General features: G+C 46.5%; 48 protein-coding genes and 1 tRNA gene (1 of these 49 running past the window's edge). 19 read left to right on the forward strand and 30 right to left on the reverse strand.

All coding sequences use genetic code 11. The features are described from left to right. Window positions 1-41: 41 nt before the first annotated feature. Window positions 42-323, reverse strand: coding sequence for a GIY-YIG nuclease family protein (locus tag GC178_16530; GenBank protein ID MBI1289174.1), 282 nt, complete (start codon window positions 321-323; stop codon window positions 42-44). Window positions 324-554: 231 nt separating this feature from the next. Between GC178_16530 and GC178_16535 the strand changes: the two genes are divergently transcribed. Beyond that, entirely contained in the window at window positions 555-1,769 is a 1,215-nt protein-coding gene (locus tag GC178_16535) for a tyrosine-type recombinase/integrase (GenBank protein MBI1289175.1), read from the forward strand. A 40-nt stretch (window positions 1,770-1,809) separates the two neighbouring features. Here GC178_16535 and GC178_16540 read toward each other — a convergent pair whose 3' ends face one another. Then, window positions 1,810-2,709: a hypothetical protein gene (locus tag GC178_16540; protein ID MBI1289176.1), complete on the reverse strand. Its 900-nt coding sequence runs from the start codon at window positions 2,707-2,709 to the stop codon at window positions 1,810-1,812. A gap of 487 nt (window positions 2,710-3,196) precedes the next feature. Here GC178_16540 and GC178_16545 point away from each other — a divergent pair, with 487 nt between their 5' ends. Both GC178_16545 and GC178_16550 read left to right on the forward strand, forming a co-directional pair. Beyond that, window positions 3,197-3,490: a hypothetical protein gene (locus GC178_16545; protein MBI1289177.1), complete on the forward strand. Its 294-nt coding sequence runs from the start codon at window positions 3,197-3,199 to the stop codon at window positions 3,488-3,490. A gap of 187 nt (window positions 3,491-3,677) precedes the next feature. Further along, window positions 3,678-4,061 (forward strand): hypothetical protein, encoded by a 384-nt coding sequence (locus tag GC178_16550; protein ID MBI1289178.1) that lies wholly within the window; start codon window positions 3,678-3,680, stop codon window positions 4,059-4,061. 113 nt (window positions 4,062-4,174) lie between these two features. Here GC178_16550 and GC178_16555 read toward each other — a convergent pair whose 3' ends face one another. Then, a complete protein-coding gene (locus GC178_16555; GenBank protein ID MBI1289179.1) occupies window positions 4,175-4,402 on the reverse strand; it encodes a hypothetical protein in 228 nt (75 codons plus the stop codon). Between the two features lie 194 nt (window positions 4,403-4,596). Here GC178_16555 and GC178_16560 point away from each other — a divergent pair, with 194 nt between their 5' ends. From GC178_16560 to GC178_16570, 3 genes are all read left to right on the forward strand, one after another. Continuing rightward, on the forward strand, window positions 4,597-4,866 hold the full coding sequence (locus GC178_16560) for a helix-turn-helix domain-containing protein (protein MBI1289180.1): 270 nt from the start codon (window positions 4,597-4,599) through the stop codon (window positions 4,864-4,866). Then, window positions 4,866-5,135 (forward strand): hypothetical protein, encoded by a 270-nt coding sequence (locus GC178_16565; protein MBI1289181.1) that lies wholly within the window; start codon window positions 4,866-4,868, stop codon window positions 5,133-5,135. The genes GC178_16560 and GC178_16565 overlap by 1 nt, the downstream gene beginning before the upstream one ends. A gap of 68 nt (window positions 5,136-5,203) precedes the next feature. Then, window positions 5,204-5,713 carry a hypothetical protein gene (locus GC178_16570; GenBank protein ID MBI1289182.1) on the forward strand — a complete coding sequence of 170 codons (510 nt, stop codon included), beginning with the start codon at window positions 5,204-5,206 and terminating at the stop codon, window positions 5,711-5,713. Window positions 5,714-5,726: 13 nt separating this feature from the next. Here the strand turns inward: GC178_16570 and GC178_16575 are convergent, their stop codons facing one another. The 3 genes from GC178_16575 to GC178_16585 form a co-directional block, all read right to left on the reverse strand. Further along, window positions 5,727-6,224, reverse strand: a complete 498-nt coding sequence (locus tag GC178_16575) for a hypothetical protein (GenBank protein ID MBI1289183.1) — start codon at window positions 6,222-6,224, stop codon at window positions 5,727-5,729. Beyond that, the gene (locus GC178_16580) at window positions 6,221-6,568 is read right to left on the reverse strand and encodes a helix-turn-helix domain-containing protein (GenBank protein ID MBI1289184.1); all 348 of its coding nucleotides are present in this window, start codon (window positions 6,566-6,568) and stop codon (window positions 6,221-6,223) included. Before GC178_16580 ends, GC178_16575 begins: the two co-directional genes overlap by 4 nt. Before the next feature lie 249 nt (window positions 6,569-6,817). Then, the gene (locus GC178_16585; GenBank protein ID MBI1289185.1) at window positions 6,818-7,381 is read right to left on the reverse strand and encodes a hypothetical protein; all 564 of its coding nucleotides are present in this window, start codon (window positions 7,379-7,381) and stop codon (window positions 6,818-6,820) included. A gap of 277 nt (window positions 7,382-7,658) precedes the next feature. Here GC178_16585 and GC178_16590 point away from each other — a divergent pair, with 277 nt between their 5' ends. Then, complete coding sequence (locus tag GC178_16590) at window positions 7,659-9,392, forward strand: hypothetical protein (GenBank protein MBI1289186.1); 1,734 nt, start codon at window positions 7,659-7,661, stop codon at window positions 9,390-9,392. On the opposite strand, the gene GC178_16595 is transcribed toward GC178_16590, so the two are convergent. From GC178_16595 to GC178_16650, 12 genes are all read right to left on the reverse strand, one after another. Continuing rightward, the gene (locus GC178_16595; GenBank protein MBI1289187.1) at window positions 9,367-9,744 is read right to left on the reverse strand and encodes a DUF2335 domain-containing protein; all 378 of its coding nucleotides are present in this window, start codon (window positions 9,742-9,744) and stop codon (window positions 9,367-9,369) included. The genes GC178_16590 and GC178_16595 overlap by 26 nt on opposite strands. Continuing rightward, window positions 9,728-9,955 (reverse strand): hypothetical protein, encoded by a 228-nt coding sequence (locus GC178_16600; protein ID MBI1289188.1) that lies wholly within the window; start codon window positions 9,953-9,955, stop codon window positions 9,728-9,730. Before GC178_16600 ends, GC178_16595 begins: the two co-directional genes overlap by 17 nt. A 176-nt stretch (window positions 9,956-10,131) precedes the next feature. Next, complete coding sequence (locus tag GC178_16605; protein MBI1289189.1) at window positions 10,132-14,418, reverse strand: hypothetical protein; 4,287 nt, start codon at window positions 14,416-14,418, stop codon at window positions 10,132-10,134. A gap of 101 nt (window positions 14,419-14,519) precedes the next feature. Continuing rightward, window positions 14,520-15,023 carry a hypothetical protein gene (locus tag GC178_16610; GenBank protein MBI1289190.1) on the reverse strand — a complete coding sequence of 168 codons (504 nt, stop codon included), beginning with the start codon at window positions 15,021-15,023 and terminating at the stop codon, window positions 14,520-14,522. Continuing rightward, a complete protein-coding gene (locus tag GC178_16615) occupies window positions 15,014-15,457 on the reverse strand; it encodes a hypothetical protein (GenBank protein MBI1289191.1) in 444 nt (147 codons plus the stop codon). The genes GC178_16610 and GC178_16615 overlap by 10 nt, the downstream gene beginning before the upstream one ends. 50 nt (window positions 15,458-15,507) lie before the next feature. Then, the gene (locus GC178_16620) at window positions 15,508-16,011 is read right to left on the reverse strand and encodes a hypothetical protein (GenBank protein ID MBI1289192.1); all 504 of its coding nucleotides are present in this window, start codon (window positions 16,009-16,011) and stop codon (window positions 15,508-15,510) included. After that, complete coding sequence (locus GC178_16625; GenBank protein MBI1289193.1) at window positions 16,002-16,505, reverse strand: hypothetical protein; 504 nt, start codon at window positions 16,503-16,505, stop codon at window positions 16,002-16,004. The genes GC178_16620 and GC178_16625 overlap by 10 nt, the downstream gene beginning before the upstream one ends. 471 nt (window positions 16,506-16,976) lie before the next feature. Then, on the reverse strand, window positions 16,977-27,782 hold the full coding sequence (locus tag GC178_16630; protein MBI1289194.1) for a hypothetical protein: 10,806 nt from the start codon (window positions 27,780-27,782) through the stop codon (window positions 16,977-16,979). 19 nt (window positions 27,783-27,801) lie between these two features. After that, complete coding sequence (locus GC178_16635) at window positions 27,802-28,263, reverse strand: hypothetical protein (GenBank protein ID MBI1289195.1); 462 nt, start codon at window positions 28,261-28,263, stop codon at window positions 27,802-27,804. A 194-nt stretch (window positions 28,264-28,457) separates the two neighbouring features. Further along, a complete protein-coding gene (locus GC178_16640; GenBank protein MBI1289196.1) occupies window positions 28,458-29,000 on the reverse strand; it encodes a Pathogenesis-related transcriptional factor and ERF protein in 543 nt (180 codons plus the stop codon). 126 nt (window positions 29,001-29,126) lie between these two features. Continuing rightward, window positions 29,127-29,327 (reverse strand): hypothetical protein, encoded by a 201-nt coding sequence (locus GC178_16645; GenBank protein MBI1289197.1) that lies wholly within the window; start codon window positions 29,325-29,327, stop codon window positions 29,127-29,129. A 12-nt stretch (window positions 29,328-29,339) separates the two neighbouring features. Then, window positions 29,340-30,371, reverse strand: coding sequence for a hypothetical protein (locus tag GC178_16650; GenBank protein ID MBI1289198.1), 1,032 nt, complete (start codon window positions 30,369-30,371; stop codon window positions 29,340-29,342). Here GC178_16650 and GC178_16655 point away from each other — a divergent pair. After that, on the forward strand, window positions 30,332-31,654 hold the full coding sequence (locus GC178_16655; protein ID MBI1289199.1) for a type IV secretion system DNA-binding domain-containing protein: 1,323 nt from the start codon (window positions 30,332-30,334) through the stop codon (window positions 31,652-31,654). The two genes, GC178_16650 and GC178_16655, sit on opposite strands and share 40 nt — an antisense overlap. A gap of 15 nt (window positions 31,655-31,669) precedes the next feature. On the opposite strand, the gene GC178_16660 is transcribed toward GC178_16655, so the two are convergent. Then, complete coding sequence (locus GC178_16660; GenBank protein MBI1289200.1) at window positions 31,670-32,233, reverse strand: hypothetical protein; 564 nt, start codon at window positions 32,231-32,233, stop codon at window positions 31,670-31,672. A gap of 122 nt (window positions 32,234-32,355) precedes the next feature. On the opposite strand from GC178_16660, the gene GC178_16665 reads away from it, so the two are divergent. The 3 genes from GC178_16665 (at window position 32,356) to GC178_16675 (ending at window position 34,057) form a co-directional block, all read left to right on the forward strand. Beyond that, window positions 32,356-32,991, forward strand: a complete 636-nt coding sequence (locus GC178_16665; GenBank protein MBI1289201.1) for a DNA cytosine methyltransferase — start codon at window positions 32,356-32,358, stop codon at window positions 32,989-32,991. A 55-nt stretch (window positions 32,992-33,046) separates the two neighbouring features. Next, the gene (locus GC178_16670) at window positions 33,047-33,514 is read left to right on the forward strand and encodes a DNA repair protein (protein MBI1289202.1); all 468 of its coding nucleotides are present in this window, start codon (window positions 33,047-33,049) and stop codon (window positions 33,512-33,514) included. A 156-nt stretch (window positions 33,515-33,670) separates the two neighbouring features. Beyond that, window positions 33,671-34,057 carry a hypothetical protein gene (locus GC178_16675; protein ID MBI1289203.1) on the forward strand — a complete coding sequence of 129 codons (387 nt, stop codon included), beginning with the start codon at window positions 33,671-33,673 and terminating at the stop codon, window positions 34,055-34,057. A gap of 176 nt (window positions 34,058-34,233) precedes the next feature. On the opposite strand, the gene GC178_16680 is transcribed toward GC178_16675, so the two are convergent. Continuing rightward, window positions 34,234-34,776, reverse strand: coding sequence for a Pathogenesis-related transcriptional factor and ERF protein (locus GC178_16680; protein ID MBI1289204.1), 543 nt, complete (start codon window positions 34,774-34,776; stop codon window positions 34,234-34,236). A 303-nt stretch (window positions 34,777-35,079) separates the two neighbouring features. On the opposite strand from GC178_16680, the gene GC178_16685 reads away from it, so the two are divergent. Beyond that, window positions 35,080-35,484, forward strand: coding sequence for a hypothetical protein (locus GC178_16685; GenBank protein ID MBI1289205.1), 405 nt, complete (start codon window positions 35,080-35,082; stop codon window positions 35,482-35,484). Window positions 35,485-35,537: 53 nt separating this feature from the next. Next, window positions 35,538-42,359: a T9SS type A sorting domain-containing protein gene (locus GC178_16690; protein ID MBI1289206.1), complete on the forward strand. Its 6,822-nt coding sequence runs from the start codon at window positions 35,538-35,540 to the stop codon at window positions 42,357-42,359. Window positions 42,360-42,445: 86 nt separating this feature from the next. Here GC178_16690 and GC178_16695 read toward each other — a convergent pair whose 3' ends face one another. The 7 genes from GC178_16695 to GC178_16725 form a co-directional block, all read right to left on the reverse strand. Further along, a complete protein-coding gene (locus GC178_16695; GenBank protein MBI1289207.1) occupies window positions 42,446-43,432 on the reverse strand; it encodes a T9SS type A sorting domain-containing protein in 987 nt (328 codons plus the stop codon). 64 nt (window positions 43,433-43,496) lie between these two features. Further along, the gene (locus GC178_16700) at window positions 43,497-44,657 is read right to left on the reverse strand and encodes a T9SS type A sorting domain-containing protein (GenBank protein ID MBI1289208.1); all 1,161 of its coding nucleotides are present in this window, start codon (window positions 44,655-44,657) and stop codon (window positions 43,497-43,499) included. 468 nt (window positions 44,658-45,125) lie between these two features. Beyond that, window positions 45,126-45,953 (reverse strand): relaxase/mobilization nuclease domain-containing protein, encoded by an 828-nt coding sequence (locus GC178_16705; GenBank protein MBI1289209.1) that lies wholly within the window; start codon window positions 45,951-45,953, stop codon window positions 45,126-45,128. Window position 45,954: 1 nt separating this feature from the next. Continuing rightward, window positions 45,955-46,404 carry a hypothetical protein gene (locus tag GC178_16710; GenBank protein MBI1289210.1) on the reverse strand — a complete coding sequence of 150 codons (450 nt, stop codon included), beginning with the start codon at window positions 46,402-46,404 and terminating at the stop codon, window positions 45,955-45,957. Next, a complete protein-coding gene (locus GC178_16715) occupies window positions 46,376-47,815 on the reverse strand; it encodes a type IV secretion system DNA-binding domain-containing protein (protein ID MBI1289211.1) in 1,440 nt (479 codons plus the stop codon). Before GC178_16715 ends, GC178_16710 begins: the two co-directional genes overlap by 29 nt. Before the next feature lie 465 nt (window positions 47,816-48,280). After that, window positions 48,281-48,700: a hypothetical protein gene (locus GC178_16720; GenBank protein MBI1289212.1), complete on the reverse strand. Its 420-nt coding sequence runs from the start codon at window positions 48,698-48,700 to the stop codon at window positions 48,281-48,283. Continuing rightward, window positions 48,693-49,760 carry a hypothetical protein gene (locus GC178_16725; GenBank protein MBI1289213.1) on the reverse strand — a complete coding sequence of 356 codons (1,068 nt, stop codon included), beginning with the start codon at window positions 49,758-49,760 and terminating at the stop codon, window positions 48,693-48,695. Before GC178_16725 ends, GC178_16720 begins: the two co-directional genes overlap by 8 nt. A gap of 666 nt (window positions 49,761-50,426) precedes the next feature. Between GC178_16725 and GC178_16730 the strand changes: the two genes are divergently transcribed. After that, window positions 50,427-51,722, forward strand: coding sequence for a pyridoxal-phosphate dependent enzyme (locus tag GC178_16730; GenBank protein MBI1289214.1), 1,296 nt, complete (start codon window positions 50,427-50,429; stop codon window positions 51,720-51,722). Between the two features lie 50 nt (window positions 51,723-51,772). On the opposite strand, the gene GC178_16735 is transcribed toward GC178_16730, so the two are convergent. Continuing rightward, the gene (locus GC178_16735) at window positions 51,773-52,717 is read right to left on the reverse strand and encodes a hypothetical protein (GenBank protein MBI1289215.1); all 945 of its coding nucleotides are present in this window, start codon (window positions 52,715-52,717) and stop codon (window positions 51,773-51,775) included. A 269-nt stretch (window positions 52,718-52,986) separates the two neighbouring features. Between GC178_16735 and GC178_16740 the strand changes: the two genes are divergently transcribed. Beyond that, entirely contained in the window at window positions 52,987-53,220 is a 234-nt protein-coding gene (locus GC178_16740) for a helix-turn-helix domain-containing protein (GenBank protein ID MBI1289216.1), read from the forward strand. A gap of 329 nt (window positions 53,221-53,549) precedes the next feature. On the opposite strand, the gene GC178_16745 is transcribed toward GC178_16740, so the two are convergent. Then, a tRNA-Met gene (locus tag GC178_16745) sits at window positions 53,550-53,623 on the reverse strand. Window positions 53,624-53,837: 214 nt separating this feature from the next. Here GC178_16745 and GC178_16750 point away from each other — a divergent pair. Genes GC178_16750 through GC178_16760 form a run of 3 tightly spaced genes read left to right on the forward strand, consistent with a single transcriptional unit; the run spans window position 53,838 to window position 56,558 of the window. Continuing rightward, entirely contained in the window at window positions 53,838-54,212 is a 375-nt protein-coding gene (locus tag GC178_16750; GenBank protein ID MBI1289217.1) for an SRPBCC domain-containing protein, read from the forward strand. A 25-nt stretch (window positions 54,213-54,237) separates the two neighbouring features. Next, entirely contained in the window at window positions 54,238-54,903 is a 666-nt protein-coding gene (locus GC178_16755) for a phosphatase PAP2 family protein (GenBank protein MBI1289218.1), read from the forward strand. Next, window positions 54,900-56,558: a glycosyltransferase family 39 protein gene (locus tag GC178_16760; protein ID MBI1289219.1), complete on the forward strand. Its 1,659-nt coding sequence runs from the start codon at window positions 54,900-54,902 to the stop codon at window positions 56,556-56,558. Before GC178_16755 ends, GC178_16760 begins: the two co-directional genes overlap by 4 nt. On the opposite strand, the gene GC178_16765 is transcribed toward GC178_16760, so the two are convergent. Then, a complete protein-coding gene (locus GC178_16765) occupies window positions 56,534-57,289 on the reverse strand; it encodes a glycosyltransferase (GenBank protein ID MBI1289220.1) in 756 nt (251 codons plus the stop codon). The two genes, GC178_16760 and GC178_16765, sit on opposite strands and share 25 nt — an antisense overlap. 68 nt (window positions 57,290-57,357) lie before the next feature. On the opposite strand from GC178_16765, the gene GC178_16770 reads away from it, so the two are divergent. Beyond that, on the forward strand, window positions 57,358-57,671 hold the 5' portion of the coding sequence (locus GC178_16770) for an LptF/LptG family permease (GenBank protein MBI1289221.1). 1,135 nt of this gene lie beyond the right edge of the window; 314 of the gene's 1,449 nt are visible here — the first part of the coding sequence; its start codon is at window positions 57,358-57,360; the stop codon falls past the right edge of the window.

The raw sequence follows: 57,671 nt of genomic DNA on the forward strand, positions 1-57,671 counted from the left end.
GGGGCTTCGTAGCGAGAGGGAGATTTGAACTCCCGTCCGCCTCAGGCGGATATGAATCCTGCATCTACTAACGATGGAAGAACCACTGTTCGCAGCCAATTTCTTCCTTGACCGCCTTTCAATTGCTTCTCACGTTCCATCGCTCCCGATTTCGAGTCAAAGAATTCTATATGAATCATTTTCCAAGGACGGTACTTCAGCGTAAATCCTTTAGAACTGCGTTCGTTGTGCCAATAAAACCGTTCGATCGAGACCGAAGAATAGCCTATGTACAATCGGTCTCCCGACTCTGAGTAAAGAACGTACACCACAAACTCATCCATAGAAAACGAAAAAGCCCCGATGCGTTCGGGGCTTCGTAGCGAGAGGGAGATTTGAACTCCCGACCTCAGGGTTATGAATTCTGTTCGTTTTGGTCTTGTATGGATCAACATGTTCCATTTTGAACTTAACTCATGGCTATACTGTGTAAAACTTCACCGAAAAAATTCATGAAAAACCAGCATTTGTTGTACCTATGTTGTACCTTCATGTGACCAAATGTAAGTTCAAATATGGCAAGTGTATCGATTGTTTTACGCAAAAAAGTACGGAAGGATGGCACCTACCCCATTGCTATCCGTATTACGAAAGATAGGAAATCATCTTTTGTTCATACAGGGTACCATGTCTGGGAAAAGGATTGGGATAATCGGAAGTCGAGAGTAAAGAAGTCTCACCCAAACTCTGGTAGGTTAAATGCGGTTTTGGGTAAGAAGTTGCTGGAGGCTGAGAAGGTCCACTTGGAGCTTGATGGTACTTCCAAGGTGACATCTGCCAAGGCAGTCCAAGCGAAAATCAAGAAAGGCAACAAAGGTGCAGGGTTTTTCGCCTTTGCTTTTGACTACGTGGAAAGTTTGAGGGTGGCCGGGAACTATAACGGCTACACGACCGACAAGCCACGAGTTACGAGGTTCCAAGCCTTTACTAAGGGAGAGATTGCCTTTGAGGACATCACTCCTACCCTCTTAGAGCGCTTTCAGGCGTACTTGAAGGGGTCACACCGACTTTCAGATCGTACCATTGCTAATTACCTCATATTGATTCGTAAACTCTACAATAGCGCCATTGTCGATGGCGTAGTAGAAGCCAAGTACTATCCCTTTGGAAGAGGTAAAGTCAAGGTCGTCATTCCTAAATCAATGAAGATTGGCTTTACGGAAGATGAAGTAAAAACTCTTGAAGAACTTTCCTTACCTCCGGAAAGCTTTGAGTATCATGCGAGAAATGTGTGGCTGTTCTCCTTTTACTTGGCTGGAGTCCGTGCATCGGATGTTCTTCGCTTGACCCGTGAGAATATCAAAGATGGACGCCTCTTTTACACCATGGGAAAGAATAAGAAGCCGGGGTCTTTGAAGTTGCCAAGCAAAGCGATGGCTATCTTAGACCAGTACTTGAATGGAAAACCTCGAAAGCACAATTTGGTATTTCCTGACCTTACCAATGTTTCTGACCTCGAGGACACCTTCGATGTGCAGAGAAAAATCAAGCATGCTATCAAGCGACTATACACCGCAATGAAGGAGGTCGCCAAGATCGCGGGGATCGAGAAAAAGCCAACTATGCACATTGCACGGCATACGTTTGGTAATCTGTCGGGTGAAAAGATTCCGATTCAGATGCTGCAAAAGCTCTATCGTCATTCTGATATTCAAACGACTATTGTTTACCAGTCAAACTTCATCTTCAAAGAAGCTGATGAGGCCTTGGATGAGGTGATTAACTTTTGACATTTCTCTGACCTGAACCAAGAAGGTTATTGACATGCACTCATTTTTTGTCTGTGTCCATTTCAATAGGAACCAACTCTGCTCCGTTCCATCTCAGGAATTTCAATGTTTCGGTTTCGATATATCTCTGTGATCCGTCCTCGTTGAACAGGAATTCCTCATTTTCATCTACAATAGCTGTCTCTGCGACATCTTTAAACACAACCACCTCATTTTCGGCAGCATCCAATCCGTTGGGCAATTGATACATGTTGAGTTCACCGTTATACGTATTAAGCACGTTTTCAACATCCCCGTTCAGAATATGTCTCACCCTTCCCGTATAAAAAGTTATCGGCAACCAGACCATAGAAGCATGACCGCCTTCTCCCCCGTCATCATAGTACGATTCGGTTCTGATAAGCTCTGAAAGACTGTCATTCGCATCAATGACAAACACGGTGGTTTCTCCACCACCACAGTAATCATTGATCATGGTAAGAGAGAGTAAGAGGTTAACATTTTTCCAGCCCCTTGGGTCAATCTGTCTCACCACATCTCCCCGAAACGAGAGAATCTGCAACGTATCAACGAATTGTCCCGTAGCATAGTCGAACTTTATGATTTTGCCGAATAGGAAAAGGTACTTGTAGAGGCCCTTGGGGTCGTTAAATGTGCAACTGGCCACACGAGAAGCGTCCACGTATCCCACCTGGTCCTTCAACTGGATCTTGTACCACCTCATGACCGTGTACTTGATATACGTGTAGGTTTCTCCATTCTCATTGACGGCTTCCACATTCACCCGATTCACATCATCTCCTTCGGCAAGGATGTTCAACGCTTTTGTGAATCTGAGCACTTGCAATACGCTTCCGCTTGTGTCCGGCCTGTCATAGACCTTCGTTGAATCGGAGAGTATCGTAGGATAAAAGATGTTTCCCGTACCATCTGTTCTCACCTGGTGAAAGGAGATGGTGCCACCTGATGGAGATGAGAAATTCTGTGCAGTAATTTTACCGAAAGGTATGATGACCCAGGTGAAAATTGTGCAATATATTTTGATGTAACTTCTCATATGTTTATCTACACTAACCGGCAATTATCGCCAAGAACTGCTCCAATCTAAACCTCTATAACATAAGACTCAACATGAATGACGTGATAATCAACGGTAGGAAATGGAGGTTTTTCATGGCGTTTGTATAGGTATTCAAACAACGAAACGCGGACATGGATATTATCTTTTCAAAATTCCGAAAAAAGAAGACCCTGTCACCGTAGCAACAGGGCCTTTCCACCAATAACCATGGAAGGTATCACCCATTTGACCCTCCATCCACAAAATAATGAGTTAGGCTAAGGTAAAATAACCAGTCTATGATTTCGTTGACATAGCTCAATTCGGTCAGCTTTCTACATTTGCGGCCGACCTCTAACATACTCCCTTGGGACTGGAACCAGGATTCAGATACACCTTCCGATCAGAACGAGCGGAAACGGACACCATATCCGTTGAATTCGTGCGTGTTCCCGATTCAGACCTGTCCGAATATCGATTGACCGTCATCGAATACAAGGCGGCTGACCTGCCACCACGATTGCGAAAGCAGATCGACACGCTGAAGAAAGTTCCGTTTGTGGGTAACATTGGCATGGTTCAAAATGGACTATGGAGCATCATGCACGATTTTGACGAGTGTGGTTGGAAGATGTACACCGAATCGCTCGAAGTTGAGTAGAGGAAGTCACCACGCCACCGCTTGACCCCCTTCGTTGGCGTGTTGCCGCTCCTGTGTGGATAGCTCATGATAACTTGACCATTTCCATGCGCACCATATCATCTTCCATTCTCTATATTTATGCGCATCCCACATGACCCACATGGAATTACGACCACATTTCAGATACACTTTCAGATTTCCACGGATGGAAGAAACAAGCTATGCTTCGTTTGACTTCTGCCGTGTTCCCGATTCCAAACATGATGAATATCAACTCATTCTAATAGAGGATCACCTGCAAAAGGGCTCCATCGGCCTTCGACTTCATATTGACGACCTGGTGTTCGGTCCCCTTGTCGGTAGTTTCGATACGGTACAGAAGAAACTGGAGCAAATGGTCAGTATCTCAAAGCTGTTCGGTTGGAAACTGGAAGCCACGCCTCTTGAAGCCAAAGAGGAAACACCAGATGAAGCCAAAGAACCACATCCGCCTGCTTCTACATGGAATGTGCGCCCCATTGAAATCAAGAGAAACGTTCGGTTCGATCCGAGCCTCGAAGAGGTTCTGCAGGTTGAGGAGTACGCTTGAAAAGAATCTCATTTGATACAAAGGTGAGACCTGTTCCTTTTTTGAGGTTGTATGCGTTATCGCATCCACAAACAATCAAACGGTAAGTGTCTGGTAACGACAAGGTGGAAAACCTACCAGAGAAGTTCCAGTCCAGCAATGATGGAAATGAGAATAACAGCTTCTCCGAGTGTTCCGTATTGCCGTAATTTGTATTCAAGTTTCCGAGGAACTCCATGATGGGAAAGATAGGGATATATGAGTTTCTGTTGATGCCAAAGACAAGTCAACTGGGGTATCTTCAAGAGCATGGTGAGTTCATTGCCAACTCTATCCGAAACGGAAGACGATACCAGCTTCATCAACTCCATGATTTCTTCGTAGAGATTGAACTGAAAACAAACGGGTTCCAGACCTTTATCATATGCCTTCCATTTAAGAAGGCAAAACGACTTGAACCATATCTTGACCAGTTAGATTACAACGACTGGATGTAGAGAAACACCACTCTCTGAAGCGTGGGAATGGGTTTTGTTGAATGTGTATATTTATGCACATGAATGTCATTTGTCTGCACGATCAAGCCTTCTACACCCTTATTGAAGAGGTGGTTGAGCGTATGAAGGAGAAAAGCGAACAGACCGAAGAGAAATGGCTTCGTTCTGGTGAGGCCATGGAGCTATTGGGTATCAAGAGTAAAACGACATTGCAGAAGTTGCGTGATGAAGGAAAGATTCGATTCAGTCAACCGTACAAGAAGGTGATTCTGTACGATAGAGCTTCGCTTATGGAGTTTTTAGAGAATAACGCGAAAGAGACGTTCTGATGGATGAATTGAACAGTGAAGAACTTGAAGCAGAGGGCATCAACGAAGTTGAGTATGCTGCGGGGTTCAATTGGGGGTACGTCATTGCTGAACATAACGAGGAACTGGCTCGTGAACTGATGGGAAGTATTGAGAAGGATTCTGACCGAGCAGAAGGACTGTTCCACGGATTCAACCAGTTCTTTCGTGAAAAGGAACAAAGCAGAGCGAATGAATTGAGTGAGCTCCGAAATCGTGGGAAGGGTCAAGAGAGGGACGTGGAACGGTAACCCACTCAGCGAGAGTCCGAACGTGGCACGTATTTTGTCAATCAAAGCGAAGTCCTTAATTCATAGCCATGAAAGCGTCTACCTCCCTCCTATGCCTCTTCACTTCGATAGTATTCCTTACCTCCTGTTCAAAAGATTACCCAACGGATGACCTTGACCTCCAGAACTACCATCCTGAACTTGGTATGTACGAACGGGTTGCACTGAACGACCCCTATGTATTTGAGGGTAATTGGAAGACCATCAAGGTATTTGACTGGGTTTTGCCAGACGATAGGACAACAACCGAGCGAACGGAAACTCTGACGGTCACCAAAACCCATTGGATCACTGATTCACTGTCTGTTCCATACCGTGTTGAGTTCGTGTTGAGTTGCGGTGAGTGGCTTGTCTCTGTGTATCTTCAATATCCTGACCAGGAGAAGAAATTGACCATACAGTACACAGACAAGAACGGATACTACCACGGTTCTTGGGACTACATGTGTTCAGACCCGTATACATTTGCAACGATTCAAATGGAACCTGAAGGTTCTGACCCGTGGAGGATTGACAAGGTTTGGGTTCCAAACAACTGAACGCCTGTGATTTTTATTCGGTCAGATAGAAGTGTGTGATGATTAGCGATAATGCATCAAACAGCCCCATGTTGTAATCTTCGGCCATCCACGCCTTCCTATACTTCGGCACCCGGTATTTGAATTGTGGGAGATAGTCTGCGATAAGGAGGGCGATCCTGTGCTTGGATTGTGCTTCTGAATCAAATTCTCCGAACACAAACCGAATCTGTTCTCTGGTGTACATGTACACCTCTGCATCGTTACTTTCTGCCAAGTGGACAATAGCTTTTAGAAGCTGGGTGACCCGCTTTGACTTGTTCGAGAACTTCCCCTGAAGTTGTTGAATAATGACCTGCTGTGGCATGTACTTATCCATCAAGATGGTGATACGGTCAATGCATTTTACATTGGTCAAACGGTCAAATTTGACCACCCCACAGTCTATGGGTTCACGGGGATTCCTAACTACTGCATAGCCGAAACCGAGTGCATTGGGATAGATGGCCATGGTGAGCTCTTCCCCTGTCATAGTTGCTTGCCATCATTAAGGCGGACAAGGGTTTTGAGAAGCTGGTCAACGCGGTGCTTTGATTTCGGAGTGTCGGACTCCTTCTCTATTCGAGCCACAAGAGGTTTGATACGTGAAGCGATGCGATGACGAATCGTGTCCCGTTGCTGAACAAAGAAGTCGCCAAGTTGGGTATTGAAGAGCAAGTGATATGCAAGGAGTATCTCAATGGATATGGGGCGGTCACCGCTCTCACAACGTGAGATACTTGAGTTATCAGAGTGGTTTAATAAGTAGGCGATGTCCGCCTGGGTGAGATGCGATTGTTTCCGATACAGGCGCAAGGTGTTGATGGTGTTTCTCATAGAAGCATTACGAGTTAATTAGTAACGCTTCATATCATAGTAACTTGACCTCAAGAGAAGTAGAATGAAAAATATGGTGGATTGGCATATTTTTCGGTGGTGGCGTGACGCGTAGTGGATAATCTGTGAGTTCGTGGAAGTTCAGGGTGGGTTCGCGGACGCTCCATTTCCACACATGCGTTACACACTCCTTTCTTCAGGGTCAAACACCCTGAAGAAGCATGCACCACACGTAAGGGAAACCGTAGCTTATTCTTCGTGAAATATCTCTGAAAGTATGTTCGCAATATGCACTGCTCCTTTTGTATCAGTTGCTTTTGTAGAGTTTCTTTTGTCTTGTACGGATAACCCGACAAGTGTTGTACAGGTTATCCGACATCTCATGTAGGCTTTTCCGACACGTTTAGGGTCACCCAAGGAATAGTAGAGACGCGACCTGCCTTTTCTTGAAGACGAAGTTTGAAGCTCCACTCCTTCCCTATCGGTTATGTGAATAAGTCCATGATGCTGAAGGACACCAAGTGTTTCTGAAATTGTCTGACGTGAAAGGCCCGTCTTGTAGGCAAACTGACCTTGAGTAATCCAATCTCTCTTCTTACGCCATCCATGGGTCTGTCTGATGATGACCAGAAGGAGTTTCAATTCTGCCATGGACAAGTATGGAAGAAGCCTGTCGAAAATGTCATTTGGTACGGATGTGAATGGTAGTGTTCCCATGTACCCAGTATCAAAGAACATGTGGTGGATGAAAAGAAGTCTGGTGTTCTTTTTCCGATGGACGGAATTGATCATACTCGTTCCATGGGGTTTCATTCAACATGGCGACTGACGGACGCACAGGTCGATGACTTCCAAAAACTGTATCAAAAACAGTTCGGTATTTCCCTATCCCAAGAGGATGCTCGCGAAAAAGGTGAGCGGATGATCGGCCTTGTGCATGCGATATTGGATGCCAGCGGTTGCGAACTGGAGTAAGCCTGTGATATGCTCTGAATGTACTCGTCATGTTAAGATTTAGCCCAAGAAGGGGCAACGGTATGTGGACGAGTACACTAAATCCTATCCGTTGTCCCTTTTTGCGTACACGCCTATGAAATATTTTATCTATGCCAGAAAATCAACTGAGTCTGAGGACCGTCAAATGGCGTCCATCGATGACCAGATCGCTGAGATGCAAAAACTCGCCTCTGAGCTCAAATTAGACGTCATTGACGTCATATCTGAAGCACGTTCAGCCAAAGAGCCCGGACGTGTGAAATTCAATGAGATGCTCACCCGGATCCAACGAGGTGAAGCATGTGGCATCCTGTGTTGGAAATTGAACCGCCTATCACGCAATCCCGTTGATGGGGGACAAATAAGTTGGATGCTGCAAAAGAATGTGATCAGGCACATTCAGACCTACGGAAGGGATTACAATCCGGATGACAATGTTCTGATGATGCAGGTCGAGTTTGGAATGGCCAATCAGTATATAAAAGATCTCAGTACCGATGTATCGCGTGGAATGCGAAGAAAGGCCGAACGGGGCTGGTTTCCTTCAAAACCACCACTTGGTTACCTCTCTATACGAAGGGATAGACGCAGTAACGGTCAGGATGAGGTAATTCCCCACCCTACTGATTTCAAGCCTGTCCAGAGGCTATGGAAATTGATGTTGACCGGAAACTATACGGTCATGGATCTAAAAAGAGAAGGTGACAAATTGGGACTCCGAAATGTCAATGGGAAACCGTTTTCGAAGAACATTTACTATGACATGCTTCGAAATGAGTTCTATACGGGATTCTTCTACTGGAATAACGAAAATGGCATCAGAACACGGTTCAAGGGAAGACACAGGAGTATAGTGACCGCGGGTGAGTTCGATCAGATACAGACCCTGCTTTCCAGAAAGACCATGCGAAGAAGCGCCAGAACCCGTGATCTCCCGTATCGAGGAATCATCACCTGTGGAGAATGCAACGGTTGTGTCTCAGCCGACAGAAAACAACAGGTCATCTGTACCGTCTGCAAACTCAAGTTCTCCGTCAAAACAAAACAGGCATGTCCAAAATGCGAGACCAATGTCAGGGTCATGAAATCGCCCTCACGTGTCGACCACACGTATTACCGATGCACCAAGAATCATGGTCCATGTTCTCAAATGTCAATGCGAAAAGAGGATATTGAAAACACGCTCGTAGACGCTTTCAGAAAGCTCAACATTTCCGAGGAGTTCTACCAGTGGTTCCGGCCCATTGTACTTGATACACGTGGTTTTCAGCCATCAGAGGCGCTTATGGAACAGACACGGTTGAAAAAACGGAAAACGACTGTGGAAAACAAAATAGATGGACTGATACAACTTCGAAGCAATGGAGAACTCACCGAAGAGGAGTTCAAGAGGAATCGGACAATATCCTACAAGGAACTGGCAGATATTGAACTGGAACTTTCCCGCTTCAACCTACCAGAAATCCAGAAGAAACGAATAAAAAATGCATTCGAACTTTGCCGAACAGGAATCCAGATTTTCGAAAAAGAGAAAGATCCTGACACCCGTCACGACCTTACACTGAAGTTTGCTTCGAACCTAGTTCAAAAGGACAAAAAGCTATATGTCACAACGGATATTATGCTGAATTACATCAAAGAAGCAGAGGTTAAATACTACGCCAAAAAACGTCCATTCGAACCTGAAAATACCCTTGAAAATATTGAGGATTTGACCGAAAAAGTGATGTCAATTCCTGAAATGTGGCGACTAGTTAACTCTATACGAACATGTCCATTGAACATAAAAAGGGAGAATGAAACTATTTCTTCGGAGCTTTTCGACTGAAGTAAAATGCAGCACCGAGAATTGCAAGTCCCCCGAGTGATATTCCCCCACCAAAAATAGGTTGCCCACGAAGTGCAGTGATTGATCCCGCAACAAGTGTCGCAATAACTGCCACGAAACCAAATATCGCTCCTAGCGTAGATTTAAAGTTATCTGTTTTGACAACTTTCATTTCCATTTCTTGACGATGGCGAGACTGATTCTCTGCCATCCGCAAAATCCTATCCGCTGCACCTGGCAGAATTTCCTCATACCTCTGCATTTCTACACTTGAAGGAATTGGTCCTTGGTGATGTTGAATCTGAGTGACTGTACGAGTTTCCTGTATCTGTTGTTTAGGTTTCTTGGACATAGTGATTCAAAGCGTGACGCATATCTGTCCCAATTGCCTCCCAGTCAGCTTGTAATGATTCACGGTCAGCTTCTTCGGGTGTCTCACTTACGTTATACAGACCATCAGAAGAGCCACGGAGAAGAGAGCCAAAACCTTCGGTGAAGCTTGGCTTTCCTTTAAAAAGGCGGAAAGATTGAGAGTCATAATTCATACCCTTATCGTACCTCATCGTAATAATGAGTGCAAGGGAGGTTCAATCATTGATGAACCAAAGGAATTAGACTACTACTTTTTGGAAAAGAATAGAAGTAAAAATATGTCGGTGTGGCGACTAGTTAACTCTATACGAACATGTCCGTTGGACATAAAAAATCAAACCGACAGTATTCATAATAATCTGAATCTTCAATCACTGCGCCCAAAGTGCTGAGCAGTCTCAACCCTCTTTACCAATCCATCTTCTGTCTCCCTGAAAAGCTTAACCAACTGACCCGCGGCATCGTACTCATACTTCGTGGCAATATTATCATTATCCAATGCGTACATCAATCGGCCGGTCCGATTATCATACACCATACCTTCCATCTTTGCATCCAATGGACATACTCTGAAATCATCAAAATACCCTGAACCACTCAGATAGACACGAAGATCATTATTGCCGTTGGTACCACCCGTATTTACGTAATCATCAGGTACTGTAAGCTGTATCTCCAACCTCTTCCAATCTCCAACGATGAGTCCCTCCTCAGTTTTGTTCTTTGAAACTGTGATCAGGTGTCCCCCACTCCACGAACCGTCCAATTCCATGGTGATTGAGGCAAGTCTTGAATTTGACAATCGAACCCAAACACTGGCAAAATATGTTCGCCCCGGCTGAATGCCTCTTTCTCCGTCCAATCCAATTCTGAACAATGGTCCATTCAGCGATTCAAGCTGCAGTACATAATCACCACTATGTGCTCCGCTACTAAGGGCAATTGAGACACCGTCTCTTTTTAAAACTTCCCCTTCCGCATAATATATTGTCGGTTCAGGACGAACATCCACTTCAAAGCTGGTATGGGTAAACCCTTGATAGGGACTGTTAACAGCTTTAGCGATCATCAATCTATCATTGTATCCGAACTTGACCGAACTGTATCTCCCCATGGCGTCAGACCGTTCAATTACTCTGCCATTCCCATCTACCATTGTGGTCGTTCCTATAAGCTTCCAATCTGCTGGATCCACTTCGCCATTGTAAACTTTGCTGTTCTCTGCCAGATACTTAGAGTAACCGGAAGAAAATCGTTTATAGACATCCGAAGTCCCATACCAATCCCAAAGATCGAACGATGAATTCCAAGATGTGGTAGTTCCATCTCTGAGGTTCGCGACATCTTCCTCCTCGTCATAGGTGGTGATGGTCTCCACCTGAGAAACAAGGTTCTTATTCGAGCTGCTGAGGTATTTGGACCCCATGGCCGATTCATTCTCATACGCCAGGTCTGACTTTGCAACCTCAGTTCCATCGGAATAGCTGCTTGAACTTGTCTTAATAGCAATACCTGTAAGCGGGTCTCGCTCGGAGACCAGCGTTGACAGAATCCTGTCATCCTGGTAAATGATCTTTCTCTTCAGATAACGATTTATCTTCTGCTTTCGAAGGACATTGGACTCCGACCAGTTGTTGTTCGATTCAGGAAGAGCCATCTTCATGATATAGAAAACCTCTTCCGTTATTCCGTGGTCGTCATCCAGAGCAAGGTCACTATATTCATACTTTGTTCGAGACACCAGCACATCATCCGCATCAAATTGATACTGTTCTTTGATTCGACCGGCAAGACTATAATCTCGAACCAGAATATGGTTGTACTGCCAGGAATTAAAATCACTTAATTCGCTGACAACCTTTTTAGAGGTGTGGTTTGGACGTAGGTCATTGTAATAATTATGAAACGCAAAGCCTGACCGTCCCAAGACCTCATCATTTGCTCCCTTGATCACATAATCAACCTGATCATACCCTACCATTGGAGGACGGGCATGCCTATCAGAGCCTGAGTTGGACAATAGCAACTGTGGTGAGTATCCGGCCAAGTTCAACCCGCTGAACCTGTCCGGTTCCGTGGTCAATACTCCGTTCTGATAACTATATTCCAAGGAATAGGTCTGATCGAGATCCGGTTCAGTGATCGATATGGACTTTACTCGAACGCCTCCACCGAATGCTTCTTTCAGACGATATTGAAGGTATCCCCAACCATCGAGACCTCCATTACCATTTAACCCGTAGATCGCCTCATAACAATCACATAGCTGAATTGTCGGGGTTTTGAAATAATCATTATTAGGTGGTGAAGCTACAAACTCCAAATCAGGCAGGTCATCCTGATCCAACACCACGTTACATCCGTTCTGGGTCCAGTAATTTGGGGCATAGGTACATTCAACATCAAAGCCTAAGCCCCAACGGGAGACCACATCAGTATTTCCGAAGTAACGGTATCCATCAGGATCGTAGAGTTCGATCTTCCAATCCGACCCCAGAGATGCCCGGTAAACATCTTTTATCCGAAAGATACGTTTGGGCTGTAAACGGATCGGTTGTATGCCTCCGTCATAGCACACCTCATTATATGTATCCGACTCATATGTTACGTTTATCTCACCACCGAGAGGTGTCGTGATCTTATTGAGACTCCACGCATCCACATGGGCATCCTCATCCAGGTAATCCGTAATATATCCTCCCCGCGCGGAGGAATCATAGTTCTTCTTGAAGAACCCGAAAAAATCCTGCTGCTCATGATGATAATTCGGGTTATGGGTACCGCTTGAGTAATCGAACTTATTACTGGGAACTATGCTCACGTGTTGGTCTTCATAGAACTTCACTTTCTTGAGTGTCAGTTTTCCACTGTTATCATCCAAGTTTGAATCATAGGAAGATATCGGTGTGTAGAGAAAGTTCTGTTGAGAAGAGGCCATCCCATTTCCATTGGCGATTTTGACATCACTTCCTAAACTATGGTTGCTCTTAATGTTGTTATACAGCCCCAACGCCAAGGAATTGTCGTAGGTCAATTCCACCGTACGCAAAGAGACACTCTCAATGTCCGACTGATTGTTCTGATAATGGTCCTCTGATACGAATAGCTGCTTGTTCACCTCAGAACCCAATGTAAAATCCGTTGAGGTCAATGCATCAAATGCATCAAGGTCCGCTTCAAACGGATCATACTCATTATTGACGAGAACCACCCTGGTGACTGCCAGTTGTGGAATGATATTTCCATCTGCAACACTATGGGCATCCAACCGTTCATCGTAGACAAAGTATGCACTATGAGACGCAGTACGTATACGGACAGGGTAATATACCTGTCCTTCTCCCTCTGAGACAGTACCATGGGGCTGGTAATTCTCTTCTGACCAGTAGTTGAGGTTCTTCTTTACGCGTTGGTCAAAATTGTACCCGTAGTAGGGACTGCGCCACTCGAACCCATCGGTCCATTTTCTGTAATCCACGGCCATCCAATATCCATTGTCCCCTTCATCAGCCACTCCATTGCTGTTGGCGTCCTCATAGTCCTGACCGGTGATCGCGGTCAATTTCCACGCGGTAGCGTACCGGTCATTCTTCTCATGTATCTGTACTGGATTATTGAAATCGTCTGTGATAGGTGTCACATTATCATCATCCAGAAGAAAATCGCTCGTCCGCATATAGTTTGCATATATGGGTAGCGAGTAATGATAGGTGACCCCTGCAGTATTTGTTATCTGAAACCCTCCGATGCCATACTCCTCAAAATCGGCAAAACTGCTGCTCCCTCTGTCTATGCTGTAGTCAAATTCCAAAAATCCCGAGACCCCATCGTCTATCTCCTTGTTGGTGTAATACTTGATGTGGTTGGCTGCCCAAAGGGTGAATTGATCTGCCTGACAGTTTGAATAGTAGTTTGTACTTGTTGATTGCGATCCCTGCTGCCGTTGAGTATATGGGTTTGATAAGAGCACTTGAGGATTCAAGGACGTTGGCAGTCCATAGATGTCCTCAGACCCCCACTGGTTTTCGATGCTGTAATAGGGAGCCCTGATCTGCGCGCCTGATTCGTCCTTGAAACGGAACTCTGGGCTCTTGGTAAACTTCTGATAAACGGTAGCGGTACCAGTAGGGTCTCCGTAGGATATTTCATTGGCAACATCTTCCCTGAAGAGGTTGGCATAATCGAACATGTAAGGTTGCATCACACCACCAATTCCAGGTCCAGACACATAATAGTCATCGTAGTCTGGAAATTCAAATGGTGCCTCATCCTCGGAAGCTCCGTGTTTGGATGAATACAGGTCCATGGCACGCTCGTAACCGTAATCCAAACTGAAATCATACAGGTCCTTATAATGTACTGGACCAAAAAACTGCCGGATATCGATGTTAAAGGTTGTGGTCACGTTCCCTCCTTGACCATAAAACTCAAAATCCACAACCCTTCCGCCCCTGTAATCATCAGGAACCCCCAACATGTTCCGGGAAACCTCTCCTATGTTGAGGTTCCACCCCAACCCGACCCAAGAGGCCTCCTGGTCGACCCTTACACCTCCCTGATACGTAAGAGCCAACGGAAACACCTCACCACAGGGACCGGGAACCTGCATCAATGGAACAGAATAATGAAAATCGCCCGTGAAAGGCGTAACCATACCACTAAGGGATTGCTCGGGGGTCTGTGCCGAAATTCTTGAAATTGAACCGAACCATACAACCCCACACAAAAGCAGGCCTTTGGGGATAAATGATGTTCTTAATCGCATGCTCTATTTTTAAAAAATTCTTCCCAGTCTATCTTGGAAACGGACTCATACTTCCTGAAAATACTGTCAACCCTGTTTGCAACTTCACATGGTGTCGTATCCTTCCAGCAGGCGTAATCAACTCTATCAAATACTACAATAATGGGATTCCCCTCCGTATCAAACAGGCAATCATCACGAGTCTTTCTATGGTCGAAAAACCGATAACGTTTCAATTGTCCAGCTTTATAAAAATCGAGAGTAATCCCGTTCACCACCCCATTACAGTGGGTTATAGCCGTCTTTAAACTGCCATCATCATAAAGCCATTTAGCAAAACCAACTTGAGCATCATGGAGTCCTGAATCAGCTGGTGTGGGAATAGTGTCCCACGGAAACACTTCTTCCACATGACCGGAATGTTCAATATCACAACTGACAAGCGATACCGACATGCCGACAACCAATGTCAGCACCCGCAAGGCAACCAATGTCAATGACGCACTCAGTCGCATGTTCTGTTTTTGAAAAACGCTTCCCAGTCTATCTTGGAAACGGACTCGTACTTTTTAAAAATGCTGTCAACCCTGTTGGAAACCTCACAGGGTATCGTGTCTTCCTGACAAAAATAAAATGCCCTATCAAAGATTGTCAATGTAGGACCTCCCTCAATGTCAAACATGCAATCGTCTTTAGTTTTTCCATTTACCATAACCGAATACTCTGATAATTGTCCTGTATTGAAGAACTCAAGACTAATTCCATTTCGTTTTCCATTACAATAGCTACTCACTTCCCATAGTTTACCATCATCGTAAAGCCATTTATAATACCCACTCCGAGAATCACGAATTCCTGAATCAGGTAGCAGTGGAATAGTGTCCCACGGAAACACTTCTTCAACATGACCGGAATATCCAGCCTCACAACTGACAAGCGATACCGACATGCCGACAACCAATGTCAGCACCTGCAAGGCAACCAAGGTCAATGACGCACTCAGTCGCATGTTCTGTTCTTGAAAAACGCTTCCCAGTCTATTTTGGAAACAGATTCGTACTTTTTAAAAATGCTGTCTGCTTTCTTACCCGCTTCGCACGGCATTGAGTCTCTCCAACAACCATAAGTGGTTCGATCAAAAATTACGCTAATCGGATAACCTTCTTTATCAAACAAACAATCATCACGAATTTTTCCATGGTTGTAATACATATACTCCGCCAGTTTTCCGTTCTTGTAAAAATCAAGAGTAATCCCATTCACGATTCCATCGCAATGGGTTATTGCCGTCTTTAAACTGCCATCATTGTAAACCCATTTGTAAAAACCAACCTGAACATCATAAAGTCCTGAGTCAGCTGGTGTGGGAATAGTGTCCCATAGTGCCACAATTTCAACATGACCGGAATGTCCGGCTTCACAACTGACAAGCGATACCGACATGCCGACAACCAATGTCAGCACCCGCAAGGCAACCAAGGTCAATGACGCTCTCAGTCGCATGTTCTGTTCTTGAAAAACGCTTCCCAGTCTATTTTGGAAACAGACTCGTATTTCCTGAAAATACTGTCAACCCTGTTTGCAACTTCACACGGTGTGGTGTCCTTCCAACAGGCATAATCAACCCTATCAAATATCACCATGATCGGATTTCCATCCTTATCAAACAAACAATAATCACGGTTCTTTTTATAGTTGAAAACCCGATACTCAGCCAGTTGTCCGTCCTTGTAAAACTCAAGAGTAATCCCATTCACGATTCCATCGCAATGGGTTATTGCCGTCTTTAAACTGCCATCATTGTAAACCCATTTGTAAAAACCAACTTGAGCATCATGGAGTCCTGAACCAGCTGGTGTGGGAATAGTGTCCCACGGAAACACTTCTTCAACATGACCGGAATGTTCAGTATCACAACTGACAAGCGATACCGACATGCCGACAACCAATGTCAGCACCTGCAAGGCAACCAAGGTCAATGACGCTCTCAGTCGCATGTTCTGTTCTTGAAAAACGCTTCCCAGTCTATTTTGGAAACAGACTCGTATTTTCTGAAAATACTGTCAACCCTGTTTGCAACTTCACACGGTGTTGTATCTTTCGAACAACGGTAAGGAACCCTATCAAATATAACGTAAAACGGGTCATCATCCTCGTCAAACATACAGTAATCCTTGACTTTACCACGGTTGAAAAAAATGTACTCCTTCAGTTTTCCACTTTTGTGAAATTTTAGGCGAGGTCCGTTCAGTTTTCCATTACAATAATTACTTAACTCCCTTAAGCTACCATCATTGTATTGCAATTTATAAAAACCATTTGTAGTACCTGTTGAACGGGAGTCATGTAACCCTCGTATAGTGTCCCACGGTAGTCCATCTCTATTCTGAGTCTGACCAGAATAGTTTGTGTCACACCTAACCAACAATATAAAAATGACCGCAATCATTAATTGTTTCAGCCTTTGATCATGGCGCTGGAATAGTAAATCCTTCATCTAAAGTGTCTATTTCGAGTATGATTGTTCCTTTAAGGCTTTTCCTTCGAAAATCCTTAAGTTGACCGCTAGTCACGATCGTAGTGTCACCTATTTCTCCAGTCTCTGAATCTATAACAAGCATTGCATGTTTAACCAATCCATTTTTACTTGAGTAAATAATAATCACACGCTCAATTTCCGGCTGCTCTTCAACAACATTTTCCAGAATTTGCTCCATGAAATCAGGGGCCACCTCAATTGCCTTTTCTAACATTTCATTGGAGAGATTTGCCTGCTCAAAGAAGCTTTTCAGAACCTTTATTGCCCACTCCGGGTCTCTTTGATGAGGCCCGGATTTGTACCACTTGAAGGCCTCATCTACTGCTCCAGATATTTTTGCTGCAGAATATGCCATATCGAGAACAGCCTTGAGTTCATCGATACTTGTGATGCGATCAAACTTGACCTCCTTAGAATATTCTGGATCGTTGGCTGGCACTGGCTCTTCTGTAACAAACATTGATCCATGCCTGTAGTTTATTATTCTTCGTTGGTTAAGCAGTTCAATATTTAGATCTAATAGAGTATTGTCCTGATAAGCAGGAAATATGGCCACATGATCACCGTCCATTACCTGAGGTCTTAGAACATCAGCACCTATATTTTGACTCATATCCGGTGTGATACTGCTGTAATTCCAATTGAAATAACTGTCCGTAGCATGTCCTCCTCCCGATTCTGATGAATTGGAAGGCGTTGAGCTGATCGATGGAGGGGGTGCGCCTCCACTTCCGCTCATGCATGGACACGGATCCATTGTTGTGGCCGGACACGGACACGAACCATCACCACCTCCAGCGGTAACCCCACCTGTCGGGTCAATATTGCTGAGTGGATTGTTCGCCATTGCCAAAAAGGGTGAATGGAATTGAAGCATAGGATCCACATTATGGAATCTCCCCAACCTTCCGTCATAGGTCCTCAGATCGAAACTGACCCATTTCAAATTGCGGTCCCTTTCCGCGAATTCTCCTTGATAGCCATAAGAAGCGGCTCCATCGGAGGATAACAGCCCCCTACCTGGCATTTCCATACCGAACGGATAGTAATCGGTGGCACTCAACAATTCCGCGGCCCCGTTCGCATCAGAGCGGTACTCCACCCGCACATTGCCCAAATGATCCGTCAACTGGTACCGGATCTCATCATCCACACGGCTGTAAAAGCCGATCTTGTCAAGTCCTACAATTGAATAGTCCTGTTCTTCAGGACCGGCTCCTCCTCCAGATTCATCAGTTCGGGTCTCCATCAGATTTCCAAAAGCATCTCGCAAATAGTGGGTCTTTGTCATCCAAGCTCCGCTATTGTCATAGTCTGTCTTTTTGATCCTGAACCCTCTTTCATCATAAAGATACGATGCTTTGTGAATCGTATGAGAGGCATCCCACCATACGGTTGTCGGCTTTCCTGTAAAATCATATTCCACAAAATTCTTTTCGCTGTTATCTGCATCTCCGATAAGGCGTCCCACGGCATCATACGCGTAATTTCCTGTGGCTTGAGTTGATTTGATGTCTTGGAATATTGCCTGCATTCCCCCATCGACAAAGTCTGTGCCCGAATCATCCACATGATCGAGCTTATTCGTTCCCGCAGTATAGTTGTACTCAAAACGGTCCATTGCCAAATAGCTTCCGTACGCATTACGGTCCAAGGTGAGTAGATTCCCGTTCTTGTCATACGTGATGTTCGACACCAGGTAGTTTTCATTGGCATCAGAGGTGAAGTTCGGGGCCGGAAGTTCCTGCAATGGTGTGCCGACCGATTGAGAAATGCCATCGAAATATATCACCCTGCCCGGAATGGTTGAGGCCACGGTGAAGGCAAGTCCATTCTCATCCGAAGTGGGCTCATAATCCCCGAACGTGGCTGATGTCAGCCATCTTCGCCAATCATATTCATAGGCATACATGTTCTGCTTGCCGCTGGATGTCAGGTCCATGCCCGTATAGGCGGTATTCCAGCGGGCACTCCGTATAAGCCCCGAATGCCGTTCCATATCCGATGCATCTCCCCAATTGATGTTCGTTCCCCGTCTACGGTAATCAGAGCTGAAGTAATCCAAGGTCATTCCGAACAGATCCGTACTGAGTCCATTGGCAATTCCGTCCTTTCCCGGATCCACGAACCTTGCTGTTCCGGAATACCCCAAGTTTGGGGAGTTGATGCTTTTCAACCATCCGTTGATGGTGTACACGTAATCCACCCCTTGCAGGTCTTGCCCCTTGACCTGACGTTTGAGCGGACCATGCAGGTAGTATTCATAGGTGGCCTGAACCTCCGAACTGCCTCCATCAACTGACGTCCGAACCTCCGTCAATCTCTGGTCGTGATCATACTTAAGAGAATGGGCGAAACTTTCGGACTGAGACGTGCCATGTTTATATGTCACCGTCTCAAGGTTTCCGTAATCCGTGTATACATATTCAGCAATCGTGTATTCGTCCAGATCCACGTTATACTGAACCGTCCAATCCATCTTGCCATCATACAGATAACTGTACCATGTCACATTTTCATCATTCCATGTTTTGGAAACATGGCCTCTGAGGTTTTCCTGAGCCTCATGACCGGAAATAGGAAATGGATAGTATTGGCTGGAGTTGTCATCTGGAATGTCATACATGATACGCCTTCTACTGAGGCGATATGCCTCATCAAGGCTTCCTTCATCCAAAATGGTCTTCACAGAAACGTCAAGGGATGCCACAAAATCCAACGATTCCCAGTTCCAGTCATCGTTCTCAAACTTGAACCCACCGAAATTGCTTCCACTACCATCCCCTGCAAGGCTGTCACTCTTGTAATCATATTCCCCAATTTCGATAGGTCTTCCTGCCGCGTCATAGTCGATATACGAATACCTTCGTTCACTTGGCTTTCTTTGGAACGCATCCTCATAAAAACGAAGCTGGCCAGCTGTATTGTACAAAAGCTCAACCCTACCCCTGTCCACATCGTCCGCAGAGATCAGCTGATCCAGTTGATTGTACTCATACACCGAACGGTAATTGGTTGCTGATATGGCAGGAGGAATGTCACTTGGCACGACATGATGATCGGCCACGACCGAATATTGCATGTATTGGTAGTTGCCGAACTGAGGAGCAGTTTCGCTGTTGGACCATGACGTCTCATACGGGGCCCTGACCCATAGATCAAGCAGATTCACATAGATCCCATCTGGATAGTTTTCCAATTCATCATCACTAATGGTCATTCCAAAATCGACAAGCGATGATGAGAAATCGAAATATCGGTTACATTGACAATCCCTGTACAAAGTCGCATACACGTAATGGGTCGGTGTTTGACCTGATTGATAAATGCCATCCTCATTGAGGTGATAATAGGTTGCGCCACTCTTTCCCATTACCTCAAACTCAAGCCTGTATTCGGCCATTATGGTCTCTGGAATACCAGCGCAAGGGTCGGAAACGCCTGGCTCACTTCCGCAGGAAGGTCCGGAATCGACACCTGTTTCCCCACAGTCCTGAACATGATTTATACAATGCCCAACACATTGATTCTCTAATTGATACACCAGCCCTCCGGCCACAGGATCGAACGGGCTCCAACTCCGGTTGTTCTGATCCAGACCATAGGAACCATAATGAGGATCGAAGATCCGATCCAACATTTGACTTCCCTCATTGTCTCGTTGTCGGCTCCATACCACTTCATCCGGCAAGGACAACGGGTCGCAGGGTGGTATGGACGCTCCGAACACATTCAGGCGAAGCGTCACATCATGATCCTGATATGTAGTGGTAGAATACAGATCGGAACCCGAACCATTGACATCGGTGTAGAACCCTTCCACTTCGCTACTGAATGCTGGATTACCAGAGCCATCGAGATAGGTGTCGGTGTTCTCATCATAAATTGGATAAACACCTTCTGCTGTCTCAGTACCGAACTCAAGAGACTCAACCGTATTTTCGCTGATGACCTGACAGTCAATGGCCTCCGGCTGAATGCTACTCTTGAGAAGGTCGGACACCCCGTAATACTCATTCAATGTCCAGTTGCCATAGTCCAATCTGTATTGTACGCTTTGGTCGGGAATCCACCGCCCGGTAGGATCGGAGTAATCCTCAAAATACTGATTCAGATACCCCTCTGTGTATTCATACCAAATTCTCAGAAACAGACTCTTGTGAGCATATTGCCCATAGAAACTTACTGCTCTGGAATGAATGTCCTCATCAAGGTCCCAATCTTCTCCCTCAATAAGCTCTCTGCCTGTTTCCATATCCTTAATATGGTAAATGATATTGCCATTGGCCTGAACACCTCTGCTGCTGTTCAACGGAAGCTTTACATCCTCATTATGAATGATGGGCACATGTATATCGGATTTTCGGGTTCCATTGTACATGATCCTCTTCGTGACAACATGCGTGCATCCTGAATTGATACCGCTGAAGCAAGTTGCCTTCACTCTTCCATATCGATCGGTGTAGGTTATCTTTTCCACACCGTCCGCATCCACCGTCACTTTTTTGGTCACCTGATCTCCGATGTGTCCTCTGTACTCACCACCACTACCAAGATGGAATATCCGGTTTTCATGGTCAGTACCCATTCGGTGATGCTCACCAGCAATTGAAATCCTTTTCACCCGGTTCAAGGGGTCATCAAAATATTCGACCCTACTGTAAGGATACTTGGACGCGGGCACAAATTCCTCCTGTGTATTCGAATTGCTGTAGTAATACCCCAATGACCCCATCCCTCCTTGGTAGACTCCTCTGGGACTATCATCCTCTCCTCCATGAATAACCGTTCCTTCCGAGTAATCCGCTAAGTCAAAATGAGCATATGAATATGGTACTCCATCAGCCGCTTCCATAAAACCATCCTCATAGCAAGAGCTAAGGTTGAAAATGGGAGCTGGAAGTGATTTTAAAGCCTCACGTCCGAAAGCATCAGTAACAGTTTGGATCGCCAGCGTATTGGCCGAGGAGTACTGTCTGATCTGAGTTTGGACAGTCCGTCCCAATTGGTCGAAATAACCTTTCGCCCTATATACGGGAAGACCATTTTCCCCATATAGGTTGATCTGATCATTATTACGCGAATCATCACCGGTACAAGTGATCCAGTAAGGGACAAAGACACCGACAAGCCTGTCCACGTATCCCTTCACGAAAGCCGTATTGATGGTTATCCCTCCCCCTGACAGCGAGTAATAACTGCCGTCCAACGTGGTCTTGGTCTCCGCTTTGGAGTATGCATCGGTCTGTATCAATGCCACATTGCTCACGGAGCCCGTGTTGTCCACATCGAACGACACCTTGGCAAGGATCTCGGACGGATCCCGATGGAACAGCAGTCTTACCTCGGAGGTTCCGCTGCTCGGTAGTTGGATAAGGTATGAACTCTCACTTCCGGTACGGCCCGTTTCATTGAAACCCGGTGCGCGGATGCTCATCATCAACGGCTCCACCGTGTTCTGGACCGTATCGAACCCTGCCGTGGAGACGATCAATGTGGAGTCGACCCTGACCATCACTTGGTCGAAATTCACACAACTGTTGCTGTCATCCACTCGTACGGTGTATAGTTGGTCGAATTCGGGGGTCACAACCGGATTCACCTGACTGGAATCATCCAGTCCGGAGGCCGGTATCCACTCAGTACTGAACGGAGAGGTCCCCCCTGAGATGGTCGGACTTCCCCCCAGATAGCAGCTCGCCCCGAAACCGAGTGAGGTGTCCGGACCGGCATCGACCGTGGGACAGGATCCGTTCGGATCGTTGACGAATATCCTGAACCTTCGGATGCTCAGACACCCGGAGTCACCATGTGTCAGCTCCACATCATAGACATCCGCAAGGTTATAGTCATGGACAAAGTCATACAATGGAAAGCTGTCGGTGGAGGCCGTGACCGTACCATCACCGAGATCCAATTCATAGATGGCATCGGATATGGGGCCGTCCAGATGGAAGGTGATGTTGTCATTGATATCCACGAGATTTGCACCGAACTCCAATTCACTGGTATCCTGCAGCTCATTCCTGAAATGGATCTCACGGGTGACCCGGTCCCAACACAGGCTGTCCCTAGTGACCGTCAGGGTCACCTCATAGGGTCCCTCATCTCCGAATTTGTACTGAGGATTCTGTTCGGTGGAGAAGTTCTCATACCCTGAGTAGGTGGAATGATAGGTCCACAGGTAAGTTGCATCCTCCACATCACCGAACGAGCGGTCGGTGAACCGTGTGGAGTCATCCATACAACTGACCGATGCCTTGAAGTCCGCAATAATACACTCATCTGGGACCATGGTGACCGTGATGGCGATGGTCTGCACCCCTTTGCAGTTCACATCTGTCCAATGGTAGAACTTCACATAATAGACCCCGGCCGTGTCGTAGGAGTAACTGATGGTATCGAAAAGCGCATAGTCGTTGGAGTCATACGTGGTTCCGTCTCCCATGTCCCATGAGAAGCTCTGTCCGGACAGACCGTCACCCACATAGAAGAAGGTCACCGGGTTGTTGGCCTCGACCGTTGTCAGGTTCGACATGAAGTAACTGCTGTCAGGTAGCTGCCGGTCCATGTTCACCGTGTCCATGTAGGTCAGGTCGCAGCCGTTGAGTCCCTGAATATTGAGGGTCACGTAGAACGGCCCGCCACTGACAAAGATGTGGTAGGGATCGGTCAACGAACTGAAGTTGTCCGAACTCGAAAGCGGGTCATCGAAATCCCAAGAGTACACCGCACCGGTCATGTCTCCCGTACTCGCATCGGTGAAGTGGACCGTGTCACCGACACACCCGCTGGTGAAGGAAAATACCGGTAACGGACAGTCCTCATACGGGTCGTACGCACAGTTCAGATCATTCAAGGTGTCCGACCCGAGGGCGAGCTCACCGAACACCACCGTTACAGCATTGGTAAGGGCACCGGAAATGGTGTCTCCGCTGAGGTTCGCCCCCCCAAGATTCACCCACGCTGTGTCTGTGGAACCCCAACCGACAATGACAAGACCTGCCGTGTCCGACACCCCACAGGTCAGACTGTCCCATCCCAAGGTCACATCGGGAACGGACGAGCCGACCTCTCTGGTAAACACCCAATACCCTTTCTCATCGATCGAACTGATGTTCGATTCACGGTATTTGTGCCGATGCCGTCCGTTAGAGTTCCGGTCACGGTACTCGGCCGTAAACTCGTCCGTACTGGAGGAAGGGGCCGTCATGGCAAGTGGACGGTATCTGCCATCATCTCCCAAGGGGAAGGTGAACGCATCGTTGCCGATCTTGGTCACCGGTCCATCCACATGACTCGTATCACTTCCTCCGACAACCGTGATTCCGTCCCTGAGCCTCAGTTCACCGTCTGAGACGCATTTGATGACCCCATCGGTCAAGGACAGTTCCGTGTATACCTCAACGGTGTCCTCCAGAATGACCGCACCTCCGCTCTTGTTCACCTCTGCACGATAGATCCTGTCATCGATCTCATTTTTCCGCTTGATGGCCTGAAAGGCATCCCCAGTAAGAAGTGCCTTGTACCCTGCGGTCGTTCCCCCCATCTGAATGACCTTTCCCGTATCTCCCTCGAAGGTGATGTCACCCTCGAACACGCTGGCGCTGGAGTAGGCCATGATAAGCGACTGAGAAGAGGTATTGGACAGGGTGAGTTTGGATAGGAACGTGTCCGGCTCGGCATAACCCCAGTACTGGTAGTTGCTGTTGCTGCTGGTGGCAATGGTCGCCTCCCCATGGAAGACGTTCGCCTTGTTCAGGTTATTGGTACCCCCTGTCTTCTCAAGGCTCGTGGTGCCATGGAAATCACAATAGGTGACCGGCAGACTCGGACTCTCAATGTCCACATCGCCCCGGAAGGTGGCCCCGTTCAGGGTGATGCTGCGCGAGGTGTTGTGATAGATCAGGTCGGCCGTGATATCAGCATTGCTCTGAACAGTGATACTGGCCGTGTTGTCGATGCCGCTCAGGTCGATGGTACCACTTCCCGTCTGGGTATAGGCATCCAAAGTGAGGACCCCTGAATGGTATCCCTCATCACCGATCCTGAGAAGACCCTCATGGGTGACCGTACCGTTATAAAAGTTGATAAAGCCTGCAGCACTGTCCGTGTTCAGGATGATGTCCCCTCCGAAATGATTGCCCGAAGTGGAATAATAGCCGATATAGAATCCCCGTGAGGTCAACGGCCCGTGATGGTTCAGCGTCACATCATCGGCAAAGTAGTTCCCCGGGCTGACCCCTATATAGAAATAATGGGAGCCTTCCAGGTTGATGGTCATCGGACCGAGCACAGTATCGGCCGCAGTACTTCCTGAACCGAACGCGGCCTGTTCCGAACCCCACTGTGTAACGGTCAAGGAATCTATAAAGTAGTTTCCCCCTGTGGAATAGGTAGCGTTGCGATGGAGCTCAAGGTCCGTCACTCCCTCGAACCGACCGCCCGTTCCCCAACTGTAAAGCTTGGGAATGTTCACTCTTCCCTTGAAATGGCAGTTGCTGGCCAAGGTGGTGTATACGTCCTCTGGGGCGGTCAGATCCCCCTCCAGTTCCAGACCCGACCCCAAGGTCAGTGTGGCATTGTGATCCAACAAGGTCAGATCCATATCCAGTACCGTATCCTGCCTGTAGGACTGCAGGGTCAGCACCCCCGAGTGATAGCCCTCATCCCCGATCAGGAGCCTGCCCGCGTGGGTGGCGGTGCCCAGGTAGAAGTTGATGAACCCCGCAGTACTGTCCGTGTTCAGAATGAGACTGTCGGCAAAATAGGTGGTGGAGGCCGCATTGTTCCCGATGTAGATGCCCCTGCCGCTGTTGGTACCATGATTGTTGATGGTGACCCTGTCCGCAAAGTAGTTTCCGGCCGAATTGTTGGACATGTAAACGTAATGCGAGCCCTCGACATCCAGCACATAGGGCCCCAATACCGTGTCCGGTAACGAAGAGGAGCCAAGATAGAGTTTCCCGCTGCCTGAATAGATGATATGGACAGAATCACTGTACATGTTCCCTCCCGTACCAAGGTCACTCGCACCGGGCACCTCGATGCGCGCAGGGCCGTCATAGACCCCACCGGTGCCCCAGGAAGAGACATTCGGCAGATCGACCGACCCCTTGAAATGACAGTCCGCATTGACCGTTGTTCTGACACCCGGTCCGGCCAGCCCCCCTTCCAATGTCAGTCCCGTGCCCAGTACGAGCAGGGAAGTATTGTCCATGGCACTGAGATCGATGGCATTGGCCGCACTCTGCACATAGACCGCATTGATCGTCAGCGTGCCTGAATGGTATCCGTAACTGCCGATCAGCAGGCTGCCGTCATGGGTGGTCGTCCCTTGGTTGAACAGGACGTTCCCGGCCGTGCTGTCCACATTCAGCGTGATGTCTCCCGCAAAATGGTTCACCGTCCCTGAACTGCCTCCGATATAGATGTGCGAACTGGTGGTGCCGTAATTGTTGATGGTCACATCATCCGCGCAATACATGCCCCCGGCCCCGTTCCCGAGATAGAGGTTCTGCTGGTTGGTCAAGGTGATGGTCACGGGGGCCATGAACGTGTCGGTGGTGGCACTTCCCAGATACTGCGAGTACCCTTGGGCCGAGGCGGCCACAATGGTGGCGGTGTCGGCAAAGTGGTTCCCCCCGGTGGACATGTTGTACTGGGTCATGGTCACATCCACCTTTCCGTCATACACCCCGTTCGAACCCCAACCGATGAGTTTGGGTGCGGTGAGCGTCCCTTTGAAATGACAGTTGGCACCGATGGTGGTGCTCAGGTCGGGGGCGGTCACATCCGCCTCCGCGGTCAGGCCGGGGCCCAGTTGCAAGGTGGCATCATCCTCTAATCCCGACAGGTCCAGGTCGTATGCAGCGGTCTGTCCGTATGCTTCCAGCGTCAGCAGTCCCGAATGATACCCCTGCGCCCCGATAAGAAGCTGACCGTCATGGGTGTTGGTGCCGTCATTGAAGTCGATGTAGCCCGACCCTGTGGTGGCGTTCAGGTAGATGTCCCCTGCAAAATGCGCCCCGCTCGATGAGTTGGAACCGATGGTGATGCCCTGGTTGCTCACCCCACCGTTCACGGTCAGGGTCACATCATCGGCAAAGTAGTTGCCCGCGCCTCCTGCGGCCACGGTGATGTACCCTTGACCCACAGCCTCGATCAGGACAGGGGCGAGGAACGTGTCGGCCACGGCACCTATGTTCAATGCCCCTCCGTTATCGTTCTTCAGTGCCACATAGTCCTCAAAACGGTTGTTGTTCACCGATGCGGTGGATCCGTACGTATGGACGATCGTGACCGAATCGGTGAAAGTGGAGCCACCGACCGAACCGATATTACAGCTCAGGTTCAGCTTGCAGCCCACGCTGACCCCGCTGATACTGGCCGAACCTGTCGTCATCACCAGCTCCCCATTGCTGATCGTTCCTCCATTGAGAGATGAACCCGTGGATACGGTAAGCACATGTCCCCCAAGGTTGAACGTGCCGCTTGTCAGCGTCACGTCATCCAAGGTCCTATCGGTATCCAGTACGGGGTCGTTGGATGTCGAAACGATGGTGATGTCATCACTGCTTCCCGGCACCCCACTGGGCGTCCAGTTCGAGGCTGTGGCAAAGTCGGTGCTGGTGCCTCCGTTCCAGGTGTAGCTGGTCTGGCCGAGTGCCCAGGTGCATGGGAAAAGGAGCAGGGTGACAATGAGTGTCCTCAATGGAAGTGTTCTTCGGTCCATCCGTGTTATTTTCCGGTCATCATTCAGGATAGGTCATGTTCATCAGGCCGATGACCCCGCCCATATTGTTCAGGCCCATGGCCCTGAGTTTGAAATCGGCAAGCCCGGTGAATCGTCCCAGACCAATGTCCACATGCGTGCCGTCCACTGTCACGGAGGTGCCATCGGTATAGCTTTCTGATGAGGTGGTCGGGAAGTTCCCGTCCAGCAGTTCCTTCCCGTCCGTGTTCAGTCCCATCCAGATGGTCACCGATTCCACGGAGGAGTTGGTCAGATCCAACGACAGCACGTAGTTGAACGGAACAGCGCCAAGACCATCGACCGAAATGCCTGCCGTGTCACTCTCCGCATAGACCTTGGAGAGGGTGGCATTGGAACAGAAACTCTGCCCTTGGGACACGAAGGCCACAAGGAGCAGCAGTGGGGTCAATATGATGCGATCGAACACGGGTCGGATGGTTGTTGATTTTTCACCCGACAATATTTCAAAATTTGTTAAATGTTGTTGAAAAAGTTTTCAACAATTTATCATCAATCAGCCCGTCTTATTCAAAATCGGATTGGACGATCTACATAAAACCCGAAATGCAGTAAGTTCACCCACCACACACACAATATGAAGTGTCTAAGTAATCACTCACGTGCATATTACCTCCATGTAAAAGTGTGTCGCTTCTACTGATGATCATCAAATCGATTCAGGCCAACTGTCTCCCCGAAAAGCTCCATTGACTTCCTATTGTATGCCTTGGCAGCTTCCTCTGGAACATCGAAGAATCCCAGATCATATTTCCTTCCATCAGAATACAACACAGCCCTATACTTTCCCCGGTCTATGGTAACCCCTCGGAAACCTGTAGTGGAGCTTCGGTTTTTCATATTCCTACGCAACGTTCCCATAGGAACCCATTCCAGATTTTCAATCGTAGCATTGAGGCAATCACCGTCAATGAACCGCACAAAAAGCTTTTTATCGCTTTTTGGCTTTTCAATGTATTTCTCAGCTATGTATCTGTGCAGGTATATGGTCTCGTATCCCTGAACTCCATCAACATTCCTATATCGCTGGAAAAATGCATATCCATTGGAATGTGCCCGAAGCTTCTTTAGAAAGTCGAACGATGAAAGACGTTCATCGTTCGCTATGTCTTGATACACATTATCATCTACTACCGCATACATGTCTTTGCGGTTCTGAAGTTGAATTTTCCTTACCATGTTCTCTTTATTGTCCCTGATGGAACGTAAAAAAGACGTCAAGGTTCAGAAAGGACTGACATTCCCTTTCCGTTTGTTTGGAACATTCAAATTCCATGAAGCAGCAAACGCCTTGCTTCTGAAATATCAGGCTCCTTCGTTCGGTCTGTCAGTATCTGCCTCGTTATCCTTTTCGGAAGCATATGTTGAAGCCCGTGTACCTGTTTTCGCCCCTGAAGCGTAAATTTTCTTCACTTCCTGGTTTGTCGGTTCCCAGTTCCATTTTGATACAGGCGGAACACTTTCACCGACCAGTGGCTCCATGTAATTTGATGCAAATACTTTCATAGTTATTCTGTTTTAATTCAATATTTGTTTCATACTCAATTTTGCCTCCATCCAATTGACAATACCATCTGAAATAGATAGTCCTGTGAGGTCTTCTATCCACAGGAACTGCCCCATGGAATTAACCTCCAGAAAGAACCAATCCCCATCCGGAGTTACAATAAAGCCCAATGCCCCGTACTCGATCTGCAGGAGGCTCATTAACTCCGACACTTTGGTCCGGATGTCCTTCGGTGGTTGCATTATATAATGAGGCGTATTTGGAATATCATACCGCCTCCAGTCGGTCCTTGCGACCGATGACCTTTGAGAATCGATACGACAGACGAAATGGTCATCACCGACCACCGTGTAACGAACCTCGAAACTTTTCTCTGTGTATTGTTGAAGCACCACGGGATTCTCTCCGACACTTCCAAATCCGGCAAGCTCCTCTGCCGTCACGATATTCACATATATTCCCTGATAGTCGTTACCACTTCCTTTGTAGAAATCCTGGTGCATCAACTTCAGAACAACCGGTGAATATGCTTCCGCAAAACGTATAAGTTCACTCCTGTCATTGCTGACGAGTGTTCTGGGAACGACAAGTCCAACCTCGGCAGCGTACTTCATCTGGAGATACTTGTTCTCTGCCTGATATGAGATTCTCCATGGATTGAGCCATGCCCTGTCCTTCAAGGTCATATATATCCCCAAAAGGGTCTTATTCCATTCGTTCTTCCATATTTTGAAGTCTGCGGTCTGATCAAACTGTTCGTCCAACAAAAGCTCAACAAACGTCCTTCTACCCCAAACACACTGAACCTCATCCAGGTTCAAAGTATTGCCTCGCTGTTCGATCCGCATCCATGAACCGTTCTGATAGGTGACAGTGGTCTCTTTCAATGATTCGACATCCAAGTTCAAACGATAGAACGGCAGTCCTCTTTTCTGCACCACTCCTTGGACGTGGTCCGCATGCATATCGTTCTTATCACTCAGTATCAGGATCATGACATCAAATGGAAGCACGAACATACAACAATTTATTATCAAACACATCAGAACATGTTAATTTTTTGACCCAAAAGGCACTTCAATTACACATAATAGGTCCCCTATCTCCCACTCCACCCACATGTCACCATGCTGGCATGGATTCCAATGCTGATATAAGCTACTTCGCCAAAACCAACTTCCGGAACGGTGGTGTGCCTTTTGGCATCAAACAGGCCGACCGACTTCTACATACATATATCATCGGTAAGACTGGAACTGGAAAGTCCACCCTATTGCAGACCCTCATCTCTCAGGATGTTGCACTTGGTCGGGGACTTTGCCTCATTGACCCACATGGTGATCTGGTGTCTCGCATCAAACACGCCATTCCCCCACATCGGCAGAACGACCTTGTCTATCTTGACCTGACCGACCCGAAGAAACTATATGGCTACAACCCTCTTCGGAAGGTCAGCTATGAAAAGCGGTCATTGGTCGCCTCCTCTATTCTTGAAACGCTCAAAAAGCTCTGGATAGATGCATGGGGAGTAAAACTCGAACATATTCTTCGGTTTACCCTTCTGGCACTCCTTGATCAACCACAGGCAGATATATCCCACATTCCTGAGATGCTATTAAGCAAGGAGTTTCGAAAGAATGCACTGATACATATCCAAAATCCTGAAGTGAAAAAATTCTGGACAAAGGAGTTTCCGCGATACCAGTACTATGATGTACTCCCTGCCTTGAACAAGGTCGGAGGACTACTCGCTCACCCTATCATCAAACGGGTACTGGTAGATAATACAGAAAGATTGTCGCTTCGGGAGATCATAGATAAACGGACAATCCTCTTGGTCAATCTTTCCAAAGGCGCGGTCGGTGAAGATGTCGCTCATATTCTGGGAGCCGTACTCCTTACCTCCGTTGCATCAGCTGCCTTCAGTCGGGTTGATGTGGCAGAAGACAAGCGGGTTTCGTTTTTCGTGTACCTCGATGAGTTTCAGAACTTCACTACCCTATCCTTGGTCAACATGCTTTCAGAACTCCGAAAGTACAAGGTGGGTATGATAATGGCGCACCAGTACATGGATCAGCTTGACCTTGAGATAAGGAATGCCGTGCTTGGCAACGTGGGAACACACATTTCATTTCGAGTAGATGCGTTCGATGCAGCATTGATGGCAAAGAAGATGTATCCGGTATTTGAGGCCATTGATTTCATAACCCTTCCGAACTTTCACATCTATTTGACCTTGATGATTGATGGAACACCTGCGAAGGCATTTAGTGCGATAACCCTTCTTTCTACAAAAACGATAGAGGACCTGAACAAACCTTCTTAAATTGCTCACATTCAATTAGGCGACCGTCACCTCTCGCAGGTCATTCACAGACGTCTGCCAGTAATTGTTACGGACCCAAGAAGCTAGAAACGTTCGAATGTCCCGGACCCGCTCTACTCCACTTTCCTTACCCGATACCTTTTGAAACCTACCATACGCTTCAAATCGTTCCTGCATCCTTAAAAAATCATCGTACTCTATCTGAAGTCGGTACCCTGGATTCAACCATTGTATATACAAAAAGTATCCTTGGTTTTTAAACCACTCTATGGTTCTCACACCCTTTTCAATATACTGCACAGAGCAAAATACCACATTCGGCAAACCGTCATTGAAATATGTCTCTACTTCATCTCCGTACTCTTCGAAGGAAGCATTGCGAACAAACACGTCCATCGAAATCTCCTGACCCATTTCTTCGAAGGAGGAATTTTTGACGAACCCTTCAATCTCCTCACCATCTATATCCAGTCTTTTCCAGCCCGTTCTGATTGTTCGACCAAAGAGTGAATACCAAGTAGTCGATTTTCCTGAGTTCGGTTTACCAAGTACGATTATTGCGAGTTTCTGCGATTCCATGTCGTGAATATCAGTATATGATGAAAGTACGACAATTTGACGGTCTATCCACTATACGAAGCGACTGCTATGGCATAATCTGACCACTACAAGCAAGAGCGTTTCTCGGTCACACTTTCATCATGAAAGTGTTAGACCTCTTTGCAGGAAGTGGAAGTATCAGTAAAGCTGCAGGTCGGTTGGGTTTTGAATCGTTCTCGGTTGACATTGAGCCGTTTGAAGGAATCGACCTTGTAAAGGATATTCGAAAGACACGACCTGCTGATATACCATTTGTCCCGGACATCATTTGGGCTTCACCTCCATGCACCAGTTTCAGCGTTGCGAGTATGTGGCGGCATTGGGACAAAAGCGGAGAAGTACATGTTCCAAAAACTGGTACGGCCATTTTGGGGATAGAGCTGGTAAGACGAACATTTTGGCTCATTTGGTACTACCAACAACTCAATCCGAATCTCATCTGGTATATGGAGAATCCACGAGGGCTTCTTCGCAAGATGCCCGTTATGAAAATCTGTCCAATACGACATACCGTATCGTATTGTCAGTATGGTGATATCAGAATGAAGCCCACGGATATTTGGACAAATAATGTGAACTGGAATCCACGTCCTATATGTCGGCCAGGCGCATCGTGCCACACACCAGCCCCACGAGGTACTCACGGAGGGACGCAGGGGCAAAAAAACAGTTTCGAACGCTCAAAAGTGCCAGAAGAACTGTGTCTTGAAGTTTTGAAAGCATGCAGGCCACAATGACATATTTTGACTTCTACTCCACTCCATCCCTGAGAACTATGATGGATGAAAAACAATGGTAAAACGAACATCAGTCAGCCGCGTGGTTGTGAAGGAATTGGAAATCCAGTACGAGCGACCACCGTTTGATGCAATGAGTAAAATCGGCAACTCAAAGGATTGTGAACGGTTGTTTCGAAGCGTGTTTAACCCCAAAACACTTGATCTGAAAGAATCATTCTGGATTGCATTGCTGAATCGGTCAAACAGGGTTTTGGGAGTTTCATTGGTTGGAGTGGGTTCAGTATCTGCGTGTACCGTAAATCTGCTTGAGATATTCCAACTCGCAATCACTACGAATGCTTGTGCCATTGTTCTGTGCCACAACCATCCGTCAGGGAATGTACAGCCCAGTCAGGCAGATATTGCTCTCACGAGGAAGATCAAGGACGGTTGTAAGCTCTTTGAAATTGTAATGCTCGATCACATCATTTTGACGAGAGAGACGTACTTCTCATTCGTTGACGATGGGGTCATGCCGTAGGTTCATCTCCTGCGATTTGCTTCATATCTGGATTCAACGTTTGGTCATGCTTTGAATTGAATATTCTCGATTCTGGACATTGCACGAAACGAGCGCAAGCAATGCTGGCTTCGCTCATTCCTACTTGCACTTCATTTCTATCACAAGTCCATGCCGATGCTCGATTATCAATTAAGTCAAAGCATTATGGACACAAACACAAAATCACAGCTTATCAAGAAGCTCAAATCAATCGTTGTAGATGAACCTGCTACTATTCGGGCAGCAGTTGCTATCGAAGCCCTTGAGTATCATGACCCTGAAGCATTTTTCAACGACCTCTTTTCACATGGTTGTGTAAGCGGAATGGTCAGCTCTCTTATCTATTACAATGACACGCATGAGTTCTTCGATGCTCACTATGATGAGATTGAAGACTTGCGATTGGAATACATCGAGAGTACCGGAGATCCGCTTACCGTGAAAGATGATTTGAAAAATTGGTTCGCATGGTTCTCATTCGAAGAAACCGCACGGTCTCTTGCAAATGAACTTGATCTGTAACCAAATCAAAACTAAAAGCCCATCATGGATGGGCTTTTTGTTGATAATCTTGAAGATAGATCGTCACTTCAATGCAAGCAGCAAGGCTTACCAACTTAGGGCAAATTGTACGACTTCCTGAGAAATGATAAAATCTAAGGCAATGATATAGGGGTTCGAAAAATCACAAGAAGTATTTACTCTTCCTCGTCAAACGTATTCAATCCATCTGTCACTCCGAAAAGCTCTATTGACTTTTCATTATATGCCATAGCGGCCTTTTCTGGAACATCGAAAAAACCAAGATCGTATTTGACGCCATCACTATATATAACGGCTCTGAAACGCCCTCGGTCAACGGTCACTCCCCGATAGCCTGTGGTGGAGCTTCGGTTCTTCATATTCCTACGAAGCGTTCCCATAGGGACCCACTCCAGATTTTCAATCCTAGCGTTCAGGACATCACCATCAATGAATCGAACGAAAAGCTTTTTATCTGTCTTTGGCTTGGCTATATATTTCTCAGCAATCAATTTATGCAGATATATGGTCTCATATCCTTGTTTCTCGTTTTTCTTCTTATACCGTTGAAAGAAGGCGTACCCGTTGGAATGCGCACGGAGTTTTTGAAGAAATTCAATTGATGCAAGACGGTCATCTCCGAGAAGATCTTCATACACCGTACTGTCAACTACAACATATTTTTCTTGTCTGTTACTTAGAGGTATCTTTCTAACCATTGGATTTAAAATAACGTCTATTTATCCATTGTAAAACACGTGAATCACGTAATTGTTCAGTCGTAACGAATGAAAAGTTTTCAACAAAAATCATACCCGTAAAACTGAGTTTCCAGCAAAAAAACTCCATCATTCAAACCATTGTAAATCAATTAATTAACAACAATATTTCATCAAATTGTGATTCTGATACTTCCAAAGATTCACAACAATAAACGATCAAATTGTTGATATTTCTTTGTTGTGATTTGTTGATGCTTTGAAGAAAGTCGCCTGATATTTAGGGTTCAAAACCTGTATCACATGACACGTCTTCTCGTATCTATCCTTCCTTTCCTGCTCTTGTTTTCCCTGATCAGTCATGGGCAATCACTTACCATCACCCTTGCAGGTTCACCTGATACCGTGGGACTTTCGTCCGCAGAATTGAACTCCTTGGAGAAGAGCATTTCCCTTGCTTTTCCATCGGTGAGTTCGGGCAGCGATACACTTGTTGTGGAACTGGGTCCGAGTTCCGGCAGTTATGACCTTCTCACTCGCAGGTTCCCATTGAACCAGACCGGGACGTTCTCCGATGGCTGTTCGCTTGAGTTCTCCGGAGGTGCCAATGTGGGACTTGGTTCCTTCACGGGACTGTCGACCTTCTATGTACGGACGTACCTCACCTCCTCGGGCGTAGGGAATGCCACCCTACTGGACAACCAATAAGTGTTTCCGTCCCTCCAACGGGAACGCCACCCCCATTTAAACACCGACCTGCCATGAAAAAACTATCCCTTCTTCTCACCGTCTGTATGCTTGCATGTGCGGTATCTGTCTCAGAGGCTCAGACCAGCTACACTTGGAACGGAAGTACCAGCACCGATTTTGCGACCGGTGCGAACTGGACCCCCAACGGGGTGCCGGGAGGTGGTGACAATATCACTATCGTCTCCACTTCCAACGACCCTGTGCTGGACGGAGACCGCACGGTGAACAACTTCACCCTCAGCACGGGTGGAGTACTGGGCCTTGGAGGATATGCCCTTACAGTGAGTTCAACCGCTGCTTTGGGTGCAGCAACGGTATCGAACGGTCTGCTGTACATGTCAGGCGGCTCTGCCACCATCTCGGGCACAACCCTCGACTGTCAGGTGGATATGACCTCATCGGTCTCTGTTCTGACCAATGCTGTATTCAAGAAGAAGACCGATCTGGAGACAACATATACCGGCCAACTGTACTCTGGAGGGAACCTGTACATGGACACCGTGACCATCACCCAGAACGGGCCTTCCTACTTCTACTCCGGGTATACTAACCCCGATACATTTCTTGCCCCGCTGACCTTCAATCTGGAGAATGCGGGAATTGCCCTTTTCGCCTACAACTCCACAGGCAGCTATTTTGCAGACAAAGTGGTGTTCAACAACCATTCGGGCAATGCCACCAAGGGAATCGCCATTGTGAACCAGACCGGGTCGACAGCTCACTTTGCCTATGACATCGAGATGAACGTATCTTCAGGCTCAGGGTACATCAGGTTCTATCAGGGAATGGCGACCCATGATGGAGAGCTTCTCATCGGCTCGGAGGGCTATGCGTCCGGACAGCTGACCCTCAGAGGGTATGGGCAAAGTTCGTCCAATACGATCGATCTGAGCTCAATGAGCGGCACGTCCACCCTGGCCTTGGGCCCATCATTGACATTGGAGGGCGACCTGATAGGCCCCGATCAGGCAACGACCATCAGTTCAGCGTGTCATTTCAAAGGGGTGACCGAACTCCCGTCTGTGACAGGATGGTACAGCGGTTCGACCTTTGAGAAACGGACCACCCTTGATGTGACCGGAGGCAATAGCATCTCTACCGGAGGGAACATGTTCCTTGATACGGTGGATATCACCCGCTCTTACGCTCAGTATCTGTATTTAGGATATGGCACACCTGATACCATCTTAGGCCCTTGCACGCTGAACCTTGATGCTGCCGGAGGGATCAGCATTGCTCAGAGCGAGGCGGGAACCTACTTTGCCGACCAGGTTGTACTGAACAACCGTTCAGGGAATACTGGAAAGGGATTCACCATTGGGGCGTATTCTGGCGGTGGGGTGACCTTTGACCGGGACATCATCATGAATGTGGACAGCACATCGGGTTACATCAATTTTGGGGAGGGTACAACAGTTCACAATGGGCTGCTGCGCATCGGAAGTGAAGGGTATCACTCAGGACTGCTGACCCTCAAGGGCTATACCCAGACCGCAAATGGCAGTATCGACCTATCGGGCATGAACCACAACAGTTCGCTGACCATCTATGGGGCGGACGTCACCGCGGACATCTCGTACGATCACTCTGGGACAGTGACCCTGATGAATGCCACGTTCGGTGGCAATGTGAGCATGAGCAGCAACAGTCTTTCGGTATCGGGCAACACCTTTGGAGGGACGACCTATATGGAGAAGACCGGCTCGGGCTCGAACAACCTCAATGGGGGCAACCTGTTCCAAGGGGCGACCACCCTGGAGAACAGCACATCAGGCAACTATGTGTACTGGGGGTACAACAACCCCGATACCATGCTGGGCGACCTGACCCTTATCAATCACAGCAGTTACCCACTATGGATGAACTACAATACAGAGGGGCAATATACTGGTGACATCGCCTTGGACGGTGACAGCCTGAAGGTGGTACGGTTCGGAAGTACCACATCAGGTTACAAGGCGGTGTTCGATGGCAGTACCGACCAGCAATTGACCATCTCCAATTCCGACCTGGATGTACAGTTCTACCGCGTTGAGGTGAACAAGAGTGCGGGGCGGTTGAAGGTGAACAGTGACATCACCGTGAGCTACGAGCTTGCCCTGACCGATGGGGTCGTTGAATGCCAAAACGATGTGGTGGTGACCCTGAAGGACGGGGTCGAGCCCACGGCCACGGACAGCAGTTATGTAGAGGGTTCGGTGAAGAAAATAGGCAATGATGCCTACACGTTCCCTGTGGGGAGGAACGGGGTGTATCGCCCCATCGGCATCAGTGCACCGAGCAATACCTCTGATGCTTTTACGGCAGAGTATTTTGAAAGCAACTCAGACTATGTGTACAGCCATAGCAGCAAGGCTGGTTCGTTAGATTATTTGAGCACCAACGAGTATTGGATGCTGACACGGGATGCAGGAAGCAGTACACCGACCGTGACCCTTAGCTGGGACACAATAACCACTTGTGGAATGGACTCCTCACTTATAGGTCGGCATGTGGCAGGGTGGAACGGTACCCAGTGGGATGACTTAGGCAATGGGGGTACTACAGGTGATAGTAATTCGGGAAGTGTAACTACGGCAAGTGTGGTTACCAATTTTGTTGCGTTCGTATTAGAATCAGATAGCTCCATTACATGCTCATCACTGAATCTTACACGTTTGTCTGCCGATACTATACAAGTACTAGATACAATTGTGCTTACAGTTAATTGGGAAGGATTCTCAAATGATATTGATTTCTATGTGTATGCTGATAGCTTGATGAAGGATGGTGGAAATGGCTTCATTCCTCTGTCAATACCAGTCACTAATGGAGATACGGTATACATAACTCCAACGGCCTCTGGAGTGAAAAAAGTCTACCTTCAGGCTCGAAGAAATCAATCGGTTATCAAGTCAGTATCAACTGCCATGGCAGTTAATCCCGGAGTGTTCTACTATAATTGCGACTCATCATTCACCACTTGTGATTTCATTCGAAATGGCTCATTTGAAGATTATCAATATTACGCCATTACATTTGATGAGATTGACCGGGCAGCGGCCTGGAATCATTTTGGCTATGGGAGCGGTTGTGGCAACTTGTATAGCATGTGTAATGTGTACTCAGATCGTAATCAGGGAACTCCGGATATTTTTGCAACCAACGCGTTGAATACAATACCTCCTGGAGCTTCATTTGACATACCTAACAACTGCTATGGATCAGTCATGCCACCCGTATCATCAGGCACATCAATAGATGCATACGCTGGAATTTTTGCCTATTACGGTTATCAGGACCCTAACTACAGCGAGTATCTTTACCAAAGCTTATCTGATAACTTGAACATCGGACAGCGTTACAGGTTCAGCTCATATTTCCATTTATCACCGACATCTTCAGATGCAACCAGTTTAGGCTTTGCATTGGTAGATAACATCATCAACTATTGCCAGACAAATGGTGACTATTTAAATCTCCCCACAATTCCAGGGTCCAATTACGAGCTTCATGAGGTATCTGCTGTCCCTTATGCGAACATGGACACCGTTCCGGAGCTTGCCGAACACGAATGGGTCAAATGGACCCATGAATTCTCAGCAATGGACGAATGGACCCGTATCATTATTGGAAATTTTCAAACAGATAATCATCCGACTCACAGCGAACCATTTCCAACGGTATTATGGTCAGATTCGAGCGGTCTATCATTTCACATCTCATATTACTACGTAGATGAGGTTTCCCTTACTGCCGTACCCCCTGTAATACTTGCGGCTGACACAATTCATGGTTGTTTTGGAAGCGCTCCAATAGACTCATTATGTGCAGATAGCTCAGGGCATGGATATCATATATATAACTGGGGATCAGACAACGCGGTATTGGACAGCATGCTTCAAGTACTCGGCATGGACACCATGCAATGCATCGACATTGATACCCTTTTTGACTATTATGCGCATCCAGGTCCTGGAATACCTGATACATTATCCATCTATGTGTGGGTTGATGGGCCTAATGGATGCAACCCTACTGATTACGTAACCATCATAATGCATCGACAGAAAATGGATATTACCAGTCCGTTTTCGATGTGTGACACTGATTCAGCTATCTGCATCAGTGGAATAGCAGAGAATGATTCGATACTGTGGGCGTTCCCAACAGGAACAGCTTACCAAGTAGTTGATGATACATGCTTTCTTGTGACAGACTGGAATGATGCAAGTTCTGGCTATATAGGGGTGACCTCCACGGACACCTTATATGGATGCTCTTTAAACGACTCGATCTTTATGGTATCCTGCTGTCAACCTGATACGGGACACATGGTATTCTTCGACACAACATTGACAGTGACGGGTTCGATGACACTAAGTGGCGCCCTTTCCGTTAATGGAATCCTGTATCTTGACGGAGGTGGTACCGTGACATTCAGTAATGCTGATGTAGCAATGGGTGGGTTTGCTCAGATCATTCTCCTCAATGGTACCAACCTCACCGTTACCGATTCATCACACCTCTACCCTTGTGACATCTGGCACAATGGAATCTACGGACAGGATAGCAGTCAATTCATTATGAACGGACATTCTCTCATTGAAGGTGCGGTGAATGCAGTTTCTCTCAGATATTCAGCATACTTCAATATTGATTCGGCCCATTTCCTTAATAACTACCGTCACTTGGCCACCAATTTTTACCCGAACTATCCCTATGGGTACCCGGTTGTCAAGAACACTACCATGTACTGTACCGATTACCTCCCATCCTTAGCGGACAGTCTGATAACCGAACGGGCTGTAGAAATTGTAAATAATGCAGACAAATGGCCTTTGGGACCGAATGTGGTGATTGACAGCGCACGAATTGGCATTTGGCTCCGTAACTCTTCACTTACTGTTCTTCAGGACTCCATCCGCAATATAAGTCATGTTGACTCCAACCCGTGGAGCGGTACCGGGATATATTCCAACGGTATCTGGAGCAACCAACTTTCTGTCACCGGAACCGTATTCAGTGACAACGTCTTGGGGCTGTATGCTAAGGCTCACGATGAGGTGACGACTGAGTCAAATGTGTTTACTCGTGAATTCGGAGGTTCATACTTTTCAGACAATGCTACTGTCTCCGCATCTGGCAATCATCACAGCTATCAGTGGTATGGGGAATCCTCGGAAATGAATGATGTAATTCACATTTTCAATTCTCACTACGATGACAATCTGTTCGGAATCTTATCTCGGTTCGATAGTGACGTGAAAATCCATAATGACACGATCAATGTTCTGAGCTCGGCATCAGATTGGGCTGCCTATGGTATTTATGTATCAAACAATGTTGATTGGCAATGGGGTACATGGGGTGTTGATATTTATGATAATCTGATCACAGATGCCAACAAAGGGATTAAACTAGAAAACATGAGTTGGGCTCGCGTACGGCAAAATGATGTTCAGGTGAGAAAGCACACAAGTGAACCAAGTGCCAACATGGAGAGTCGTGCCATTCAGGCCACCAACAGTGGTGCTGTCTGGGTAAGTGAGAACCATGTGCATAGCTCAATAAGTAGCTCGGATTATGGTTGGTGGGACACAGGTATTCGTTACGATTACAATGCGCTGGCAAAGATCACTTGCAATGAAAGTGACTCACTCCATACGGCTATTGTAAGTGGTGGACCGGGTGCCAGTACATACCTCATAGGTAATGTCATGAAAGGCTATCACTTCAGGGGCATCATGACCAACGTGGGGTTTCTTGGACAACAAGGAAGTCCTACAAGCCCGGCTGACAACGAATGGCATGATTCATTTACACATCATACAGATACGTATAATCCAACCGCAGCTGCTTCATCATTCTATGTTAGATACAGCACTTCAAGTAATGTGTGGCATCCGATTCCATTTTCTGCCCAAAGCAACCTCAGTTTTCCAGGGGCTTCTATTGATGCAACCGCCAGCAATCCTGGCGCAACCTCTCAATTTGATTGTGACTCCGTAGAGTACTTTAGAGCAATAGGCTATCTGCAAAAGATAGCTTTGGACAGTATTGCATTTGAAGGAGTTGATAGCGTTGTAACGGCCCGGCTCACGAAACTTCAACTATTCCGGTCGGTGGAAGCCGACAGCATTCTTCAGCTTGATAGCATCCTTGTTGCCTTTAGAGATACGTTTGAACTGACCGATCTTGGAAAACTTGACAGGATTGCGCGTCAATTGAAGATGAATATTAGCACTTCCTCTACCTCCAAAACACTTGTTGATCTTGGTAATGTCAGCCCTACGGATTCGATCGCTTCACTATGGAAGGATGTACTGGAAATGGCATTCGGCAAATGGGGTGATGACGACACGACCACGACCCTCAGTAGTTCTGACAGCACCTTACTGTGGCAAATAGCGGCATTATGTCCTTACAGATACGGCCCATCGGTATATACTTCCCGGACAATGCTTTTCAGTTTGGATTCCATGTACCTGTCATTAGGAAATGACTGCGAAATCCCAGGATTTGCAGACCCTTCAGAGAAAAGAGACGGCAGCCATGATGATTCGCCTCCAGTCAGTACATCCATTGTTGGAGATATACAGATTGATATACTCCCGAACCCTGCTACGGATGGGTGGCTTACCATAAATGTAACAGGCATGACTGAAAATGACAGATTGCGACTACATCTGTACTCACTGGAGGGACGTCTCATTCGTACAGATAATCTTGTTCAGAGCTCTACAAGAGTTAATGTGAGTACCGTGACGTCCGGAACATATTTTGTCAAAGTGGAAAACGCGAAATCCCACGAAAGCCTATGGAGGGGGAAAATCGTTTTGCTGAACAATTAGGAAGGGGCGCATTCGCTTCTCCATGTTTGAAGAACGCTAAATGTGACAATAAAAAAGCCTCCACACAGGAGGCTTTTGGTAAGAACTTAGAGGATAACTAATCGCGTACTCGCATATCTCACACCATCAACCACAACCGATGACAGGTACAATCCGGGGGAAAGAGTTTTGTTCAGTGTAGCCTTTCCTTCATTACCCGAGAGTTGCTGGGAATGAACGACATGACCAGCAAGATCAGAGATTTCCCAATTGAATCGGGAACCATCTTCCGCACGGTATGAAAGAGTTACAGCTCCGTCTGGAGAAGGATTCGGATAGATTGTCGTCTCTACTTTCACAGTTTCGGTAATGCCAACCTCTGAAACGGGGGTGAGAGAGACATCATCAATCAGATACATGGCTTCATCCCACTTATCGGGATTATTATTTGCAACACGTTCAATATGTGGGTCGTCAGAATCAAGACCAAAAGTTGAGAGCGTTAAATACTGTTCACCCCCTTCTGCAATAAATGTTCCACTGATCTTTGTCCAACCATCCGTATCTTTGATTGCAGAGGTTGTGTCGAAGTGAATAGACGATTCGAGATTCAAAAATCCTCCTGAGGACAAGTATCGAGTATCATTGACACTAACATGGGCTCCAAAATTTGATATGGCAAAGTTTGAGCTATCACTAAGATTTACATAGTATTCCAAATAATACTTCTGATTTGCAATCAAAGGGGACGATAGTTCGCCCCAAAGGTATTCTCTCTCATTTGTCCAAGCATCGATATAGCACAACAAGGAAGCATACGCGTTCCCAGTTCTTGGCAATTGAAAACCGAGTCGATTATTCGGAGTGCCGTAGTCAGGGTAGATAGAATTGCTACAAGCATTGTAGTAGTCTACAGATCCTTTTGCAGTGCTCCAACCAAGCGAGATTGAAATTTCACCACCAGAACCTGGGCATTGTGGATCCGGTGACTGTAATGAATCGAGAATTTCAAAGCTTCCGTTGCTAATGACCTCAACATTTTGCGCGCACAAAAAACAAGGAGAAAGCAGTAGGAAAGTGAATATGTTTTTCATAGTACAAAGTTTTAGTTTAAACTCATACTACAGGAATTGTGTGGTGATGCAACAAAAAAGCCTCCTAATGGAGGCTTTTAAAAGAACTACTGACCACAAACTTGGTGCTGGATGACCATGTGCCATCGACTATGATGGTCGATACATAATTCCCATCGGGAAGCTTTTGGTTGAGAGTGGTTTTTCCTTCTCTTCCTTTAAGAGGTTGTGAATGAACAACTTTTCCAAACATGTCAGTTATTTCCCAAACGAGTGCATTTCCTTGATGTGTACTGTACTTCAAGGTGATAGATTCACCGAGTGAAGGATTCGGATAGATGATTGTCTCTACCTTGACCTCTTCATCAATGCCAACCTCTGAAACAGGGGTGAGAGAGACATCATCGATCAGATACATGGCTCCGTCCCATCTGTCTGGATTGTAGATTGAAACACGTTCAATGTCCAGATCTTCAAAATCATGCCTGAATTTTCCAATCGTGACATACTGTTCTCCTCCGCTTGCAGTAAAGGTACCGCTTACCTTCATCCATTCATCTTTGTCCCAGAATGGATGCCCCTCTGAGGTGTCTTCCACCTGTGGTTCGAGGGTTAGAAAGTCTTGTGCAGAAAGGTATCGCGTATCGAAGGTACTGAAGAATGCACCAAGCGTTGATACTGCAAAATTTGAACTATCACTCAAACTGACGTAATACTCCATGTAGTAGCGTTGGTCTGCCACCAAGGGAGATTCCAATTTTCTCCAGAGATACTCTCGCGTGTTTGGCCAGAAATCTACATATGATATCAAGGAACCATATGCATCACCCGTTCGTGGGCTTTGAATTCCGAGAAGATTTTGTGGAACACCATAGTTTGGATATGTATTATTGCTACAGGTATTGTAGTAGTCTACTGTACCATATGCAGGTGCCCATCCGTCAGCGATTTGAATTTGACCACCAGAACTGGGACAAGAGAAGTATCCATGTAAAAGAAGTGAGTCAATTTGTTCAAAGCTTCCGTTGTTAATTAACTTTCGCGGCTCTCCTTCGCCACTCGGCCCAGTTGGTTGTCCCACAGCAGGAATCACTGTAAGCGAAAAGGCAACTAATAATATTGCCCGGACCAATGACAAACGCGTTTGATTTTTCATTTTCATATTGTTTAAGTTCAATCGTTTCATGTATAATAACATGTAGCTCCTGAAACTCCAAGTGCCAATATGAAGACTTCCGTGTACCATGCGGAACGTGTGATTTGTACATGCATCAACCTCGTTTTCTTACCAGGTCTTTTCTTTTCCCCGCATGAAATTAGAAACAAAGTAATGTCAAACCAAACAAATTAACAAATTTTTTATGAACAGATAGGTGGTGGTTAGTCGATCGGTAACAAATTGAATTCAAAAATGGAATGTCCGATATTCATTAATTTTCCGATGCGTGCATTGTAAGTAATGCGGGGGCAAGTTACATTTTCTTTTGAGTTACAATTCTCCGACATTCTGACGAAACCTGTTTTTCATGGAGATATTGTTGAGAAGCCAATCATCGTATAGGGTTTGACTTATACTGAGTACTGAGCTTATTCGTTTTGTAATCATGAAAAGACTGTTCATTGGGCTATTATCTACATCACATTTGACCACGCGCCAGATTGCATCTTACGCGTAAGATGCCGTCTGGACGTGGGCTTTGCCCCCGTGCCCCCGTTAACTTCGCAGAAGCTCAAGTGAATCATTGTCGCGGCCAAGCCGAATCTGGTCCAGTTCGTTTTGTCGCTCATGATTCTGTTCAAGGGTTTTGAGTTCTATGCCTAAACGGGAAAATCGGTAGCGTCTCCCATTTTCAGGGTCAACGATACCTTCGGATTTTCCTCGTTGATATGTCTCAAAACCCAGTTCCTGTAAGTGTTGATAGAAAACCTGTTTAGATAGTGAGGATTGTACATAGGGAAGTATCTGCTTTTGGACAATTTCTCTTCTACATAAGCCGCGTCTTTTCTTGATTTCATATTCCGCGTTATTCAACGCAAGCTGAGCCTCTTTCGCTTGTCCATGCTTTGCATAACTGATGAGTTCTGGGTAATGCTCCTGTTGGTACTCTTGGAGTTGAAGTTTGAGTTCCGTGAGTTCGTTGAATGAAAGCCGAATCGAATTTCCTTGAAGATCAACCCCATTTAAGGCTATGTGGACATGCGCTGCATCTGTGTTCAAGTGAGGTATTGCAACAGCAAGTCCAAGAGGAGAGCGCATTTGCAGGTACTTTAACGTTAGGTCGTACATCATCTCTTCTGTAAGTTGACGGTCTTCTGAAGACCAGCTCAAAATTTCATGTGATACCCGAACTGCGTCCTTGTGCTGATATTTTCGCATCCTCTCTGTTTCCTTGAAGAGTTCTGCGAGTTCTTCAAACGATGCTTCTTCTGGAACATTCCAGGCGATACGCCATGGATGATCTTCCTTTTCTTGGTGTATGTATTGAATGAGTTGACCAGCTCCACCTATGTTCTTTCTTGAAAGGAGCTTTACAATGGTCATGTCACCGTACCATTTCAGGTTGAAGTTCGGCTCGTAGAGCTTCGATTTGTTCCAATATGAGTTCTCGAGTCACGCCATGCGTCTGTTTACTTGCTTGGGTAAGGACGGTGAGGGTTTTCCTGAGCAACACATCCATGTTTGTTCCCGTGGTATTTTGTCGTTCTGTATTGAGAACGGTGCGCTTACTCAGTTGGGGAATGGACATGTTCCTTTTGTGGGCTTCATTGGCCAGTATGCGTAGCTGAGAATCATTCACATAGAATCGAATCTCCGTGTTGTGTTCCTTGAACACTTCAGCATACCTCCTATTCCTCAGCGTACGCCATCGAGCCTTGATTCGGTTCTTGGCCCACTCTGGTGCCCCATCATGTCCACAAGCTGAAATGAATTCCTCAAAGCTCATACCTGGCACGTAGTGTTGTTCAAGCAGTTGTAAGTCTTTCTCTTTCATAACGTTCAAAGGTTTTTGGTGTTGGTAGACTAACTGTTTTGACTGCAGATCCAATGGTTTTAGCTGGGGGGAGTTTTTTGAAAAGGTGGTAGCCGAGTTGGTTATAATAAGGCTTGGGAGGCAGTACCATTGGAGGGGTGTGGCCGTGGAGCATTATGATCTTACCGCAGCTACGGACTTCGCTGGGTGTCATGAGTTCTCGTACTCTCCGCTGACCATCTTGGTCAAATTCGTATTTCCATAACAAGGCGCTCAGTCTACTTGCTGTTTCGATGGATTGACCAGGGAAATGTATGGTGGTTCCAACGCTCTCTTGAACTGTTTTAGCGTAGCCGTGACCTTTAGATTCGAGCTGACCAACCGACTGAAATGAGGCTGAGATTGAAATGTTATGTTTACGTGATTGGCTCAACCAAACATCAAGGGGAACGGACATCAGAGAGGCTTCATCAAACATACAGTAGATGTTCCGGTCACCTAGCTTTGGACGATGGGACATAAAGTGTCGCATGGCCACACTTGATACAAGACTAATGGTCAGCGAATTAACCTCCGAATTAAGTTCACTTCCGTGAACAAAAAGATGCCTCGGTTTAGTCCTGAACTCATTAAAATCGATGGTTGTTTTGGCGAAGATGCACTGAGTTGCGGGTGAGCGAAGCGGACTGAGCTTACTCAATAAAGTACTTATTATTCCATTGAACGTGCGGTCAGGGATTGCTTTCAATGCTAAAAAGGACTGCCATGTTGGGTCTGGTGCATAGCGGAGAAACCACTTCTCGACTGATTCAGGGTTCGCCATCATTTGTTCCGTCAAGGAATACAGACTTCCCAAATGACAAAGGTCCACGGGTACGTATTGAAGCAATTCGATCAGAATGGCGCACAGGTGACCACTCATCGTGTACCAATACGCATCACCTCCCGTATGCTGACCGATAATTACATGGGCGATTTGACGGGCACCATTTTCATCCAGATTATCTAATGGGTTAATGCCAATAGATACGTCTGGGCGTTCGGGATGCAGTTGGTATATCTCGGTGTCGGGAAAGGAAGCTTGGTATCCGCTGCAGATTTCGCGTAAACTTTGGGAAAAATCGGCAGTGACGGTAGAGCCAAACCGACCTGGAGCCCCCAGTAAGTTATTCGAATAGAAACAGGAGCTTTTGCCACTACCAGAACTTCCAAATATGAGCACGTGGCGACTTGATGCTTCAACGGTCATCGTTTGAGTGCCTCCATTTGGTGACAGACCACGGTTAAACACCGATAGGTCAACCTTGCCAAAGTCAGATTTGTAATTAGTAGGCCGTTGATCTCGGATGAAACCGTATCCTACTAGAAGCAGGATAGCGGCTCCACCGAGAATGGCCCACCATGAAAGCGCTATGTCAAATACCGTTATCATTTCAAAGCTCCACGCAGAACATTATTCAATACGTTGAGGCAGAAGATGAGTACTCGAAGGAGAACCCAGAAAACATACCCCGTGAATTTCACCAACAACTTGAGGATGGTAATCATGGCGTCTATAAGGAATGTCGGTTTCATCGTGTAGAGATTGTAGATTTTGTCCAACCGCCCATAACTTCGAATGATCCGCCATGAGACTCTATCTTATCCTTCCAGAATGCTGAAATCTGACGAAAAATGATGTCCTCCTCTGCATTTGCATTCTGATGGATGATAATCACTTGTACGCCATTCAAATCCACACTATCCCCGAGGTGTTCCCTCCACAAATCTTCGCCATATGTTCTCAATCGTTTGAGGTGTTTGGATGTGTATGTCGAAAATTCTGGAAGATTTTCACGTAGGTTACTCCTTATAATAAGGATGCGGGTTGCAGGAGTATCTACTGCATCGAACCGCTTTAACTCATCAAGAATCGGACGAAATATGGCGAGTTAGGAAGAACTGTCGAATCCAATGATTCTACGGTCGCATAGAACTTGTCAATCCTTCCAAGGAGACTGTCAATGGCATCCTTACGGGTGTAGGGATTTTGCACCAACGGATCATATTCAGGTACATAGAAGGTTTCAACTTCTCTGTTGTCAACACTACCGATAATCCGCCCCCGATAATTCACTTCCTGATACAGTGCCGTGTCTAGCAATCCAGCAATTAGAGCTGACCGCAGTTTAACGCTCAGTTCATCACTGACATCATCGCACTCAGTGATATAAATCGGTGGCGGAATCTTAATATCATCTTCGGATAGGAGTGTAATCGATAGCCAGGTGATACACCCAGCTATCGATACTACCAATGCAATAAGTAACTTATTCATGACTTGTATTTTTTATGGTAAATGACTGTGCCTCTGCTACCGGGTCTTTAAGAATCGGTATGGCGGGATCCGTAAACCATGTAGGGTATTCTTCCTTGCCTGTGTAGGAATCTTGGAAACCTTCGCAGTACTTCAAGATTGCCTCTTTGAGTTTATTCTGGGCCAGTATGCGAAGTCTTCGGTACCCACGGTCGAGTTCTTGCTCACGATCCTTGGCATCCTTCATACGCGTACGTTCAAACAAATCTTCTTTTTTAAGTACATCCCGTTCTTTTTTTGCCTTTGAAAGGTCAGAGCTGAGCTGAAACAGACGGAAGAAGTTTGACACTTGGCGGCCAGTTGGCCAATAGTTGTGAAGAACCGTGGCGCCAAGTCCTACGATAACCAGAGAGACAAGTCCAAACCAGAGACTTGGCAGAATTGTATGGTCAAGAGCAAGTATGGAAACCCGTCCACTACTTGAAAAGGTCAGGAGGCCAAAGGTCAGGAAGGACAGGATGGTTAAGAGAGATGCTTTTTTCCAAGCATTGATTGCCCATTCCCAGACCTTGGCGAATACCCACATCAAAGAGAACTTCGTCAACATGAGACCAAGCACAAGAATCGGCACATCACGTGCAGGAATCCGAAATCCCCAGACCGACATCCTATCCAGTCCATATTCAAGTGAGAACAGACCAATAGGTAGAATAAAGGCAAGGAAATGAATAAATGTGAGGGCATCAGCAGAAACATCACTTACCGCCTTATTCAAGTCTCGGATATGATTATTCGCTGCTTGAAGTTTACCACGGAAACCTTCGGAGAAAGCCTGATAGAACTCTACCGCTCGGGAAGTTGCGGTTCTGGCCCCATCAACATCGACCGTTGATGCCACCAACAAGAGCAGGTCATTAAACTGAGCCTCCACCTTACTGATAACCATGGTGAGTTCACTGTTCGTCAGGAATGCAGAATCCTGCACAGCTCGGTTTTCACCATCTGCATATTGATTGGTAATGATTGTGTCGGAACTACTTCGGAATTCCGTCTCTGCATGTTCTATTTCTGAATTTTTCATCGTTTTTGTTTTAGATGTGTAACTAAGAATGGCAGCTCCAATTCCAAGCCTGAGAAAGGCTTCACGGAATCAGCACCAGGACGGTGCGGGTTGAGAGAGAGCTGACGAACGCAGAGAAAAAAGAATCCCCAACAAGGTACTTTCCAGGGATTCCCAAATACGCTATGATTAGCGTAGCGAATGTTGTACATTCGCAAGGAATACGTGGTTTAAGGGGCTTCAATTCTCGCACCGCGTATCCGCTTTTGGGGCTGGCGTTCGTCAGCCCTTTTTATTTGGGCCTCGAATCGTTACCGTACCACCCTGAGTCTTTCGGTTAAAAAAAAGGCCACCCCCTTGGGTAGCCTTTTTCATTCGGTCCTCAGCATTATATGCCTTGTATTTCTTCGGGAGTATCATGTCGAATTGAGATTCATGACCATAAATATAGTTATCAAACTATTTTTGATTTTTATATGAAATGAATTTATCTTTTCAATTCTTAAGTTTCCCACCTTAATCGACTTAATCTCAATATTCATCGTTTCAATCACCTAATTAACGGATAAACAAACGCTCGGCAGCCTTATTCTTAAATATTCAAGGTCATGTTTATCAGGTGACTGAAAACCATTTCAGCATTTGGAAACATTTCAAAGTTACTACATTTACCAGAAACGAAACACTATGATTGTATATACCGCAGATGTCATCCAGCTGGTCAACGCCTGTGTTGATCGGTATAAAGGACAACCGAATGTTGAGTTCGGAAAACCAAACATGGCGGAATTCTTTTCTCACATGGTTGGTCACATTAACAAGGAGGTGGGCTCTGCCCTATCAGAACAGACCTTTTACAAGCAGTACTATATCCGCATCCAAGGTCATGCAAGTAGTGAAATTGGGTATTCGGTAGCATATTTGAATGCCTTAACGCAGTACGTTCACGGATTCGATTACCTCGATAAGTTTCCGAGAGTAGAACATGATGAAGAAATCCCGGAGTTCCCGTGGACACATCCATCATTTCCCGCCACCCCTGCCGTCCGATTTACCCATGAAGACTATACAAACATATGGGTCAAAGACGAGGGGCAAAACCCCTGTGGTATTCATAAGGACAGGAAAGCCCACGAAATATACCTGTACTATGTCAAGTTGATTCGGGAATCAATGGAAAATCAAGAACATCTTCAATTGCCCCGTCTTTCCCTTATTACCAGCGGGTTTGCGGGGCTCAGTATTCAGTATAGGCTCCGAGCAGCAGGGCTTCCAAGTCTAAACGTCCTATTAGACGAAAGTGTCTCTGATCATTTGGTAAAGCTTCTGGTAGATTCCAGAGCCGAGGTGCACCGCCATGACCTTCGCAGTAAGGAACTAAGTTCGGATGATGTGAAGCGCTTGACCGAAAATGAAAACGGAATTGACATCACACGCGCCAATGAGTTACCAGACTTGAGCGGTAGATATTACGACTGGCTATGTTACGAGATTCTAAATTTAAATCCTGATGTTGTTATTGTTCCATACGGAAGTGGAGAACTTTATCGAAATCTGCTGGAAATCCATGCCCGCGAACTGAAGTCCAAACACAATTCCAGACGATATTTTGGGGATCGATCGGTACTTCGAAATTGTCACTTCATCGGTGCTCGGGCAGATAAAAAGGTGCCAAATTCCATGCTGACCAGTCTTGTCAGTTTCTACGATGTGGTAAAACCGGAAGAAATCAGCACAATACAAAATGCAACGTATTGCGGCAATCTCACCGAAGTGTATGAGATTGAAGAGGATCCAGTATTGTTCAAGGCAACCGTTAAAGAAGCACAGAAGCAGAATATCCGCACCTGTCCATCAGGTATTGCTGGACTGATTCTTCTCAAACAGCAGGAGAAGGTTTGGAACCTTCCACGAGATGCCAAAATCGTTGTGGTGAATACTGGAACAATTCGAGAGGAACTGTTCGCCAAAAAGAAAATCTGAGCTTCAATTCACTTTGATGCTCATTTCCTGCATGGGATAAAAACGGTACATCACTGCCCCACATAACCCCCACATTCCACAATCAGACGAATCTGGCTCTTTGCCCATAATACCTCTTCAGGACTTGGCAGGTGGTTAAACCCATACCCAGAATTAATCAGAGGGAAATACTTCATGTTTGGAAGATGGTAATACTGCAGTACATCAGAATATCCCTTGTCTATGTACGACACCCATCGAGAAAAGAATCTCCACTCATACGTCATCTGAGCACATGCATCGGATGAAGAGAGAGGGATTGGGTCTTCTGGGAGGCAAACAACATTAGCGTACCATGGAGCAGGCCCCATCAGAGAGTCAAAGACATGCACGTACTCTTCCACGCTCGTAATGCCGTACCGCTTGAGTGCTGGGTCAACAGAGGTTCCCATGAGATGTGGCCTGGCAAAGAAGATGCTCGCAGAAACAATACTGTCCGACTTACCTTCTTGCAGAAGGCGGAAGTACTCCTCAGTTTCCATCATGACCCCATTTCTGTCCACATAGAAACTTCCATGGAGAGCATCCATGATGTAACTCCTGATGGTATCTCCGCACGGAATACCTATAATATTCAACGTATGTCCGTAGTCACCAGTGGTAATTGCCTCACCTGTCTGTTTTCCAGGACCACAATACAGTTCCATGATATATACACCGTGGGGGTTTAAAAACCTGTGTACAACCGCATCATACAACGCAGAAATATCACCACATAGAAGAGTCATCCCTTCGTTCATGAGCGTTGTATGTGTCGCTGAAAAATCTGTAAATCCCGCATACTGATCATTGGTACAGGCAATGCGTTCGTCACAGACAAGCCCTCCTTCTGCAGGAGCGATGTGCGTCACGTAGCTAAATAAGTCCATGGCCGTGACCTCTATACTTGGGGCAGTATGTACAAACGACTGAAGGACACATTCTTGTTCTTCTGGGGACTCTCTCAGGTCATTCATGGTGAATCTGGTTCGGTAGAAGGAGCCTTCAGCCGTCCGATACACCAGAGGAGTTCCGTCTTTGGTGATGGGGCTTTCATCTGGAACACCCGTTTGGGCACGCGTGAGATTTGCGCAACATGCAAGGAATATGATAATGACAAAGGAGACGGATTTCAATTCGATGACTTCTTATATAGGACATATAAGTCCTTTTGAGTCATCGAATGTAGAGAATATTAGGACTTATATATCCTATTCAATTGCCCTCATTGCCTGTTTTTTCGTTTATGATGAAACGAATTAGAAACGAGGCGCTCCTGAAGAGATTTGGCCAGAGACTACGAGAAGCACGCAACGCAAAGGGGTTGACCCAGGAAGTCTTTGAGGAAGAATTTGGTGTAGATCAAAGCCGATTAGGGCGTATCGAACGAGGCGAAGCAAATGTGACGCTGTCGTCCGCCAGCATGCTTGCCGATGCCGTTGGTGTACCATTGTCTCAATTGCTTGCAGAGAGCGAATAGCGGAACCTCCAATACATGTTCGAAACCACCACGCTATACGTGACTCATTTCCGAACAAGCATTTCCGGTTGACATCTGTTGAAACCAATTTGAAAATACTCTGTAGTTTCCAAAACCGTTTCGCAGGGGTGACTGCCTACCGCATACATCTAAACCGTTGATTGCCATCAACACGTTTACCTCCATGCTATGGCAGAGCCCTCCGCACGTTTGAGGCTCACGTCTCCTTTTGGGAGCGCGTCATGTAGATATTCAAGGTTTTCAGGCAGATGTTGTACCTATATTGTACCCAGAAATGACAAAGGCTCGGAAATCCGAGCCTTTGTTCGTAGCGAGAGGGAGATTTGAACTCCCGACCTCAGGGTTATGAATCCTGCGCTCTAACCAACTGAGCTACCTCGCCATTATTTCAACATTTTAAGAACTCCCGTCCGCCTCAGGCGGATATGAATCCTGCTCCGCCTTAGGCGGATACCTCGCCATTTTTGCGGCTGCAAATATAGTATCTCATCTTCCATCTACAAGCGGTAGTTTTCAACCCAAAGGATCACCTGTCGTAAATTTTTCTATATTGCCGTTCTATGCTTAGAACATAGGTTCTAACAATTTGATTTTCAATGAAGAAGATTGAAGCTGAATACACCGTCCACTCCTCACCAGGAGTACTTTACAATCGTCTGAGCACCGCCAGCGGACTTGCCGAGTGGTTTGCAGATGATGTGACCATCGATAAAGATGGTTTTTACCATTTCTCTTGGGATGGCGAAGAGGAAATTGCCAAGCTCGTCAGCAAGAAGAATTTGGAGTTCGTGAAATTCCATTGGATGCATTTGGATGAAGGAACCTTCTTGGAGTTCCGATTGAAGACCGATCCGTTGACAAAAGACCTGGCCTTGCTGGTAACCTTTTTTGCTGATGAGGATGACGAAGATGAGGCGCGCCTGCTTTGGGATAACCAAATAGATGACCTGCTTCACATTTTAGGAAGCTAAGCACAGAGCATTAATTTTGGCCTTGATGAATCTGAGGAAGGCCGTTGAAGACACCAGACCGATCGCCCTACCATTTGTGGTGGGGCTTTCCATTTACAGTATTCTTGGGCTTATCGTTTTTGTGAGCTTTGGCAAGGAAGGTGCGCACAAATTCCTGAATGCCTACCACACGCCTTACCTCGATCTGACCTTCAAATACATCACACACTTGGGAAACGGCCTGTTGCCCATTCTGCTGTTCCATCTTCTATTACTGGTGCGTTATTCTTGGGCCCTTGGGCTCGGAATTTCCAGTTTGGTGATGGGAGTTGTAGTGCAGACACTCAAACGCTCCGTTTTTGCAGGTGATCATCGCCCCGCCATGTTTTTTCCCGAAGGTGTTCTACCGCACATCGATGGTGTGGATCTGATGCTGAACTACAGTTTTCCATCAGGCCATAGTGCCACGGCTTTTTGCATCTTTTTCATGTTGGCCTTCTTCGTGAAACAGAAATGGGCCACGTACACTTTCATGGTTTTGGCACTGCTCATTGCATTCTCGCGTGTTTACATTTCGCAGCATTTCATTCAGGATACGGTTGTCGGTTCTTGGATCGGACTGGTGCTGGCCTACCTTGGTTATCTGTTCATCGTCCGCTACGCGGAAGAGAATCCGAGTTCGAAGCTGAACAAACGTCTGTGGCCGTCATGAACTGGAATCGGAACACGATCTCGGTGGCCATTTTCGTGGGTTCACTCCTACTCTTCGTTCCCTTTTTGGGAGGTTCGCATCTGTTCGATTGGGATGAAGTGAACTTTGCCGAAGCAGCCCGCGAAATGCTGGTCACGAAGGAATTCAAGTATGTACAGATCAACTTCAAACCGTTTTGGGAAAAACCTCCACTGTTCATTTGGATGCAGGCCGCAAGCATGGCCATTTTCGGGGTGAATGAGTTCGCTGCACGGTTTCCGAATGCCATCTGCGGAGCCATCACCTTGGTGCTTCTGTTCAACATCGGTTTTCGGCTTGTTTCCAAGAATTTCGGATTGCTTTGGATGTTGGTCTATTCGGGATCGATGCTGCCTCAGTTCTATTTCCGATCGGGAATCATCGACCCATGGTTCAACCTTTTCATTTTCGGAGGAATTCTGTTCCTGATCCGAGCGTCTGAAAAAGAGGTCATCAATAGAAAGGATGTCATTTTATCAGCCTTGCTGATCGGCCTTGCTGTAATGACCAAAGGACCGACAGCGTTGGGGTTGGTCGGTATTTCAGTGGTTGTTTATTTCCTGCTATCATTTAAAAAGCATCGATGGAATCTGATCGACCCGATCATCTATCTGCTGATTGTCTTCCTTGTCGGTTTCTCATGGTTTTTTGTGGAGATTCTCAGAGGGCAAGGTTATGTGGTTCAGGAGTTTATCGATTACCACATCCGTTTGTTCTCCGAAAGTGAGGCAGGCCACGGACAGCCGTTCTTCTATCATCCGTTGGTGTTGCTTATCGGTTGTTTCCCCATGTCGCTGTTCTTCATTTTCGGTTGGTTTGAGAAAACCGAAAAGACAGAAGCCGTCCGTCACTTCAGCAAATGGATGAGTATTCTCTTCTGGGTTGTTCTAATCGTTTTCTCCATCGTGAAAACCAAGATCGTCCACTACTCTTCGCTTACCTATTTCCCAATGTCATTTTTGGCGGCTTGGTCCATTTACCAGCTCATCAATGGAAAATGGAAGTTCCGATTTGTTCATTTGGCAGTTGTTCTGCTGTTCATCGGCCTGCTCGGAACAGCTTTCGTACTTCTTGGCATACTCGATCAGATCAAAGAACCGCTGTTATCGCTCCTCCAGCCGAACACACTGGCCTACGGAAATTTCAGTCAGCACGTGCCTGATGGCATTTTCGATCCGTTGATCGGCCTGTTTTTTCTGATTGCAGGAATGATCACCACATTCATCATTTACATCGGAAAGACACGTTCGGGAGTTGTTGGTCTTTTCGCCACCACGCTGATCACGGTCTCGCTCCTATCCATCTTCATTGCACCGAAAATTGACCGATACACACAGGTTTCCCTGTTCGATTTTTACGAAGAGAACGCAGAAATGGCTTACCTGCAACCGATGGTCTTTCATTCTTACGCGCATCTCTTCTACGGTAAACGAAAACCGATTCCTGTGAAAACCGATGACGAAGTGAAATGGCTGATTCTGGACAAGGTTGACCGTCCTGTTTACTTCATTTCCAGGTTGGAAGATGTGGAAACTACGCGTGGCTATTTCCCTCAGTTGAAGGTGATCGGTCAGAAAGGCGGTTACGCCATTTTGGTACGAACAGACGAGAATTATCCGTTTCGGGAAGTACCGTAGATCTTGAACTTGGCCAAGCCCCACATGTGCAATCGGTGCATGAGCGAGGTTTTCAGAACGCCCAATCCGTACGTAACGCTCCGGCTGAAATTGATAGAGGACGCCTCTTCAAAATACTTGGTCGGGCAGGTCACTTCACCGATCTCAAAACCAGCCATGAAAATCTGGCTCGTCATCTGATTATCGAACACAAAATCATCCGAATTCGCCTCAATATCGATCGCTTCGATCACCTCGCGCGAAAAGGCGCGATAACCCGTGTGATACTCTGAGAGTTTCTGATCAATGAGAATATTCTGCGTAAGCGTAAGAAAACGATTGGCGATGTACTTGTAGATGGGCATACCGCCTTTCAGCGCCCCTTTTCCCAAAATTCTGGAACCATAGGCCACAGGATAAACATCGTTGGCTATCATGTAACTCATGGAATGAATGAGCATGGGCGTGTATTGATAATCCGGGTGCAGCATGACCACAATATCCGCCCCTATCTCCAGCGCTTTTGCGTAGCACGACTTCTGATTACCTCCGTAACCACGGTTCTTTTCATGCTTCACGATGTGCTTGATTCCCAATTTACGACCTACTTCCACCGTATTGTCGGGGCTGGCATCATCCACCAGAACCACGTCATCCACAATATCAAAGGGAATCTCAGCGTAGGTGGTTTCCAATGTTTGGGCCGCATTGTAAGCCGGCAGTACTACAACTAACTTTTTACCGTTGATCATGGGCGGCAAATGTAGTTGATCGGCCTCAAGGTGTCGACCTGTATATTTGGCCTCGAAAGCACACAGACGTGAAGAAACTCCACAAATTGGTTCTTAGTTCGTATTTAGGGCCGTTCGTCATGACGTTCTTCATCTCGCTGTTCGTGCTTCTGATGCAGTTTCTTTGGAAATACATTGACGATCTGGTCGGAAAGGGTCTCGAATGGCACATCATCGCGGAGCTGATGTTCTACGCTTCGGCCAGTTTGGTCTCGTTGGCCTTGCCACTTTCTGTGCTCATCTCATCCATCATGACCATGGGCTCGTTGGGAGAACACTACGAACTGGTGGCACTACGCTCGGCAGGAATTTCCATTGGCCGTGTGATGTACCCGTTGATCAT

This window comes from Flavobacteriales bacterium (assembly GCA_016124845.1).
Classification (GTDB): Bacteria; Bacteroidota; Bacteroidia; order UBA10329; family UBA10329; genus UBA10329.

Excerpts from the sequence above, each read along its gene's own strand:
- GC178_16645 (MBI1289197.1), bottom strand. The coding sequence starts at position 29,327 with ATGAAAGTATTTGCATCAAATTACATGGAGCCACTGGTCGGTGAAAGT.
- GC178_16630 (MBI1289194.1), bottom strand. The coding sequence starts at position 27,782 with ATGGACCGAAGAACACTTCCATTGAGGACACTCATTGTCACCCTGCTC.
- GC178_16650 (MBI1289198.1), bottom strand. The coding sequence starts at position 30,371 with ATGTGTTTGATAATAAATTGTTGTATGTTCGTGCTTCCATTTGATGTC.
- GC178_16700 (MBI1289208.1), bottom strand. The coding sequence starts at position 44,657 with ATGGTACACGGAAGTCTTCATATTGGCACTTGGAGTTTCAGGAGCTAC.
- GC178_16695 (MBI1289207.1), bottom strand. The coding sequence starts at position 43,432 with ATGAAAAACATATTCACTTTCCTACTGCTTTCTCCTTGTTTTTTGTGC.
- GC178_16740 (MBI1289216.1), top strand. The coding sequence starts at position 52,987 with ATGATGAAACGAATTAGAAACGAGGCGCTCCTGAAGAGATTTGGCCAG.
- GC178_16585 (MBI1289185.1), bottom strand. The coding sequence starts at position 7,381 with ATGAAACCCCATGGAACGAGTATGATCAATTCCGTCCATCGGAAAAAG.
- GC178_16760 (MBI1289219.1), top strand. The coding sequence starts at position 54,900 with ATGAACTGGAATCGGAACACGATCTCGGTGGCCATTTTCGTGGGTTCA.
- GC178_16600 (MBI1289188.1), bottom strand. The coding sequence starts at position 9,955 with ATGAGGTACGATAAGGGTATGAATTATGACTCTCAATCTTTCCGCCTT.
- GC178_16605 (MBI1289189.1), bottom strand. The coding sequence starts at position 14,418 with ATGGTTACGCCTTTCACGGGCGATTTTCATTATTCTGTTCCATTGATG.
- GC178_16720 (MBI1289212.1), bottom strand. The coding sequence starts at position 48,700 with ATGAATAAGTTACTTATTGCATTGGTAGTATCGATAGCTGGGTGTATC.
- GC178_16730 (MBI1289214.1), top strand. The coding sequence starts at position 50,427 with ATGATTGTATATACCGCAGATGTCATCCAGCTGGTCAACGCCTGTGTT.
- GC178_16755 (MBI1289218.1), top strand. The coding sequence starts at position 54,238 with ATGAATCTGAGGAAGGCCGTTGAAGACACCAGACCGATCGCCCTACCA.
- GC178_16655 (MBI1289199.1), top strand. The coding sequence starts at position 30,332 with ATGGAAGCACGAACATACAACAATTTATTATCAAACACATCAGAACAT.
- GC178_16725 (MBI1289213.1), bottom strand. The coding sequence starts at position 49,760 with ATGAAAAATTCAGAAATAGAACATGCAGAGACGGAATTCCGAAGTAGT.
- GC178_16690 (MBI1289206.1), top strand. The coding sequence starts at position 35,538 with ATGAAAAAACTATCCCTTCTTCTCACCGTCTGTATGCTTGCATGTGCG.
- GC178_16670 (MBI1289202.1), top strand. The coding sequence starts at position 33,047 with ATGGTAAAACGAACATCAGTCAGCCGCGTGGTTGTGAAGGAATTGGAA.
- GC178_16590 (MBI1289186.1), top strand. The coding sequence starts at position 7,659 with ATGAAATATTTTATCTATGCCAGAAAATCAACTGAGTCTGAGGACCGT.
- GC178_16570 (MBI1289182.1), top strand. The coding sequence starts at position 5,204 with ATGAAAGCGTCTACCTCCCTCCTATGCCTCTTCACTTCGATAGTATTC.
- GC178_16715 (MBI1289211.1), bottom strand. The coding sequence starts at position 47,815 with ATGATAACGGTATTTGACATAGCGCTTTCATGGTGGGCCATTCTCGGT.
- GC178_16685 (MBI1289205.1), top strand. The coding sequence starts at position 35,080 with ATGACACGTCTTCTCGTATCTATCCTTCCTTTCCTGCTCTTGTTTTCC.
- GC178_16595 (MBI1289187.1), bottom strand. The coding sequence starts at position 9,744 with ATGTCCAAGAAACCTAAACAACAGATACAGGAAACTCGTACAGTCACT.
- GC178_16625 (MBI1289193.1), bottom strand. The coding sequence starts at position 16,505 with ATGCGACTGAGAGCGTCATTGACCTTGGTTGCCTTGCAGGTGCTGACA.
- GC178_16560 (MBI1289180.1), top strand. The coding sequence starts at position 4,597 with ATGAATGTCATTTGTCTGCACGATCAAGCCTTCTACACCCTTATTGAA.
- GC178_16680 (MBI1289204.1), bottom strand. The coding sequence starts at position 34,776 with ATGGTTAGAAAGATACCTCTAAGTAACAGACAAGAAAAATATGTTGTA.
- GC178_16665 (MBI1289201.1), top strand. The coding sequence starts at position 32,356 with ATGAAAGTGTTAGACCTCTTTGCAGGAAGTGGAAGTATCAGTAAAGCT.
- GC178_16555 (MBI1289179.1), bottom strand. The coding sequence starts at position 4,402 with ATGAAGCTGGTATCGTCTTCCGTTTCGGATAGAGTTGGCAATGAACTC.
- GC178_16620 (MBI1289192.1), bottom strand. The coding sequence starts at position 16,011 with ATGCGACTGAGAGCGTCATTGACCTTGGTTGCCTTGCGGGTGCTGACA.
- GC178_16710 (MBI1289210.1), bottom strand. The coding sequence starts at position 46,404 with ATGAAAGAGAAAGACTTACAACTGCTTGAACAACACTACGTGCCAGGT.
- GC178_16765 (MBI1289220.1), bottom strand. The coding sequence starts at position 57,289 with ATGATCAACGGTAAAAAGTTAGTTGTAGTACTGCCGGCTTACAATGCG.
- GC178_16535 (MBI1289175.1), top strand. The coding sequence starts at position 555 with ATGGCAAGTGTATCGATTGTTTTACGCAAAAAAGTACGGAAGGATGGC.
- GC178_16675 (MBI1289203.1), top strand. The coding sequence starts at position 33,671 with ATGCTCGATTATCAATTAAGTCAAAGCATTATGGACACAAACACAAAA.
- GC178_16550 (MBI1289178.1), top strand. The coding sequence starts at position 3,678 with ATGGAAGAAACAAGCTATGCTTCGTTTGACTTCTGCCGTGTTCCCGAT.
- GC178_16640 (MBI1289196.1), bottom strand. The coding sequence starts at position 29,000 with ATGGTAAGGAAAATTCAACTTCAGAACCGCAAAGACATGTATGCGGTA.
- GC178_16750 (MBI1289217.1), top strand. The coding sequence starts at position 53,838 with ATGAAGAAGATTGAAGCTGAATACACCGTCCACTCCTCACCAGGAGTA.
- GC178_16580 (MBI1289184.1), bottom strand. The coding sequence starts at position 6,568 with ATGAGAAACACCATCAACACCTTGCGCCTGTATCGGAAACAATCGCAT.
- GC178_16660 (MBI1289200.1), bottom strand. The coding sequence starts at position 32,233 with ATGGAATCGCAGAAACTCGCAATAATCGTACTTGGTAAACCGAACTCA.
- GC178_16615 (MBI1289191.1), bottom strand. The coding sequence starts at position 15,457 with ATGTCGGTATCGCTTGTCAGTTGTGAGGCTGGATATTCCGGTCATGTT.
- GC178_16610 (MBI1289190.1), bottom strand. The coding sequence starts at position 15,023 with ATGCGACTGAGTGCGTCATTGACATTGGTTGCCTTGCGGGTGCTGACA.
- GC178_16705 (MBI1289209.1), bottom strand. The coding sequence starts at position 45,953 with ATGACCATTGTAAAGCTCCTTTCAAGAAAGAACATAGGTGGAGCTGGT.
- GC178_16565 (MBI1289181.1), top strand. The coding sequence starts at position 4,866 with ATGGATGAATTGAACAGTGAAGAACTTGAAGCAGAGGGCATCAACGAA.
- GC178_16530 (MBI1289174.1), bottom strand. The coding sequence starts at position 323 with ATGGATGAGTTTGTGGTGTACGTTCTTTACTCAGAGTCGGGAGACCGA.
- GC178_16735 (MBI1289215.1), bottom strand. The coding sequence starts at position 52,717 with ATGAATGACCTGAGAGAGTCCCCAGAAGAACAAGAATGTGTCCTTCAG.
- GC178_16575 (MBI1289183.1), bottom strand. The coding sequence starts at position 6,224 with ATGACAGGGGAAGAGCTCACCATGGCCATCTATCCCAATGCACTCGGT.